49 protein-coding genes and 1 pseudogene are annotated in these 53,360 nt (G+C 72.6%); 16 read left to right on the top strand and 34 right to left on the bottom strand.

Translation table 11 applies throughout. The features are described 5' to 3' along the window. Positions 1-225: 225 nt before the first annotated feature. Both QI554_RS37225 and QI554_RS37220 read right to left on the bottom strand, forming a co-directional pair. Positions 226-2,052, bottom strand: coding sequence for a tetratricopeptide repeat protein (locus QI554_RS37225; protein ID WP_281476826.1), 1,827 nt, complete (start codon positions 2,050-2,052; stop codon positions 226-228). A 111-nt stretch (positions 2,053-2,163) separates the two neighbouring features. After that, on the bottom strand, positions 2,164-3,315 hold the full coding sequence (locus tag QI554_RS37220) for a LacI family DNA-binding transcriptional regulator (RefSeq protein ID WP_281476824.1): 1,152 nt from the start codon (positions 3,313-3,315) through the stop codon (positions 2,164-2,166). Positions 3,316-3,560: 245 nt separating this feature from the next. Here QI554_RS37220 and QI554_RS37215 point away from each other — a divergent pair, with 245 nt between their 5' ends. Continuing rightward, on the top strand, positions 3,561-4,670 hold the full coding sequence (locus QI554_RS37215) for an ABC transporter ATP-binding protein (protein ID WP_281476822.1): 1,110 nt from the start codon (positions 3,561-3,563) through the stop codon (positions 4,668-4,670). A 98-nt stretch (positions 4,671-4,768) separates the two neighbouring features. Further along, positions 4,769-5,209, top strand: a complete 441-nt coding sequence (locus tag QI554_RS37210; protein ID WP_281476821.1) for a PPOX class F420-dependent oxidoreductase — start codon at positions 4,769-4,771, stop codon at positions 5,207-5,209. Positions 5,210-5,396: 187 nt separating this feature from the next. Here QI554_RS37210 and QI554_RS37205 read toward each other — a convergent pair whose 3' ends face one another. From QI554_RS37205 to QI554_RS37175, 7 genes are all read right to left on the bottom strand, one after another. Further along, positions 5,397-6,788 carry a TQO small subunit DoxD gene (locus QI554_RS37205; protein ID WP_281476820.1) on the bottom strand — a complete coding sequence of 464 codons (1,392 nt, stop codon included), beginning with the start codon at positions 6,786-6,788 and terminating at the stop codon, positions 5,397-5,399. A 612-nt stretch (positions 6,789-7,400) separates the two neighbouring features. Continuing rightward, a complete protein-coding gene (gene rlmB / locus QI554_RS37200; protein ID WP_281476818.1) occupies positions 7,401-8,366 on the bottom strand; it encodes a 23S rRNA (guanosine(2251)-2'-O)-methyltransferase RlmB in 966 nt (321 codons plus the stop codon). A 196-nt stretch (positions 8,367-8,562) separates the two neighbouring features. After that, complete coding sequence (cysS, locus tag QI554_RS37195) at positions 8,563-9,975, bottom strand: cysteine--tRNA ligase (protein ID WP_281476817.1); 1,413 nt, start codon at positions 9,973-9,975, stop codon at positions 8,563-8,565. A 42-nt stretch (positions 9,976-10,017) separates the two neighbouring features. Continuing rightward, positions 10,018-10,431 carry a PPOX class F420-dependent oxidoreductase gene (locus tag QI554_RS37190; protein WP_281476816.1) on the bottom strand — a complete coding sequence of 138 codons (414 nt, stop codon included), beginning with the start codon at positions 10,429-10,431 and terminating at the stop codon, positions 10,018-10,020. Continuing rightward, positions 10,428-10,952, bottom strand: coding sequence for a 2-C-methyl-D-erythritol 2,4-cyclodiphosphate synthase (ispF, locus tag QI554_RS37185; RefSeq protein WP_281476815.1), 525 nt, complete (start codon positions 10,950-10,952; stop codon positions 10,428-10,430). Before ispF ends, QI554_RS37190 begins: the two co-directional genes overlap by 4 nt. Beyond that, a complete protein-coding gene (gene ispD / locus QI554_RS37180) occupies positions 10,945-11,688 on the bottom strand; it encodes a 2-C-methyl-D-erythritol 4-phosphate cytidylyltransferase (RefSeq protein ID WP_425528122.1) in 744 nt (247 codons plus the stop codon). Before ispD ends, ispF begins: the two co-directional genes overlap by 8 nt. 397 nt (positions 11,689-12,085) lie before the next feature. Next, a complete protein-coding gene (locus QI554_RS37175; protein ID WP_231779029.1) occupies positions 12,086-12,568 on the bottom strand; it encodes a CarD family transcriptional regulator in 483 nt (160 codons plus the stop codon). Positions 12,569-12,974: 406 nt separating this feature from the next. Here QI554_RS37175 and QI554_RS37170 point away from each other — a divergent pair, with 406 nt between their 5' ends. Further along, entirely contained in the window at positions 12,975-13,673 is a 699-nt protein-coding gene (locus QI554_RS37170) for a copper chaperone PCu(A)C (protein WP_281476813.1), read from the top strand. A gap of 252 nt (positions 13,674-13,925) precedes the next feature. On the opposite strand, the gene QI554_RS37165 is transcribed toward QI554_RS37170, so the two are convergent. The 6 genes from QI554_RS37165 to QI554_RS37140 form a co-directional block, all read right to left on the bottom strand. Next, the gene (locus tag QI554_RS37165) at positions 13,926-14,606 is read right to left on the bottom strand and encodes a response regulator transcription factor (protein WP_281476812.1); all 681 of its coding nucleotides are present in this window, start codon (positions 14,604-14,606) and stop codon (positions 13,926-13,928) included. Next, positions 14,603-15,847 carry a sensor histidine kinase gene (locus QI554_RS37160; protein WP_281476810.1) on the bottom strand — a complete coding sequence of 415 codons (1,245 nt, stop codon included), beginning with the start codon at positions 15,845-15,847 and terminating at the stop codon, positions 14,603-14,605. The genes QI554_RS37165 and QI554_RS37160 overlap by 4 nt, the downstream gene beginning before the upstream one ends. 580 nt (positions 15,848-16,427) lie before the next feature. After that, positions 16,428-17,186, bottom strand: coding sequence for a phosphoglyceromutase (locus tag QI554_RS37155; RefSeq protein ID WP_281476808.1), 759 nt, complete (start codon positions 17,184-17,186; stop codon positions 16,428-16,430). A 78-nt stretch (positions 17,187-17,264) separates the two neighbouring features. After that, on the bottom strand, positions 17,265-17,789 hold the full coding sequence (locus tag QI554_RS37150) for a type III secretion system chaperone family protein (RefSeq protein WP_281476806.1): 525 nt from the start codon (positions 17,787-17,789) through the stop codon (positions 17,265-17,267). A 66-nt stretch (positions 17,790-17,855) separates the two neighbouring features. Continuing rightward, on the bottom strand, positions 17,856-19,190 hold the full coding sequence (mshA, locus tag QI554_RS37145; RefSeq protein WP_425528121.1) for a D-inositol-3-phosphate glycosyltransferase: 1,335 nt from the start codon (positions 19,188-19,190) through the stop codon (positions 17,856-17,858). 205 nt (positions 19,191-19,395) lie between these two features. Continuing rightward, positions 19,396-20,232, bottom strand: coding sequence for a class I SAM-dependent methyltransferase (locus QI554_RS37140; protein ID WP_281476805.1), 837 nt, complete (start codon positions 20,230-20,232; stop codon positions 19,396-19,398). Between the two features lie 251 nt (positions 20,233-20,483). Here QI554_RS37140 and QI554_RS37135 point away from each other — a divergent pair, with 251 nt between their 5' ends. After that, positions 20,484-21,965 (top strand): C40 family peptidase, encoded by a 1,482-nt coding sequence (locus QI554_RS37135; protein ID WP_281476804.1) that lies wholly within the window; start codon positions 20,484-20,486, stop codon positions 21,963-21,965. Between the two features lie 77 nt (positions 21,966-22,042). Here QI554_RS37135 and QI554_RS37130 read toward each other — a convergent pair whose 3' ends face one another. The 4 genes and pseudogenes from QI554_RS37130 to QI554_RS37115 form a co-directional block, all read right to left on the bottom strand. Continuing rightward, positions 22,043-22,387, bottom strand: a complete 345-nt coding sequence (locus tag QI554_RS37130; RefSeq protein ID WP_281476802.1) for a DUF2516 family protein — start codon at positions 22,385-22,387, stop codon at positions 22,043-22,045. A gap of 135 nt (positions 22,388-22,522) precedes the next feature. Continuing rightward, on the bottom strand, positions 22,523-23,173 hold the full coding sequence (locus QI554_RS37125; RefSeq protein ID WP_281476800.1) for a hypothetical protein: 651 nt from the start codon (positions 23,171-23,173) through the stop codon (positions 22,523-22,525). A gap of 9 nt (positions 23,174-23,182) precedes the next feature. Beyond that, positions 23,183-23,656: a helix-turn-helix domain-containing protein gene (locus tag QI554_RS37120; RefSeq protein ID WP_281476799.1), complete on the bottom strand. Its 474-nt coding sequence runs from the start codon at positions 23,654-23,656 to the stop codon at positions 23,183-23,185. 266 nt (positions 23,657-23,922) lie between these two features. Continuing rightward, positions 23,923-24,084, bottom strand: a pseudogene (locus QI554_RS37115) (winged helix-turn-helix transcriptional regulator); the annotation flags it as partial. A 25-nt stretch (positions 24,085-24,109) separates the two neighbouring features. On the opposite strand from QI554_RS37115, the gene QI554_RS37110 reads away from it, so the two are divergent. Both QI554_RS37110 and QI554_RS37105 read left to right on the top strand, forming a co-directional pair. Next, positions 24,110-24,946, top strand: coding sequence for an NAD(P)-dependent oxidoreductase (locus QI554_RS37110; RefSeq protein WP_281476798.1), 837 nt, complete (start codon positions 24,110-24,112; stop codon positions 24,944-24,946). A 95-nt stretch (positions 24,947-25,041) separates the two neighbouring features. Further along, positions 25,042-25,461: a winged helix-turn-helix transcriptional regulator gene (locus QI554_RS37105; RefSeq protein ID WP_425528120.1), complete on the top strand. Its 420-nt coding sequence runs from the start codon at positions 25,042-25,044 to the stop codon at positions 25,459-25,461. 9 nt (positions 25,462-25,470) lie between these two features. Here QI554_RS37105 and QI554_RS37100 read toward each other — a convergent pair whose 3' ends face one another. Both QI554_RS37100 and QI554_RS37095 read right to left on the bottom strand, forming a co-directional pair. Next, complete coding sequence (locus tag QI554_RS37100) at positions 25,471-26,472, bottom strand: asparaginase (protein ID WP_281476796.1); 1,002 nt, start codon at positions 26,470-26,472, stop codon at positions 25,471-25,473. A 135-nt stretch (positions 26,473-26,607) separates the two neighbouring features. After that, positions 26,608-27,255 carry an RsiG family protein gene (locus QI554_RS37095; protein WP_281476795.1) on the bottom strand — a complete coding sequence of 216 codons (648 nt, stop codon included), beginning with the start codon at positions 27,253-27,255 and terminating at the stop codon, positions 26,608-26,610. A gap of 145 nt (positions 27,256-27,400) precedes the next feature. On the opposite strand from QI554_RS37095, the gene dtd reads away from it, so the two are divergent. Then, on the top strand, positions 27,401-27,826 hold the full coding sequence (gene dtd / locus QI554_RS37090) for a D-aminoacyl-tRNA deacylase (protein ID WP_281476793.1): 426 nt from the start codon (positions 27,401-27,403) through the stop codon (positions 27,824-27,826). Between the two features lie 89 nt (positions 27,827-27,915). Beyond that, positions 27,916-28,104, top strand: a complete 189-nt coding sequence (locus QI554_RS37085) for a hypothetical protein (RefSeq protein WP_281476792.1) — start codon at positions 27,916-27,918, stop codon at positions 28,102-28,104. A 53-nt stretch (positions 28,105-28,157) separates the two neighbouring features. Here the strand turns inward: QI554_RS37085 and ygfZ are convergent, their stop codons facing one another. Beyond that, entirely contained in the window at positions 28,158-29,123 is a 966-nt protein-coding gene (gene ygfZ, locus QI554_RS37080; protein WP_281476790.1) for a CAF17-like 4Fe-4S cluster assembly/insertion protein YgfZ, read from the bottom strand. Between the two features lie 10 nt (positions 29,124-29,133). Then, entirely contained in the window at positions 29,134-29,622 is a 489-nt protein-coding gene (locus tag QI554_RS37075) for a Fur family transcriptional regulator (RefSeq protein ID WP_281476788.1), read from the bottom strand. A gap of 75 nt (positions 29,623-29,697) precedes the next feature. Here QI554_RS37075 and QI554_RS37070 point away from each other — a divergent pair, with 75 nt between their 5' ends. Beyond that, positions 29,698-30,957, top strand: coding sequence for an LCP family protein (locus tag QI554_RS37070; protein ID WP_281476786.1), 1,260 nt, complete (start codon positions 29,698-29,700; stop codon positions 30,955-30,957). A 58-nt stretch (positions 30,958-31,015) separates the two neighbouring features. On the opposite strand, the gene QI554_RS37065 is transcribed toward QI554_RS37070, so the two are convergent. Continuing rightward, on the bottom strand, positions 31,016-31,528 hold the full coding sequence (locus tag QI554_RS37065) for a heme-binding beta-barrel domain-containing protein (protein ID WP_281476785.1): 513 nt from the start codon (positions 31,526-31,528) through the stop codon (positions 31,016-31,018). A gap of 327 nt (positions 31,529-31,855) precedes the next feature. Here QI554_RS37065 and QI554_RS37060 point away from each other — a divergent pair, with 327 nt between their 5' ends. Then, on the top strand, positions 31,856-32,218 hold the full coding sequence (locus QI554_RS37060; RefSeq protein WP_281476783.1) for a DsrE family protein: 363 nt from the start codon (positions 31,856-31,858) through the stop codon (positions 32,216-32,218). A 17-nt stretch (positions 32,219-32,235) separates the two neighbouring features. Here QI554_RS37060 and QI554_RS37055 read toward each other — a convergent pair whose 3' ends face one another. After that, the gene (locus tag QI554_RS37055) at positions 32,236-32,430 is read right to left on the bottom strand and encodes a DUF3099 domain-containing protein (protein ID WP_281476781.1); all 195 of its coding nucleotides are present in this window, start codon (positions 32,428-32,430) and stop codon (positions 32,236-32,238) included. A gap of 164 nt (positions 32,431-32,594) precedes the next feature. Here QI554_RS37055 and QI554_RS37050 point away from each other — a divergent pair, with 164 nt between their 5' ends. The 3 genes from QI554_RS37050 to QI554_RS37040 all read left to right on the top strand — a co-directional run bounded on the left by QI554_RS37050 (position 32,595) and on the right by QI554_RS37040 (position 41,885). Further along, positions 32,595-35,315: an arylsulfotransferase family protein gene (locus QI554_RS37050; protein ID WP_281476779.1), complete on the top strand. Its 2,721-nt coding sequence runs from the start codon at positions 32,595-32,597 to the stop codon at positions 35,313-35,315. 227 nt (positions 35,316-35,542) lie between these two features. Further along, on the top strand, positions 35,543-38,662 hold the full coding sequence (locus QI554_RS37045; RefSeq protein WP_281476777.1) for an arylsulfotransferase family protein: 3,120 nt from the start codon (positions 35,543-35,545) through the stop codon (positions 38,660-38,662). A gap of 73 nt (positions 38,663-38,735) precedes the next feature. Continuing rightward, positions 38,736-41,885: an arylsulfotransferase family protein gene (locus tag QI554_RS37040; RefSeq protein ID WP_281476775.1), complete on the top strand. Its 3,150-nt coding sequence runs from the start codon at positions 38,736-38,738 to the stop codon at positions 41,883-41,885. Positions 41,886-41,959: 74 nt separating this feature from the next. Here the strand turns inward: QI554_RS37040 and QI554_RS37035 are convergent, their stop codons facing one another. The 9 genes from QI554_RS37035 to QI554_RS37000 all read right to left on the bottom strand — a co-directional run bounded on the left by QI554_RS37035 (position 41,960) and on the right by QI554_RS37000 (position 49,721). Then, complete coding sequence (locus QI554_RS37035) at positions 41,960-42,283, bottom strand: DMT family transporter (protein WP_281476752.1); 324 nt, start codon at positions 42,281-42,283, stop codon at positions 41,960-41,962. Between the two features lie 246 nt (positions 42,284-42,529). Next, the gene (locus tag QI554_RS37030; RefSeq protein ID WP_235050992.1) at positions 42,530-42,820 is read right to left on the bottom strand and encodes a DUF1416 domain-containing protein; all 291 of its coding nucleotides are present in this window, start codon (positions 42,818-42,820) and stop codon (positions 42,530-42,532) included. Positions 42,821-42,855: 35 nt separating this feature from the next. Beyond that, positions 42,856-43,695 carry a sulfurtransferase gene (locus tag QI554_RS37025; RefSeq protein ID WP_281476748.1) on the bottom strand — a complete coding sequence of 280 codons (840 nt, stop codon included), beginning with the start codon at positions 43,693-43,695 and terminating at the stop codon, positions 42,856-42,858. 301 nt (positions 43,696-43,996) lie between these two features. After that, entirely contained in the window at positions 43,997-44,077 is an 81-nt protein-coding gene (locus tag QI554_RS43650; RefSeq protein ID WP_423529021.1) for an Ms5788A family Cys-rich leader peptide, read from the bottom strand. A gap of 91 nt (positions 44,078-44,168) precedes the next feature. After that, the gene (locus QI554_RS37020) at positions 44,169-45,551 is read right to left on the bottom strand and encodes a zf-HC2 domain-containing protein (protein ID WP_281476745.1); all 1,383 of its coding nucleotides are present in this window, start codon (positions 45,549-45,551) and stop codon (positions 44,169-44,171) included. After that, positions 45,548-46,102: a sigma-70 family RNA polymerase sigma factor gene (locus tag QI554_RS37015; protein ID WP_281476744.1), complete on the bottom strand. Its 555-nt coding sequence runs from the start codon at positions 46,100-46,102 to the stop codon at positions 45,548-45,550. The genes QI554_RS37020 and QI554_RS37015 overlap by 4 nt, the downstream gene beginning before the upstream one ends. Positions 46,103-47,141: 1,039 nt before the next feature. After that, positions 47,142-48,449, bottom strand: a complete 1,308-nt coding sequence (locus tag QI554_RS37010; RefSeq protein ID WP_281476742.1) for a hypothetical protein — start codon at positions 48,447-48,449, stop codon at positions 47,142-47,144. 53 nt (positions 48,450-48,502) lie between these two features. Then, positions 48,503-48,763 carry a MoaD/ThiS family protein gene (locus QI554_RS37005; RefSeq protein ID WP_281476739.1) on the bottom strand — a complete coding sequence of 87 codons (261 nt, stop codon included), beginning with the start codon at positions 48,761-48,763 and terminating at the stop codon, positions 48,503-48,505. A gap of 118 nt (positions 48,764-48,881) precedes the next feature. Next, on the bottom strand, positions 48,882-49,721 hold the full coding sequence (locus tag QI554_RS37000; RefSeq protein WP_281476738.1) for an alpha/beta hydrolase: 840 nt from the start codon (positions 49,719-49,721) through the stop codon (positions 48,882-48,884). Between the two features lie 278 nt (positions 49,722-49,999). On the opposite strand from QI554_RS37000, the gene QI554_RS36995 reads away from it, so the two are divergent. The 3 genes from QI554_RS36995 (at position 50,000) to QI554_RS36985 (ending at position 53,266) form a co-directional block, all read left to right on the top strand. Beyond that, on the top strand, positions 50,000-50,746 hold the full coding sequence (locus tag QI554_RS36995; protein ID WP_281476736.1) for a response regulator transcription factor: 747 nt from the start codon (positions 50,000-50,002) through the stop codon (positions 50,744-50,746). 130 nt (positions 50,747-50,876) lie between these two features. Further along, positions 50,877-51,893, top strand: coding sequence for a LacI family DNA-binding transcriptional regulator (locus tag QI554_RS36990; RefSeq protein ID WP_281476733.1), 1,017 nt, complete (start codon positions 50,877-50,879; stop codon positions 51,891-51,893). A gap of 137 nt (positions 51,894-52,030) precedes the next feature. Beyond that, positions 52,031-53,266, top strand: a complete 1,236-nt coding sequence (locus QI554_RS36985) for a hypothetical protein (RefSeq protein WP_281476731.1) — start codon at positions 52,031-52,033, stop codon at positions 53,264-53,266. Positions 53,267-53,360: the final 94 nt, after the last annotated feature.

Raw genomic sequence — 53,360 nt, 5'->3', positions numbered from 1 at the left:
CGCCGCCGCCTACCACGTGCGCCCACGACCTCAGCGACCAACGTGTCGGCCTGCCCGTCCCGCAGCACGACGCAGGCGGCAGCGCGGCGATCAGGGTCGACGGGATCCACGGGCGGTACGACACGAACAGTCCGCCGGAGAACGGGCCGCCCGGAGACGACCAGAGGTGCTCGGGGCCCGCCCCGGCCGACGGACGACGGCCGACGCGACACCGCCCACCCCGCCCTACCCCCGCTCCAGCTCCGCCAGTTGCTCCACCGCCGACGCGCGGACCTGCGCCGGCATGTCCGGTGTCGCCAGCACCAACTCCGCGAGCGAGCGCAGCAGCGTCACCTCGCGGGTGCGGTACGCCAGCTTGGCGTCCAGGAAGCGGTGCCCGACCAGCTCCGCGACGTCCTCGCGCACGGCCGGCTCCAGCCACGCCGTCGCGACCAGCGCGAACAGGGCCGCGTCGCTCACCCAGTCCTCGGGCCCGAACGCCAGGTCGACCAGCACCGACCGGCGCACCGAACCGGCCCACGGCTCGTCCGGCCGGTGGTGCGCGATCCCCAGGCACGCCCAGATCTGCACCAGCCTTACCCACAAAGCGGGTTCGTGCCGCGCGAAGGTGGTGCCCAGCTCACTGTCGTCCGGCGCGGGCGGGTGCACGAGCACGCCGAGCAGGTCCTCCAGCGCACAGCCGGCCAGCAGCACCGCCCGGTCGTACGCGAGCGCCGGGTGCGGCCACGAGGGCTCCGCGATCGCCCGCACCGCCTCGGCGACCGCGGGGTCCGGTGGCCCGGGCACGGCCCGCGCCTCGACGTCGCCGGGCGCGTACGACCACACCGCGCACCGCCCCTGCCGCAACGGCACCCGCAGGTCCGGCTCCGGCACCGACTGCACGCTCAGCCCGAAGCGCGGGAAGACGCCCCGCACCGCGAGTAGCGCGCTGGGCGGCTCCAGGGCGCTGAGCGATATCGAGATGTCGGCGTCGCCGGGCTCGACCTGGTCCAGCAGCTGCCGCAGCGTGTTCGTCAACGCCTCGGTGGGGTACGGCACATGCCGCAGCCACGCGCCCGAGCACGCCCGCGCGATCAGCTCGTGCGCGTAGCCGTGGTCGGGGTGTTCCCGCAGGTGGTCGACGAGCGCGACCAGGTGCGCGATGTCGCGGTCGCGGGCCCACCGCACGCCGTGTGCGGCCGGAGCCGCCTTCGGATGGTGCGGGTCGACCGCCAGCGCGCGCTGGATCCAGCCCAGCGCTTCGTCGAACCGGCCCTGTGCGGCGATGAGTTCGCCGAGGTCGACGTGCAGGTCGAGGTCCTCGGGGTGGTCGCGCAGCACCGCCGCCCACAGCTTCTCGGTGTCGGCGGTGCGCCCGACCCGCCGCCACGCGTTGCCGAGCATGATCGCGGCCTCGAGCGACCGGTCGCGGGTCCACGCGCGGAACGCCCAGTCGACGGCCTCGTCGAGCGCGTCGAGCCGCCGCATGAACGACGAGCCCGCCCAGAGCAGGAAGCCGTGCCCGGGATGCGCCTCCACCATCAGCCGCGCGACGTCCGCGAACGGCGCCAGCGCGGCCGACTGCGCGTCGTCGACCGGGTCGCCGAGCAGCTGGACCATGCCGAGGAGCGTGCGGGCGAGTCCGTCCGGGTCGAGGCGGCCGACGATGCCGGGGCCCAGCCACACCGCGGAGGCGCCCCACGGGCGGTGCGGCTCGTGCGCGGCGACCTGCGCCAGCGTGCCCAGGGCCCGGTCGAAGTCGCCCGCCGCGGCCTGCAGATGGGCGAGCGCGGCGGCGCTGCCCGCGAACATGCCGCCCTGTTCGTCCGGGCCGTAGAGCCCGAGGCCGCCGTCGTCCCTGCGCGCGGCCAGCGCGCAGAGCAGCTCGTGCGCCTCGGGCAGCCGCGGTTCGCAGAACAACGCGTTCGCGACGTGCACCGCCGCGTGCGAGACCTCACCGTCGGCGAGCGCGAGCCGGGCCATGGCCAGCTCGCCGTGTGCTTCCTGTGTCGAGTCGCCGACGCCTTCGGCCGCACGCCCGAAATCGCCGCGTCGGCCTTCGTGTGGTGCCACGGTGGTACGCCCCCGCCCCGCCTTGTCTTTTCCTGTGCCGAACCCTTCCAAGGGCTGAAGATCGACACTAATGGAGTAGACCGGTCGTCGTCGGCGGCGGCAAGACGACGTTCACATGTCGGAACGCACGGCGGCCACCACGGGGTCCGCCGGGGCGGCGACGACCGCCGCGAGCCCGTCCGCCGGGACGGTTTTCGGCAGCACGACCGTGTCCCGCAACGCGGGAGGCTCCCCCGCCCCGCCCGGGCCGGCCGCGTCCGGCGCCGGGCCGGTCGACCCGCGCACCACCAGCTCGGGCCGGTAGACCAGTTCGGTGCGTGGCGCGCGCCCGCCGCCGATCTCGTCGAGCAACGCGCGCACCGCCGCCGCGCCCATCGGCGCGACCGCCTGCCGCACCGTGGTCAGCGGCGGATCCGTGAACGCGACCAGCGGCGAGTCGTCGTAGCCGACCACCGACACGTCGCCCGGCACCGTCATCCCGCGCTCACGCACGGCGCGGATCACGCCGAGCGCCATCAGGTCGCTGCCGCACACGATCGCCGTCGCGCCCCGGTCCAGCAGCGCGCCCGCGGCGGCCTGGCCGCCCTCGACCGAGAACAGCGAGCGCTCGATCCACGGCTCGGCGTCCGCGATCCCGAACGTCTCGGCGAGGCCGCGCCGGAACCCGGCGATCTTGCGGGCCGTCGGCACATAGCGCTCGGGCCCGACCGCGAGGCCGATGCGGCGGTGCCGCAGCGACGCGAGGTGCCGTATCGCGAGCTCGACCGCGACCGACTCGTCGCTGGAGATGAACGGCGCGTCGATGCCCTCGGCCCAGCCGTTGACGAACACGACCGGAAGGCCGCGCTCGACCAGCCGCACGTACCGCGACAGGTCCGCGCCGGAGTCGGAGTGCAGCCCGGAGACGAAGATGATCCCGGACACTCCGCGTTCGAGCAGCAGCTCGGTGTAGTCGTCCTCGGTCGCGCCGCCCGGTGTCTGCGTGCACAGCACCGGCGTGTAGCCGTGGTGCGCCAGCGCCCGCTCGATGACCTGCGCGAACGCCGGAAAGATCGGGTTGTCCAGCTCGGGCAGCATCAGCCCGACCAGGCCCGCGCTGCGCCGCCGCAGCCGGGCGGGCCGCTCGTACCCCAGCACGTCGAGCGCGGTGAGCACCGCGCGCCTGGTGTCCTCGGCGACTCCGGGGCGGCTGTTGAGCACGCGGCTCACGGTCGCCTCGCTGACCCCCGCCTGGGCGGCGATGTCCGCCAGCCGTGTCTTCATGGCCGACCAGCGTAGTTGACGGTTTCTGCAGGATCCGTCACGGCCTTGCATCCGGTGCAAATCCTTGCAGCAGCGGCCTCGCACCGCCGCCGGCCGGGCCGTTTCGCGCGGCCCCGCGCAGCGGGGTCTGGCCAGACACCGGAATGTCCGGGTACGGTGTCCCTCTGGTCCGGTCAAATGGACTAGACCATTCGCCCTCCACTCGGATCGTCCGGCACGTTCCTGCCGGTGAAGGGGACATCACCATGGCTTCGGTCAGCTACCGCACCGCCACGTGCACCTACAAGGGTGCCGAGCGCCCCAGCGTCAACGCCCTCGACCTGGAGATCGCCGACGGCGAGTTCCTCGTCCTCGTCGGCCCCTCCGGCTGCGGCAAGTCCACGTCGCTCCGCATGCTCGCGGGCCTCGAAGAGGTCACCGACGGCTCCATCCACATCGGGAACCGCGACGTCACCTACCTCGAGCCGAAGGACCGGGACATCGCGATGGTGTTCCAGAACTACGCGCTCTACCCGCACATGACGGTCGCGGACAACATGGGCTTCGCGCTCAAGATCGCGGGCGTCGACAAGGAGACCCGGCGCGCCAAGGTCGAAGAGGCCGCCAAGATCCTCGACCTCACCGAGTACCTCGACCGCAAGCCCAAGGCGCTCTCCGGCGGCCAGCGGCAGCGCGTCGCGATGGGCCGCGCGATCGTCCGCGAGCCCCAGGTCTTCCTCATGGACGAGCCGCTGTCGAACCTCGACGCCAAGCTCCGCGTGCAGACCCGCACCCAGATCGCGTCGCTGCAGCGCCGCCTCGGCATCACGACCGTGTACGTCACGCACGACCAGGTCGAGGCCATGACCATGGGCGACCGCGTCGCCGTGCTCAAGGACGGCCTCCTCCAGCAGGTCGACACCCCGCGCAACATGTACGACCGCCCCGCGAACGTCTTCGTCGCCGGCTTCATCGGCTCGCCCGCCATGAACCTGCTCGAGGTCGACCTCACCGAGGACGGCGTCCGGTTCGGCGACGCGGTCGTGCCGGTCTCCCGCGAGGCCCGCGAGAGCGCCGTCGCCGAGGGCGCCCGCAAGGTGATCCTGGGCGTCCGCCCCGAGCACCTCGTGGTCCGCACCGCCGACGCGCTGGAGAAGACCGGCAACGGCCTCCCCGTCGTCGTGGACGTCGTCGAGGAGCTCGGCTCCGACGCGTACGTCTACGGCACCGCCAAGATCGACGGCGAGCACAAGAGCCTCGTCGTGCGCGTCTCCGGCCGCAAGGTGCCGAACAAGGGCGAGACGCTGCACGTCGTCGCGCAGGCGGGCGAGACCCACCTGTTCTCCACGAAGACGGACCTGCGCCTGGCCGACTGACGCCCGTGCGTTCGTACGGCCCCACCGTCTGAGGGTTCGGTGGGGCCGTACGCGTATCCGGCCGTGCCCCTGTCACCGCGAAGCGGCAGACTGCGGACATGGAACGCATGAGCCCGGACGAGGTCCTCGCCTTCCTCACCGCAGGCCCGCGCACGGGAAAGCTGGCCACCGTGCGGCCCGACGGGCGCCCGCACGTCACCCCGATCTGGTTCGACGTCGACGAACTGGACGGCACCGCGATCGAGATCGTCTTCAACACCGCGGAGACGTCGGTCAAGGGCCGCAACCTGCTCAACGACCCGCGGCTCAGCCTGTGCGTCGACGACGACCGGCCGCCGTTCAGTTATGTGGTCATCGAGGGCGAGGCCCGCATGATCGACGACTCCGCCGAGCTGAGGGCCTGGGCCACCCGCATCGGCGGCCGCTACATGGGCGCCGACCGGGCCGTCGAGTACGGCGAACGCAACGGCGTGCCCGGCGAGTTGCTGGTCCGCGTGCACATCCACCACGTGGTGGCGCACAAGGGTGTCTCGGACTGACCTTCGCGCCGGAGAACCGTCTGCGTCGTCGCGTCGTCGCATCGTCGCGTTCGCATCGTCGCCTCGTCCGGCATTCGTCGCCGCGTGGTCGCGGCGCCTGCTCCGCTACTACCTGAGTACCTGGGTGACCCCGGTGCTTCCCCCGCCCCCGGTCACCCGCTTCGGCGTCCATCATCCAGCCCCCCGATCACCCCCCCAGCAGTCCGCCGAGCGGCGATCCGCCCGAAGAGCCACCGGTGCCGCCGGCCGCCGGTTTGGTCGTGGCCTTCGGCGGGCTCGCGGGTTGCGCGGGCGGCGGGTTGCCGCCGTCGGCCGCTGAGCCGCGGGGCGCCGGCTGGGCGCCCGACGTGGCCGGCTTGGCGGTGCTGCCGCCACTGGCCTTCGGCGACGCCGACGCACTCGGCGACGCGCCCTTCGTGCCGCTCGGCGAGGCGCTCGCGGACGGCGACGCCGACGCCGCGCTCGGCGCCGCGGGTGGCACCGGAACCGAGGCCGGCGCCACACCGGCGGCCGGCGGGCCGGTCACCGTGGTCTCCGGGGTGTCCGCCCCCGGCAGCGACGTGTCCGGCGCCGTCGAGTGCCCGAACACCGCGCCGGCCAGCAGCGTCAGCCCGACGCCCAGCCCGGCGATGATCGACCCGTAGCCGAGCTTGCGGCGCCGAGCCCGCACCGGGAGCGTCAGCGGCCCGCGCCACGTGCGCAGCGAGAGCCAGCAGTCGACCGAGTACATCGGCGCGCCCGCGAGTGCGAGCGGGCTCCACGCGGCGAGGAACACGATGTACGCGGCGTGGTACGGCGACGAGCTCACACCGACCGCGATCAGCACGCCCAGCGACAGCAGCATGCCGATCATGCCCATGAACCGCGTCCACAGCCCCAGCAGCGCCCCGACACCCGCGACCACCTGGCCGAACGCGAACAGCAGCCCCGCCGAGATGGCGTGCTGCGACGCCAGGTTCATCACCGACGGGAACAGGCTGCCGTCGTGCAGCACGTGGATGCGGTGCGCGAACGAGCCGGGGGCGTCCGGGTCGAGGAACGCCGGGTCGTACAGCTTGCGCAGGCCCTCCAGCAGGAACGCGGCGCCCAGGAACACGCGCAGCGGCAGCAGGAACATGCCGGGTTGCAGGGGCGCGCGCCGCCCCGCCGCGGCGCCGGGCCCCGGCTTCGCGGCCGCCGAGCGCGCCGCGGCCTTCCGCGCGGACGCCCGTGCGGCGTCCTTGCGGGCGGCGGTGCGCGCCGACACCCGCGGCGCGGCCCTGCCGGCGCCCGGTTCGGTGACCGCGGGGGTCGCGCCGACGGGCGCATCCATGTCGGGGGTGATGCGCGGGAGTTCGGCGGTGACGGCGAGCGGGTCGGCCGACCCGGCACGGCGCGGGCCCGGCACCTGCGGGTCCCGCGCGGTGGGCGGCGGGCCGATCACCACCCGGAGGCTGCGGGTGGTCGCGGACACCGCCGCGGGGTCGCCGGCGTCACGCACGAGGGTCGCCCCGAAGTCCGCGGGCCCCCCGCCGGTCGGCGTCAGCCGGTCCTGATCACGCTGGCCACCACCGGAGTAGCCGTCCGATCTGGTCTCCACACACCACTAACAGCCGATCCGGGCGGGAGGATGCGGGTATCCGACCATCTATCTTCGAGCCCGCCTCCCCACCCCCGAGGCCGGGACGACCGACACGCCGCAAGGAATCACCCGAACGAGAGCGGCATTCGCCCCTGCGGAGGCGCCGACGAGGGCCGCTCGAAAAGGCCGGCCCGGGCCGCCACCGAAGCGCGGAGCAGTCGGATCGCCCCCCGGCGCCGGACCGTGTCCGGAGATCGGCTGCGGCGCCGGAGTCCACGCGGCGCGTGTCCGGGCACCCGGGTGGACGCCGTTCGGGGTCGGCCTGTCGCACGGCATGCTGCGCCACGCCTGGGCCCGCGGCCGCCTCCCCGTCGTGCGCGGGGGCCGGACCACGGCCCCCCACCCGGGGGGTACAGCAGGAACGGCCCGCGCAACCGCGCGAGCCGTCCACAGCACCGGTGTTCTCGTCCTACGATCAGCGCGGCCACCGCGCCGGCGGTCAGCGCCGTTGACGGGCCACCGCGTAGAGCACGATGCCCGCCGCGACGCCCGCGTTCAGGGACCCGTTGCCGGCGGCCATCGGGATCGCCACCGCGCCGGCGGTCAGCGCCGTTGGCGGGCCACCTCCGGTCAGCGACGCTGGCGCGCCACCTCGTAGAGCACGATGCCCGTGGCGACGCCCGCGTTCAGGGACTCGTTGCCGGCGGCCATCGGGATCGCCACCGTCTCGTCGCAGGTCTCGCCGACCAGGCGGGACAGTCCCTTGCCCTCGGAGCCGACCACGATCACCAGCGGCTCCTCCGCCGTGCGCAGGTCGCCGAGCTCGACGCCGCCGTCGGCCGCGAGGCCGACCACGAACAGGCCCTGCTTCTGGTACGACTCGAGCACCTGCCGCACGTTGGCCGCGCGCGCGACCGGCACGCGCGCCGCGGCGCCCGCCGAGGTCTTCCACGCGCCCGCGGTCATGCCCGCCGCGCGCCGCTCCGGCACGACGACGCCGTGCGCGCCGAACGCCGCCGCGGAGCGGATGACCGCGCCCAGGTTCCGCGGGTCGGTGATGCCGTCGAGCACCACGATCAGCGGCACCTCTCCGTTCTCGTGGGCCACCTCGACCAGGTCGTCCGGGTGCGCGTACTCGTACGCCGGGATCTGCAGCGCGAGCCCCTGGTGGTGCCCGCCCTCGGTGAGCCGGTCCAGCTCGGGGCGCGGGGCCTCCAGCAGCGGGATCGACAGCTCGTTCGCGAACTTGAGGGCCTCACGCACGCGGTCGTCGGAGTCGATGTACTGCGCGACGTACATGGCGCTCGCCGGAATGCCCGCACGCAGCGCCTCGACGACCGAGTTGCGGCCGTACACGAGCTCCGCGGTGCCCTTGCCGCCGCGCCCGCGCGCGACGCCGGTGCGACCGCCGGGCTTCGCGGCCCGCTTGGCCGCGGCGTTGGCGGCGCGCTGCTTCGCGTGCCCCTTGCGCATCTCGGCCGGCGGCGTCGGGCCCTTGCCGCGCAGCGCACGGCGGCTGTGCCCGCCGGTGCCGACCTGGGGCCCCTTCTTGCTCCCCGGGTTGCGCTTGTTGCGGCGCTGGCTGTTGCCGGCCATGTCGTGACGTCCCTTCGATGTACTCGTCTCGCACGTACAACCGTACGGCGGGGCGCGGGGCCCGGCCGCCCGAGGGCTGTCCTGGGCCGGCGCCGGGCGCGCGGCCGGTCGTACGCGAACCGCCGTGAGGCGGCGACTGGTGGAAAGACCCGGCCCCGGGTCGGGCCCGGGGCCGGAACAGATCAAACGGTGCGGGCTACTGCTGGTTGTGCCGCTCCAGCGTCCAGCGCGGCCCCTGCGGGGTGTCCTCGACCGCGACGCCGGCCGCGTGCAGCCGGTCCCGCACGGCGTCGGCCGCCGCGTAGTCCTTGCGGGCGCGCGCCGCCTGCCGCTGCTCGAGCGCGAGATGGACCAGCGAGTCGACGACGTGCCGCAGGTCCTCGGTGCGGTCGCCGGCCGAGCCCGACACCCACGGCTCGCCCAGCGGGTCCATGCCGAGCACCCCGAGCATCGCGCGCAGCGAGCCCAGGTGGGCCGCGACGGCGTCCTTGTCGCCGGCCGCCAGCGCGGTGTTGCCGTCCCGCACGGTGTTGTGCACGACGGCCATCGCCTGCGGCACGCCCAGGTCGTCGTCCATCGCTTCGGCGAACGCGGCGGGCACCTCGGCGGCCGGCCCGACCGGACCGGCCAGCTCGACCGCCCGCTCGATGAACCCCTCGATCCGCGCGAAGGAGGTCGCGGCCTCCTGCAGCGCGTCCGGGCTGTACTCGATCATCGACCGGTAGTGCGGCGAGGCCAGGTAGTAGCGCAGCACGATCGCCGGCCACTTCTTGACCATCTCGGACACGAGCACCGAGTTGCCGAGCGACTTGCTCATCTTCTCGCCGCTCATGGTGACCCAGGCGTTGTGCATCCAGTAGTTGGCGAAGCCGTCGCCCGCCGCCTTGGACTGCGCGATCTCGTTCTCGTGGTGCGGGAACACCAGGTCGAGGCCGCCGCCGTGGATGTCGAAGCGCTCGCCGAGGTAGCGGTGCGCCATCGCGGAGCACTCGAGGTGCCAGCCGGGACGGCCGCGGCCCCACGGCGTCTCCCACGACGGCTCGCCGGGCTGTGCGGCCTTCCACAGCGCGAAGTCGCGCTGGTCGCGCTTGGCGCCGCGGCCGGTGTCGCCCGGGTCGCGCATGGCGTCCAGGCGCTGGCCGCTGAGCGCGCCGTACTCGGGGAACGAGTGCACGTCGAAGTAGACGTCGCCGTCGGACGGGTAGGCGTGCCCGGTGGTGATGAGCCGCTGCATCAGCTCGATCATCTCCGGCACGTGCCCGGTCGCCCGCGGTTCGACGGTCGGGGGCAAGCAGCCGAGCGCGTCGTACGCCTCGTTGAACGCGCGCTCGTTCGGGTAGCCGATGCGCCACCACGGCACGCCGGCTTCCTCGCCCTTCTTGATGATCTTGTCGTCGATGTCCGTGACGTTGCGGCAGAACACGACGTCGTAGCCCTTGTACGCCAGCCAGCGCCGCAGCACATCGAAGTTCAGGTACGAACGAACGTGCCCGATGTGCGGCGGCGCCTGAACGGTGGCACCGCACAGGTAGATCGAGACGGTGCCCTCGACGAGCGGCACGAAGTCGCGGACCGTGCGGGTGCTGGTGTCGTATAGGCGCATGCTCACCCTGCGAGTTTACGGGGTGGCAGGGCGGGGAAGCTCCCGGATTCAGCCCCGGGTCACGATCCGGTCCGGCGCGATCCTGACGATGACGCGCTCGTTGTCCGGGTTGCCCTCGCGGAACGGCTTCCCGTCGTAGCGGTGCGACAGCTCCTGGATGAGCTCCGGCGCCCCCGCGTCCTCGAGCGTCGCGGTGCCCCTGACCTCGACGTACCGGTACGGGTCGGACGCCGGGTAGACCAGCAGCGTCACGCGCGGGTCCGCCACGATGTTGAGGTGCTTGCGGCGGCCCTTGACCGTCGAGACGAGCACGTCGTCCCCGTCGGTCTTCAACCACACGACGGAAAGCTGCGGCCGTCCGTCCGGCTGGATCGTCGCCATCGTCGCGAAGTTCGGCGCGTCGATCAGCGCGCGCGCTGCGTCGGTCAGCTTGTCGGCCATGTCGGTGTCCTCTTCCCTCATCCGCCGGTACGTACGACCAACGCGGTGGCGATCGCCGCTAGTCCCTCGGCCCGCCCGGTGAGTCCGAGCCCGTCCGTCGTCGTCGCGGACACCGACACCGGCGCCCCGGCCGCCGCCGCGAGCGCCGCCTCGGCCTCGGCCCGGCGCGGCCCGATCTTCGGCCGTACGCCGATCACCTGCACCGCGATGTTGCCGATCTCGAAGCCGGCCGCGCGCACCAGCCGCGCCGCCTCGGTCAGCAGCACCGCGCCCGAGGCACCCGCGTACTCGGGCCGCGAGGTGCCGAAGTGCGCGCCCAGGTCGCCGATCCCGGCCGCCGAGAACAGCGCGTCGCACGCCGCGTGCGCGGCCACGTCGCCGTCGGAGTGCCCGGCGAGCCCGGTCTGCCCGGGCCAGTGCAGCCCGGCGCACCACAGGTCGCGGCCCTCCTCGAACGGGTGGACGTCCACCCCGATCCCGGTGCGCGGCAGGGGGAACCCGGTTCCGGGGGCAGTGGTCCGCCCGGAGACTTGCTCAGACAACGGTGTGCTCCGCATCGACGTCCACGTCCGCCGCCGCCTCGGCGCGCCGGCGGTTCAACAGTGCCTCGGCCAGCAGCAGGTCGAACGGCCGGGTGACCTTGAAGGCGTCCTCGGAGCCGGGGACCACGGCGACCGTGACGCCCATGCGCTCCACCATCCCCGCGTCGTCGGTCGAGTCGCCGCCCGCCGACCGCGCGTGCGCGGCCGCGAGCACGTCACGCCGGAAGCCCTGGGGGGTCTGCACCGCGCGCAGCGACGCCCGGTCGACGGTGCGGACGACGTGCTCCGCCCCGTCCGCGTCGGCGACCTCTTTCACGGTGTCCACCACCGGAAGCGCCGGCACCACCGCGCCGGCACCCGCCTCGACGGCCTCGACGACCGCCTCGACGACCGACACGGGAACGAACGGCCGCGCCGCGTCGTGGACGAGCACCACCGGGCAGTCGGCGTCCAGGGCGGCCAGCGCGCGGCCGACCGACTCCTGCCGGGTCACTCCGCCCGCCACCACCGTGACCGGCGCGTCGGATCCGAGTTCGCGGGCCAGCAGGGCGCGTACGCCGTCGACGTCGTCCCGCGGTGCCGCCACGACGGCCGCGCCGACCGCGGGCGCGGCCAGCAGCGCGCGCAGCGCGTGCACCAGCATCGGCACGTCGCCGAGCTCTCGCAGCGCCTTGGGCAGCCCGCCGCCGAGGCGCAGACCCAGCCCCGCCGCGGGCACCAGAACAGCAGCTCTCACCGAGATCCCTCACACCCGGCACGTTCACCCGATCGGGTGGCGCGCGTACGCGAGCGCGCACGCTTGTGCGCGCCCGGTCCGAAGGTACCGGGACGCAACCGTGTGTATGCGCTCGTGGGCCGGGGAAGGTGCCCGGCGGGACGCCGGCAGGCACGCGCATCCGTGGGCGCGGACCACCGCCGGCTGTTGTCCGCCGCCGCGCGCACCGGGCTCGTGCCCGGCGCGCGCCGACGGACCGGGCCGCGTGAGCCCGGGAAACGGCCGTGCCGGACCTGCCGGTCAGCACCGACGGGTCGAACGGTCGCCAGGCCGGTGCGGACGGGGAACGGGCGACGTATCGTCGCCCGGGTCATCACCCGATTGGGTGAGACCCCCGATTCCGCCCGGCGCTACGCGGTCAGGAGGCCAGAACCTCGTCGAGGATCGCCTCGGCCTTGTCTTCGTTGGTGTTCTCCGCGAGCGCCAGCTCGCTCACCAGGATCTGCCGAGCCTTCGCCAGCATCCGCTTCTCGCCGGCCGACAGGCCGCGGTCACGCTCCCGGCGCCAAAGGTCGCGCACGACCTCGGCAACCTTGATAACGTCACCGGAAGCGAGCTTCTCCAGGTTCGCCTTGTAGCGTCGCGACCAGTTCGTCGGCTCCTCGGTGTGCGGAGCCCGCAGCACCTCGAAGACGCGATCGAGGCCGTCCTGGCCCACCACGTCGCGCACGCCGACGAACTCCGCGTTGTCAGCGGGGACTCGTACCGTGAGGTCGCCCTGGGCTACCTTCAGCACCAGGTAGATCTTGTCCTCGCCCTTGATGGTGCGAGTCTCGATCGCCTCGATGAGCGCGGCCCCGTGATGGGGGTAGACCACCGTGTCGCCAACCTTGAACGTCATGTGACAGGTACCCCTTCCGTGGCTTTCTAGGGTAACACGGGTCACGCCCCGCCTGAATGGCGTTTCCGCAGGTCAGGGCCTTAGTCGGGGCTTGACAACGGCCCCGCGGACGTGCTTGTCCCAGCCCTCGCACGCATACAGGGTGATCCATAAACCGGGCAAAACGGTCAACTTGTCCCGGTGTTCATTCGAACACAGAAGCGACTATCGGCGTTCCTGGACACACCGCCCGGACCCATCTGTTTTTGGACAGCAGCGCGGAGCCCGGGGGTGTCGCGGGATCGCCCGTCCCGGTGACCGGTCAGAGCCGCGTACAAGTGGCCCTTGAGGCGTGAGTAGGCTGTCGCCGGTCCCCACGACCGGGAACCGCTGAGCCTGCCAAAGGACCCAAGGAGATACGCCCGCCGTGAGCCGCAGCATCCGCAGCCGTCGACAGGCCGCCGTCGCCGCAACCCTCGCCCTCGCGCTGGCCCCCCTGGCGGCCGCGTGCTCCAGCGGTACGGACGCGGCGACCAGCAAGGTCAAGCCGGACACCGCGAACACCACGATCGGCAACCTCAAGGTCCAGAACCTCACCCTGGTCACCGGCGAGGAGGGCACCGGCCTGGTGGCTCTCGGCGGCGCGTTCATCAACGACGGCGACAAGCCCGAGACGCTGACCAAGGTCTCCGTCGAAGGCGCCCCGGCCCCGGCCGAGCTGGCCTCCTCCGCGGGCACCGGCCCGATCACCATCCCGGCGCACAGCGCGGTCTACCTGACCGGCGGCAAGGACCGCGTCGTGGTGAAGAACGCGACCGAGATCGCGCCCGGCACCTCCCACAAGGTGACGCTCGGCTTCAGCACGGTCGGCGAGACCACGCTGTCGGTGACCGTGCACACCCCCGAGGACTACTTCAAGCAGCTGAAGCCCGAGGCCCCGACGAGCGCCCCGGCCACCACCGCTGCCCCGACCACCGCCGCCCCGTCGTCGAGCGCGCCGGCCGCGGCCACCACCACCGGCTCCGCGACCGGCCAGCCGTCGGGCACCCCGAACGCCACCGGTTCGGCCACCACGACGTCGGCCGCCACCGGCAAGGCGTCGGGCACGCCGACCACGAACGGCTGACCCGCCGCTCCAACGCCCAGAGCCCGCCCCGGACTTCCGGAGGCGGGCTCGTGCGTTTCCTGGGCCCTCTTCGGTCCTCTTCGGCCATCTGCGGCCTTCTGCAGCCCTCTGACGGCCTCTCAGCCCCCCACACAACGCCGACGGGCGCGGTGCCGTCGGAACGGGACCGCGCCCGTCAGGGGGCACGCACGTCGCCGAGGCGCCGGCCGGATCGCCCTACCGACCCTGCCGACGCCTCGGCGAACGCGTCTGTCAGGGCTCGAACTTGTAGCCCAGGCCGCGCACGGTGACCAGGTAGCGCGGGGCGCCCGGGTCCGGCTCGATCTTGGCGCGCAGCCGCTTCACGTGGACGTCGAGCGTCTTGGTGTCGCCGACGTAGCCGGCGCCCCACACGCGGTCGATCAGCTGCATGCGGGTGAGCACGCGGCCCGCGTTGCGCAGCAGCAGCTCGAGCAGGTCGAACTCCTTGAGCGGAAGCTCGACCTTCACGCCGTCCACGGTGACCCGGTGCCGGTCGACGTCCATGCGGACCGGGCCGGCCTCCAGCGCGGTCGGCTCGATCTCCTGCGGCTCGCCCTGCCGGCGCAGCACCGCGCGGATGCGCGCGACCAGCTCGCGCGACGAGAACGGCTTGGTGACGTAGTCGTCGGCGCCGATCTCGAGGCCGACCACCTTGTCGACCTCGCTGTCCTTGGCGGTCACCATGATGACCGGCACGTTGGACTTGGCGCGCAGCCGCCGGCACACCTCGGTGCCGGGCAGGCCGGGCAGCATCAGGTCGAGGAGCACCAGGTCGGCGCCGCCCTGGTCGAACTGCTCGAGCGCGTCGGGCCCGGTGACCGCCACGGCGACCTCGAAACCCTCCTTGCGCAGCAGGAACGCCAGCGGGTCGCTGAAGGACTCCTCGTCCTCGACGACGAGCACACGGGTCATCCGGAACCCTCCCGGGAGTTGTACGACGCGGCCAGATCGGTCGATCCATTCGGCGCGGACGGTGCGCCGGGCCTGGTCGGCGTGGATGCCGCGTCCGAGGCGCCGCCCCGGTCGTCGGCGGGCAGGAGCGGCAGCACCAGGGTGAACGTGGTTCCCACGCCCTCCAGGCTGCGCACGGTGACCTCTCCCCCGTGTCCGGCCACGATGTGTTTCACGATCGACAGCCCGAGCCCGGTCCCCCCGGTGGCCCGCGAGCGCGCCGGGTCGACCCGGTAGAAGCGCTCGAAGATCCGGTCCAGGTCGCGGTGCGGGATGCCGATGCCCTGGTCGGACACCGCCAGGACGGCCTTGCGCCCGGTCACGCGCACGTCGATGTCGACGCGGGTGCGCTCGGGGCTGTAGTTGACGGCGTTCTCGACGAGGTTGCCGAGCGCCATGACGAGCTGGTTGTGGTCGCCGGGGATCACCAGGCCGGGGTCGCCGCCGACCGCCAGGGTGATCTGCTTGGCCTGCGCCACCTGGCGGCACCGGTCGACCGCCTCGGCGACGAGTTCGTCGACCGGGACGGGCGCGATGTCCTGCAGCGGGTGGTCGTTCTGCACCCGGGACAGGTCGATGAGCTCCTGCACGAGGTTGGTCAGCCGTGCGGACTCCACCTGCATGCGGCCGGAGAACCGGCGCACCGCCTCGGGGTCGTCGCTGGCGTCCAGGACCGCCTCGGCCAGCAGCGACAGCGCGCCGACCGGGGTCTTGAGCTCGTGGCTGACGTTCGCGACGAAGTCGCGGCGCACCGCGTCGACGCGGCGGGCCTCGGTGCGGTCCTCGACCAGGAGCAGGACCAGCCGGGAGCCGAGCGGCGCGACGCGCGCCGACACCTCCAGCTCCTGGCCGTCGCGGCGGGCGAGCAGCAGGTCCCGTTGCCTTATCTCGCCGTCGCGCCGGGTCTCCCGGGCCATCCGCAGCAGCTCGTCGGGCACCAGCTGGTCGCCGCGGACCAGGCCGAAGGTGTACGCGGCCGAGCTGGCCTTCACGACGGCGTCGTGCTCGTCGAGGACGACGGCCGACGAACGCAGGACGGACAGCACGATGGCCACGCCGGGCGGCAGCACGGCGCCCGTGGGCTTCGCCGCGCTCCCGGTGCCCTGGGCGCGTTCGCTCCACCGGAACGCCAAGGTCCCGGCAACGCCGACGGCCAACCCGGAGAGGGCGGCTACGGCCGCCGCGGCCACGTTCACGTCCACAGAACCCAGGGTAAAGCTGCCCCGAACGGGTGAACCCACTCCGGGTACCGCCGACCGGATGACTTCATCGACTGTTCACCGATCGGCCGTACCCGGTTCAGACCGAACAGATCTTGCGCAGATGTGGGCGGACGTGCGCATTGGTCGGTTGTGCCCGTTGACGGGTAGATGCGATACGGGTTGACTCGGATACGGACGGTGCGCAGTACGGGGTGCCCGCCGCATGGTCCGAACAGGTGAACGGAGGTCGTTCATGCCCGAACCGGTGATTGAGACCCAGCGCCGACTGATCAGCGTCACGGACGTCACGCCCGCCCCGCCGACGCGCACCGCGTCGCACCGGCCCGGGGGCGCCCCGGCGCCCGGGTGCAGCTGCCCGTCGTCGTGCGGCTGCGGCTGCAAGTCCGGGTCGTCCTGCAACTGCGGCGGCAGCTGCCGCGGCTGACCGCCCGCCGCCCCCGCCGGGCGCATAAAAGGACACAGGGGGCGCCCACCCTTCCGTGACGGGCGCCCCCTGTGCACGTCCTCGCGGACGCGTACGGCTGCGTGTGTGCGGCGGTGTCGACCGCCTACTCCCTTGTTACTTGCGGCCCTGGTTCTTGACCGCCTCGATGGCCGCGGCGGCGGCCTCCGGGTCGAGGTAGCGGCCGCCGTGGACGACCGGGCGCAGGTCGGAGTCCAGCTCGTAGAGCAGCGGGATGCCGGTCGGGATGTTCAGGCCGGCGATCGCGTCGTCCGAGATGCCGTCGAGGTGCTTGACCAGCGCGCGGAGCGAGTTGCCGTGCGCGGCCACCAGCACGGTGTTGCCGGCCTCGAGGTCCGGGACGATCGCGTCGTACCAGTACGGCAGCATGCGCTCGACGACGTCCTTGAGGCACTCGGTGCGCGGCCGGATCTCGTTCGGCAGGCCCGCGTAACGCGGGTCGTCGACCTGCGAGAACGCGTCGTCGTCGGCGAGCGGCGGGGGCGGGGTGTCGTACGAGCGGCGCCACAGCATGAACTGCTCCTCGCCGAACTCGGCGAGCGTCGCGGCCTTGTCCTTGCCCTGCAGCGCGCCGTAGTGGCGCTCGTTGAGCCGCCACGAACGGCGCACCGGGATCCAGTGCCGGTCGGCGGCGTCGAGCGCGAGCTGCGCGGTGCGGATCGCCCGGCGCTGCAGCGACGTGTGCAGGACGTCGGGCAGCACGCCCGCGTCGGTGAGCAGCCGGCCGCCGCGGGCGGCCTCCTTCTCACCGGTCTCGGTCAGGTCGACGTCGACCCATCCGGTGAAGAGACCCTTGAGGTTCCAGTCGCTCTCACCGTGGCGGAGGAGCACGAGCTTGTATGCGGTGTCGGCCATGGGCCCGAGCGTAATGGAGGCCCGCCGGGCGCTTCGGCCCGGTCCGAACCTGTCCGTACCGGGCGAATGCCGCCCGTCCTACGGCGCCGGCTCGGCGTCCTTCTCCTCGTCACGGGCGATGAGGTGCGCGAACGCGTCCAGGTTGCGGGTGGACTCGCCGCGCTCGGTCCGCCAGCGCCACTCGCGCCGGATCGACGTCGCGAAGCCGAGCTCGAGCAACGTGTTGAAGCTCTCGTCGGCGGTCTCCAGCACGACGCCGAGCAGCCGGTCGACCTCCTCGGCCGTGACGGCGTGCAGCGGAAGCCGCCCGGTGAGGTACACGTCGCCGAGCTTGTCGACGGAGAACGCGACGCCGTACAGCCGCACGTTGCGGGCCAGCATCCAGCGGTAGAACGCCGCGTGGTTCTCGTCCGGGCGGCGCACCACGAACGCGTTGACCGACAGCGTGTGCCGGCCCACGCGCAGCGCGCACGTCGTCTTGAGCTTGCGCTCGCCCGGCAGCGTCACGACGAACGTGGTCTCGTCGGGCCGCTCCCACGTGACCTCGGCGTCGTCGAGGGCGAGCCGGATCGCCTCGGCGGCCCGCGCCCGGGTCTGCTCCACGGTGTGCCCTCTCGGCCGTGCTGTCGGTCGTACCGTCACGCGCAAGTGCCGTGCGACGGCCCCACGTTATCGGGCGGCGAGACTCGAGACGCGGCCCGCGTCGGCGATGGTCTGCGCGTACACGTCGGCCATCGACGCGGCCGCGGCCGCCCACCCGAAGTTGGCCGCGTGCCGCACGGCACCCCGCGCGTACTCCTCGCGCAGCCGCGGCGCGCGGATGAGCCGGGCGATCGCCTCCGCGTAGTCCGCCGGGTCGTGGCCGTCGACGAGGATCCCCGACACGCCGTCGCGTACCGCCGTCGGCAGCCCGCCGACCGCGGCGGCCACGACGGGGGTGCCGCACGCCTGCGCCTCGATCGCGACCAGGCCGAAGGACTCGTTGTACGAGGGGACGACCGCCACGGTCGCGGCGCGGTACCAGTCGGCGAGGACGTCCTGCGGGACGGGCGTGCGGAACCGCACGACGTCCTGGACGCCGAGGGACGCGGCCAGCTTGTGCAGGTGCTCGGGCGCGGCCAGTCCGGTGCCGCTCGGGCCGCCGACGACCGCGACGACCAGGTCTTCGCGCAGGCTCGGCTGGGCGCGCAGCAGATGAGCAGTGGCGTGCAGCAGCACGTCCGGCGCCTTGAGCGGCTGGATGCGGCCGGCGAACAGGATGACGGTCGCGTCGACCGGCAGCCCCACGCGGCGGCGCGCCTCGGCGGCGTCGCCGGGCCGGAAGGTGTCCAGGTCGACGCCGGGGTTCACGACGGCGACCTGGTCGGGCGCGGCGTCGTACAGCCCGACGAGCTGGTCGGCCTCCTCGACGGTGTTCGCCACGAGCCGGTCGGCCGCCTCGACCACCTGGCTCTCGCCGATCACGCGCGCCGACGGCTCGGGCGAGTCGGTCGCGGCGAGCGACGCGTTCTTCACCTTGGCCATGGTGTGCATGGTGTGCACCAGCGGCACGCCCCAGCGCTCCTTGGCCAGCCAACCGACCTGGCCGGACAGCCAGTAGTGCGAGTGCACCAGGTCGTAGTAGCCGGGTTCGCGCATCGCCTCGGTGCGCAGCACGCCCGAGGTGAAGGCGCACAGCTGCGACGGAAGGTCCTCCTTGGAGAGCCCTTCGAAGGGCCCCGCGGTCACGTGGCGCACCAGGACTCCGGGCGCCATCTCGACGACGGGCGGCAGGTCCCGGCGGGTGGCGCGGGTGAATATCTCCACCTCGACGCCGAGCGCCGCGAGCCGCTTGGACATCTCGACGATGTACACGTTCATGCCGCCCGCGTCGCCCGTCCCGGGCTGGTGCAGCGGCGAGGTGTGGACGCTGAGAGTCGCGATCCTGCGTGGCGCCCCCCGGCGGCCGGCCAGGGTGTGCTTGCGCGCCCCGGATACGACCGCTCGCGGCACGTGGTGACTCACGCGTAAACCTCCTAGGCCAGCCGCTGCCGCGCGCGGAGGACCCGCGCGCGGCAGTAGAAATTGGGGCGACAACACCCCCAGTCAAGTGATAACCGATCGACCCTGTCGCCGGATTCCCGTCCGCGATGTGAGGTAGCCCGGTCACAGCGTGCTCACGGACGGTCACGGTCGGGCGGGTACCGTACGCCGGCGTCGGGTTCGCCCGTCAGCCGCGTGGTGCCACGGCCGCCCAATCGACGGTGACCTCGCCGCCGCGGGCGCGGGACGGGGTGGTGCGCACGGGCCAGTCGGCGGCCAGCGCGGCCACGGCCGCGGCCCAGCGCTGGCGGGCGCCCAGGGCGCCGAGGGGCGCGTAGGTGTCCCAGGCGCGGTCGAAGGCGGCCAGGAACGCGTGGACGGGTTCGCCCGGGACGTTGCGGTGGATCAGCGCCTTAGGGAGCCGTTCGGCGAGCGCCGACGGGCGCTCCAGGGCGGCGAGGCGGGCCGCCAGGGTCAGGGAGCGGGGCCGCGCGTCCGGGCCGACCGCCAGCCAGGCGGCGAGGCGGCCGGGTTCGTCGCAGGTGCCCTCGACCAGCAGGCCTCCGGGGGCGAGCCGCGCGCACATGACGGACCACGCGTGCGCGACGTCGTCCTCTCCGTACTGCCGCAGCACGTTGAACGCCCGCACGAGCGCGGGCCGGCGGCCCGGCACCGGCACCTCGAACCCGCCGCGCACGAACGACAGGCCCGGCTCCTCGTACGGCCGCGCGGCCGCGACCCGCTCCGGGTCGATCTCGATCCCGACCATCTCGACGTCGGGGCGCACGCCCCGCAGCCGGCGCAGGAACTCGAGCGTGGTCACCGGGGAGGCGCCGTAGCCGAGGTCGACCACCAGCGGGTCGTCGGCGGCGCGCAGCAGCCGCGCGTGCTCGGCGGCGATCCAGCGGTCGACGCGGCGGAGCCGGTTCGGGTTCGTGGTGCCGCGGGTGATGACGCCGGTCGGCTTCCCGGCGGTCCGGTGCGGCCGGGGCGCGCCTCCGGACCCTCCGCCTCTGACCGCCATGCCCCGATTTTAGGCGGGTGTCGGCCGCCGCCCGGCGCGGGGTCCGCGGGGCTCCGACAAGATCCCGATCTGACTGTTCGTCACATCAGTGTGCCAATGAACTCGGTGGTAACCGGGAATTCTTTCTGCGCGCCCCTGCCCTTTGCCGCCGGAACATGCGAGGATCCCACGCTGGAACCGGTTCTCAAGAGCCACCTCCGTCCTCTTGAGAACCGGTTCCGTCGCATCGAGCGCCCGGAAGGGTCTAGGGGATGGCGAACGTGGGGGGAACGTCGAGCCGTTGGGCCCGCGCCGCGGCGGCGTGCGGCGTCGCGCTCTTGTGTGCCGCGCTGTTCACCGGTCAGGCGGTCGCCGCACCCGGTGACCCGACGCCGCCGCTGATCGCCTTCAATCTGGCCGACGTGCAGACCCGGCTCCAGGATCTGTACCGCCAGGCCGAGCAGGCCACCGAGCGCTACAACGCCACCAACGAGCGCCGCACCGCGCAGCAGGTCAAGGTCAACGACGTGCGCGCCGGCATCGCGTGGACGCAGCAGCAGATCGACCAGAACCGCGACGAGGTCGGCCGCATAGCGCGGCTGCAGTACACCACCCGCGGCGTCGACCCGGTGCTGTCCCTGATGCTCTCATCCGACCCGGCCGAGTTCCTGCGCCAGGCGCCCACGTTCGCGCGCATCAGCCAGGTCCAGGCCGACACGATCGAGCGCCAGAAGCAGGCCGAGCGCCAGCTCAAGAACATGCAGAAGAGCGAGGACGCGCAGCTCGCCGAGAACGCGCGCCTCGAGAAGGAGTCGGAGAAGGCCAAGACCGACATCCAGACCAAGGTCTCCGAGGCCGAGGCGCTCGTCGCCACGCTCACCCCCGAACAGCTGGTCCAGCTCCAGCAGTTGGAGGCCCAGGTAGCGGAGGCCGGGCAGGCGCAGCTGCAGCAGTACGGCATCCTCGCCAAGCCCGACCAGCTCACCACCAAGGCCGCCGAGCAGGCCATCAGGTTCGCGCTGAGCAAGCTCGGCAAGCCGTACATCTGGGGCGGCACCGGCCCGGACGGCTACGACTGCTCCGGACTCACGTCGCAGGCCTGGCTGTTCGCGGGCGTCCAGATCCCGCGCACCTCGCAGGAGCAGTGGGCGCGGCTGCCGCGCGTGCCGGTCGCCGACATGCGGCCCGGCGACCTGATCGTCTATTTCGGCGACGCGAGCCACATCGCGATGTACGTCGGCAACGGCCTGATCATCCACGCACCGCGCCCCGGCCGGACGATCACCATCGCGCAGGCCGGCTCGATGCCGATCCTCGGCGTCGTCCGCCCCGACGGCGGCGCGGGCACCGTGCAGTCCCCGGCCGTCCCGAACCTGCCGCCGGTGCCGGGCACGCCCCCGCCGACCACCCCGCCGCCGACGACGCCTCCGCCGGCCACGACGGACCCCGGCACCACCTCGCCGCCGCCCACGACCACCACGCCGACCACGCCCGGCGGCGGGACCACCACCCCCGGCGGCGGGACGACGTCACCCGGCGGCGGTACGACGACCCCGGGCGGCGGGACCACCACCCCCGGCGGCGGCACGACCACGCCGGGCGGCAGCGGCACCCCGACCCCCACCCCGACGCCGACCAAGCCGACGGGCACCGGTTCGGGCGGCACCACCAACACACCGGCGACGACACCGCCGCAGTCGAGCCCGACGGACTCGCCCAAGGCCGGCACCCAGACCACGACCGGCGGAAGCTGAGCCGCCGCGCCAGGCCGCACACGAACGGCCGGACCGCCCTCGGGGGGTGGTCCGGCCGTTCGGTCGTTCTCGGTGTCCTACCAGGGGCCGTAGGGGCCCATCGTGCCGCCGCGCCGGCCGTTGCCGACCTGCTTGAGCGCCGGCCGCACGTCGACCAGGTACACGATCGCCGCGACCAGCGAGGCGATCGAGATGAAGCTCAGCAGGCCGCCGAAGAAGAAGTCGAAGGCGACGGAGATCCCCAGGATCGCCACCCAGAAGACCTTCTTCTGTTTGTCCGCGGCCCGGTAGGCGTCCTCGCGGCGGGTCACCGCGTCGACGAAGCAGAACAGCTTCATCAGCATCAGGCCCATGAAGAGCACCCATGTGACGCTCCCGAACGCGGCCAACAGGGCACCTGAGGCCATCGTCTGCTCGGGCATCGCTCCTCCTCGCCGTTCACGGTCCCGCGGCTTCCGGTCCCGCAAGTCTCGCACGCACGCGGCGGCCGCGGGACTCCATACATCCCCGCGGCCGCCGCATGGAAACCCGTGCCCGGCGCCCGGCCGGGCCCACCGCTACTCGGCGGGCGGCGGCGTGGCCTTCTTGGCGGCGCGCTTCGCGGCGGGCTTCGGCTTCGGGGCCGGCTTGGCCTCCGCGGCCGCGGGCTCGGCGGCCGGCTCCGCGACGGGCTCGGGGACCGGCTCGGCCGCCGGCTCCTCGGCGGCGGGCGACTCCGCCTGCTCCTTGTGCGTGAGCCGGTCGACGACCTTGTGGCCGCGCACCGCGAGCTCCTCGTAGATCTCACGCAGCCGGTCCGCATAGTCACCGGCCTTGCCGTACTGGACCTTCGCGAAGTCCTGCGCCTTGCCCGGCAGCGTGTCCCGGGCGTCCTTGCCGGCCTCGCTCAGCGCCGAGAACGTCGACGTGGCCCGCTTCTGCACCTCGGTCGCCGCGCCGGCGACCTTCTCCCGGATGACCTTCGGGTCGGTCGGCACGTCGGGGCGCTCGAACTTCGGCATCTCGAACTTCGGGACCTCGAACTTCGGGACCTCGAACTTCGGCAGGTCGATCTTCGGCACCTCGAACTTCGGCCGTTCGAAGGTGACGCCGGAGAGCCGGTCCGGCACCTCGCGGATCTTCTCGACCGCGAGGTCGCCGGCGCCGACCACGGCGTACAGCGGTGTGGCGTCGGTCAGGGTCTTACGGATGTCCGTGGCGATCGCCATGGTGGTTCCTCACTCCCCATCGGGGTTGTCGTGAAGTGTCTCGGCACGCGGTACGACGACGGCCGAAGCGTCGTACTCCCCGTGCCCGTTGGCCTTCGCCTCGGGCGTGGCCCCAGGCGTTTCCCCACCCTCGGCGGTCAGCGCGTTCTCCTTGCGGAAGGCCTCGTAGATCTCCAGCAGGACGCGCTTCTGCCGCTCGTTGATCGCGGTGTCGTCGAGGATCGCGCTCTGCACCTCGCGCACCTCGTGCGGCCGCTCCTCGAGGATCCCCGCCTGGACGTACAGCGTCTCCGCCGAAATCCGCAGCGCCTTCGCGATCTGCTGCAGGATCTCCGCGCTGGGCTTGCGCAGCCCGCGCTCGATCTGGCTCAGATACGGATTCGACACCCCCGCCGCATCCGCCAGCTGCCGCAACGAGTACTGCGCGTTGCGACGTTGCTCGCGGATGTACTCCCCGAGGGAACCCATGTTGAGACCGGCCATGCCCCCAGCGTGCCGCGTCGTGCTAACTATTGCAAGCAACCTGCTTGCGAGAGTTACGCAACACACAGGACACACGGCACGCGGCGGCGGCCGCGGGCGCCGCCGACCGGGGATGTTCCTCGCCGCGCGGGCACCCCGCGACGGGGCATAGCCACTTTTTTGTGGGTACTTGTCGGTGCCGGCGGGGGCGGAGAGGCTGGTCGCAAGCGGCCGGGAGGCCACCGGGGTTCCGGTGCGAGGGGAGCACGAGGGGAGGGGACGGTGCGTCAGGACGCGTCGCGGGCGGCGGCCAGGCGGTCGAGGCGGCGGTGGCCCCAGTCGGAGATCGGGGCCAGGGCGTCGGAGAGGTCGCGGCCGAACGGGGTCAGCGAGTACTCGGTCTTGAGCGGCAGCGTGTCGTACACCTCGCGGTGCACCTCACAGTCTGCCGTCACCGTCCTCGGACTGGGCCCGATGGGTCGCGCGCTGGCCGGCGCGTTCCTGGCCGCCGGGGTGCGCACGACGGTGTGGAACCGTACGCCGGGACGCGACGGCGACCTCACCGAGCGCGGCGTGCACGCCGCCGCGTCCGCCGCCGAGGCCGTCGCGGCGAGCCCGCTCACCGTGGTCTGCGTCGTCAACTACGACGCCTCCGACGCGGTTCTGCGCACCGACGCCGTCACCACCGCGCTCAAGGGCCGCACCGTGGTCAACCTGACCGCCGACACCCCCGACCGGGCGCGGGACACCGCCGCGTGGGCCGCCGACCACGGGGTCCGCTACCTGGACGGCGCGATCATGACCCCCGCCCCGACCATCGGCACGCCGCAGGGCGTCTTCATCCACAGCGGCCCCGCCGAGCTGTACGCCGAACACCGTGCGGTGCTCGACGCGTTGGGCGGCACCCACACCCACCTGGGCGAGGACCCGGGCCGGGCCGCCGCGTACGACATCGCGCTGCTCGACGTCTTCTGGACGTCGATGGCCGGCTACGCGCACGCGCTCGCGATCGCGAAGGCGGAGGGCGTCACCGCGCGCGAGCTCGCCCCGTTCGCTCAGGGCATCGGGGCGATCCTGCCGCCGCTGTTCGAGGAGTTCGCCGAGGACTTCGACAACGGCACCTACTCCGGCGCGATCAACCCGCTGACGTCGGCGGTGTCGTCGCTGGCGCACATCGTGCACGCGTCCGAGTCGCACGGCATCAACGCGAGCGTCATGCGCGCGGCCGAAGGCCTCGCCCGACGCACCGTCGCGCTCGGCCACGGGGCGGACGGCTTCATCCGGGTCGCGGAGGTCCTGGGCCGGCGCTGACCACCGGCGCCGCGCCCGTCGCAGGAGCTGCGCGGCTGAGCCCGCCGACCGACCTTGACGGTTCCCTCTTGTGCTCATAGGCACAAGAGGGAACCATGGCTGACATGGAAGAACACTCGGCGACCGCGTCCGACGCGTGCACAGGCGTCGACCGGCAGGACTGCGAAGTGCGGCAGATCCTCGACCGCGTCGCCGACAAGTGGTCGCTGCTCGTGATCGCCCTGCTCGACGAACAGACGCTGCGCTTCACCGAGTTGCGCCGCAAGATCGACGGCATCAGCCAGCGCATGCTCACCGTGACGCTGCGCCAGCTCGAGCGCGACGGGCTCGTCGAGCGCACCGTGTACGCCGTCGTCCCGCCGCGCGTCGACTACACGCTCACGCCGCTCGGCGCCACGCTGCACGACCCCATCCGCGCCCTGGTCGCCTGGACGGAAGCGCACCAGAACGAGATCGCCGCGGCGCGCGCCGCCTACGACGCGCGCGAGGCGACCGAGGGACTGCCGCAGGCCTGACGGGCCGGGCTACGCGGCGAACGCCGCCCGGATCGCGCCCACCTGGACACCGCCGCCGAGCAGCGGCACCTCCGCGATCTCGTCCAGCACCGGCGCGTCCACGCCCAGCCGCCGCAGCGCGGCCGCGAGTATCGGCCCCAGGACGCGTACGCCGCCGTCGTCGACCTTGAACGCCAGCGCCCGCCCGTCCGGAAGCGCGACGCCCTGCACGCCCTCCGCGCCCATCTTCGCGATCAGCCCGGGGACGCCGCGCATCACCAGTGTGTCGACACGACCCGTCCCCGCGACGTACTCCGGGTACGCCTGCATCGCCGCCGCCACCCGCCGCTGCGGGCTGCCCGCGCACGTGCTCACCATCGAACGGAACAGCCGCGCCAGCCCCGTCAGGCTGATCGCCGGCACCGGCGCACCGCAGCCGTCGACGCCCAGGTGCGCGACCCGCTCGTCCGCGAGCTCCTCGATCGTGCGCAGCACCAGCTGCTGCAGCGGATGAGCCGGGGCGAGGTACGTCTCGGTGTCCCAGCCGTTCGCGACACACGCCGCCAGCCACCCGGCGTGCTTGCCCGAGCAGTTCATCACCAGCGGGTCCGGCGCCTTGCCGCCGCGCAGGTAGTCCTCGAACGCCTGCTCGCCGAACGGGAACTGCGCCGGCGTACGCAGCGCCGCCGGGTCCAGGCCCGCGGCGGCGAGGATCTTGCGCACCCCGTCCAGGTGAAAACCTTCACCCGAATGGCTCGCCGCCGCCAGGGCCAAAAGCTCACCGTCGAGGTCGACGCCCGCCCGCAGCGTGGCCACCGCCTGCGCGGGCTTGGTCGTCGAACGCGGGAACACCGGCCGCGTGACGTCGCCCATCGAGAACGCGACCGAGCCGTCGGCGTCCAGCGCGACCAGCGCGCCGCGGTGCCGGCCCTCGACGAAGCCGGAGCGGACGACCTCGGCCAGCACCGGTTCGACGGCATCGACGGACGCGGGTATCGCGCCCGGCACGGAGGACGGGGACGGGACGGTCATAGTGGCGTGCTTCCTCGGGTCGACACAGGCAGGGCCGGACCGCGCCCCGCCGGGGCACGGACGAGGCCGGGACCGCCGCCCCGTCGCACCGCCCGGGGATCTCACCCCCGGCCGCCGCGCCCTCCCGGCCGCCCATCAGCGCCCGGAGAGCAGGTCGTCGACCCTGGCCTCCCCTTCACGGTACCTGCGCGCGATCTCCGCCCCACAACGGTCGGCCTCCCGCTGCAGCTCCTGGCGCAGCGCGGACACCTCGTGCTCATAGCCGGTCAGGCCCTCCAGGGCGCGGCGCAGCGCGGCGTCGCCCAGCGCCGGGAGGTCGGACAGCTCGACGTCCGCGAGCATCCGCTCGATCGTGGTCCGGTACCGCGACGTGCGCGGCGGATGCACCGTCACGTGCCGCGCCCCGCGCGCGGGCGCCGGCGGCTCCGACAGGATCTCCGACAGCTTCGCCATCACCGGCGCGGGCCCACCGAACGGCGCCGCCGACGCCGGATCCGCCCGGCGCGCCAGCTCGGCGCGCAGGATGTCGATCCGCCCCTGCAGCAGCCGCCGCAGGTACGACAGGTCGCTCTCCTCGCGCTGCGCCTCCCGCCGCATACGGCGTACCGCGTCCATGTCCAGCGACCGCACGTCCGCGACCGGCGCGGACACCGGAGGCACCGCGTCACCGGCCGGCTCGGGCGCGGGCCCGCCGGGCTCCCGCCCCGCCGACGGCGGGACGTCCTCCGGTGGCGCCGGTCGGCCTTCCGGACCACGCGCGGGCGGCTTCAGCGGATCTGCCATGGCACGCATCGTGCCACGGCGACCGTGATGACGCGTGCCGTACAGGGGCGAATCGCCCCGGACGGGTCCCCGCCACCCCGACGAGCCACCGGGCCCGCTCGGGGGCGCGGTCCCGGCCGTTTCGGAAGCTCGTCAGAATGGGCTCATGCGAGCAGTCGTGCAGCGGGTGTCCGAAGCGTCGGTGACCGTCGGCGGGGAGGTCGTCGGGTCGATCCTCGGGCCGGGGCTCTGTGTCCTGGTCGGAGTGACGCACGACGACACCACCGAGCACGCGAAGCGGCTCGCCGCCAAGCTCTGGAGCGTCAGGATCCTCGACGGGGAGAAGTCCTGCTCCGACCTGGCCGCGCCGCTCCTCGTCATCAGTCAGTTCACGCTGTACGGGGACGCCCGCAAGGGCCGCCGCCCCACCTGGAACGCGGCCGCGCCCGGGGACGTCGCCGAGCCGCTGGTGGCGGCGGTCGTCGCGGAGCTGCGGGCGCTCGGGGCGCACGTCGAGACGGGTTCGTTCGGCGCCGACATGAAGGTCGCGCTCGTCAACGACGGGCCGATCACCCTCGTCATCGACATCTGACCGCTGGGCCGACCGGGGGGATATCCCCCTGTGGGGAACCGCCGCGGCGACGGACAATGGGAGCCGAAGACCTTCCGAGGGGGTTCGACATGTCCAACCGCGGCCCTTACATCGCCGTCGGCGTCATCCTGGCCGTCATCGCGTTCTTCGTGCTCCCCGGCTGGGTGGGCTGGCTGGTCATCGGCGCGCTCATCGGCATCCCCGTCGTCGCGTGGCTGACGCTCGACCGCAGCCAGCGTCGCAGGATCCGCAACATGCACAACCGCCGCCTGCCCTGACGGCGGTTTCCGGGGCGGCGCGTGTCGCGCACGCCCCGGACCGGTCCCCGCCCTCAGGCCGGGACGACCACCTCTTGGGTCGCGGGGACGCCGTCCGCGGTGAGCACCGCGTCGACGGCCGTGTTCCGCTTGATCAGCGCGAGCGCCACGGTGCCGAGCTCGTAGTGCCGCGCCGAGCTGGTCACGAACCCGATCTGGCGGCCGTCGAGTTCCACCGGTGAGCCGGTGGCGGGCAGCTTCTCCTCGGTGCCGTCGAGGTGCAGGAACACCAGGCGGCGCGGCGGCCGGCCCAGGTTGTGCACGCGCGCGACCGTCTCCTGGCCGCGGTAGCAGCCCTTGTTGAGGTGCACGGCGGTCTCCAGCCAGCCCACCTCGTGCACGATCGTGCGGTGGTCGGTCTCGTTGCCGACGCGCGGGCGGTACGCCGCGACGCGCAGCGCCTCGTACGCCCACATCCCCGCCGGGTCGGCGTGCCCGGCCCCGTAGTCGGCGAGGCGCTCGCGCGGCAGGAACAGCTCGCGCCCGTCGGCGGTGACGCGGACCTGGACGTCCGCGAGCGGCCCGTCGGCGGCGGGCGCCTCGGGGACCGGCTCGAACACCACCGCGTACGCGTCCGTCAGGTCCTCGACCTCGACGCGCAGCAGGAACCGCATCCTGTCCAGGAACGCCACCAGCGCGGGCGCCGTGCCCGGTTCGACGTGCGCCCACAGCGCCTCGCCGTCGTCCACCGCGTACAGCGCGTGCTCGATGTGGCCGTGCGGGCTGAGCACCAGCGTGACCGTCGCCTCGCCGGGCTTGAGCTCGGTGAGGTGCTGGGTCGTCAGCGAGTGCAGCCAGGACAACCGGTCGGGTCCGGAGACGCGCACGACGCCGCGGTGGGACAGGTCGACGAAGCCCTGGCCGGCGGCGAGTCGGCGCTGTTCGCGGAGCGGGTCGCCGTAGTGCGCGGCGACGCCTTCGTCCGGCGCCTCGGCGGCGACGGCACCGGGCAGGGAGAGCAGGGGACTTGTGGCTGCCATGACGTCCAGCTTAGGTACCGGGCGCGGCGGACGGCGGAGCGGCCGGTGTGGCGCTCGTCCCGTCCGCGCCGTCGGCGGCCGCGCGCGCCGCCGTGCAGTCGCCGCAGCGCCCGAAGATCGCGAAGTGCCGCAGGTCGATGTCGAAGCCGAAACGCGACTCGACGGTCTCGGCGAGCGGCTCGGCGAGACCGAGCTCGACCTCGGTGACCCGTTCGCAGTCGCGGCACACCAGGTGGAGGTGGTCGCTGCTGCCGGCCGGGTGGTAGGTCGGCGCGCCGTGCCCGAGGTGGGTGTGCTTGACGAGGTCGAGCTGTTCGAGTAGTTCGAGGGTCCGGTAGACCGTCGAGATGTTGATGCCGCTCGCCGTCTTGTGGATCTCGGTGAGGATCTCGTCGGGGGTCGCGTGACCGAGCGTGTCCACCGCTTCCAGCACGAGCTGGCGCTGCGGCGTCAGCCGGTAGCCCTTGTCCCGCAGCTCGCGCTTCCAGTCGATCGTCACCGTTGAATTCTAGGCACCCCCGGAAGATTGCGGATTCGCACGTGTGAGCGGCTCGGCGGGGCCACAATGCCCCTCGTGGACGACGACGAGCGGGCGAGCGGCGGTGACCGGGCGTACGGCGGGGACCACGCCGCGTACGTCGACCGGGCGTTCGCGGATCCTCCGGGCCCCCGTGACCCCGGCCCGGGCGCCGGGCTGAACATCTTCGACACGTCGCCCGAGCCGGACGGCGATGCCGACGGCGCCGGCGACGGCGGACCCGGCGGGCCGGGAACCGAGGGCGACACGCCCCCCGAGCACGGCCGCCGCAAGCGCCGGCAGCGCCGTCGGCTGCGCACGATCCTGCTGACCACGATCGCGACGATGACCGCCTTGGTGGTACTCGCCGCCGTGGGCGTGTGGTGGGTCATCGACCACTACGCGAGCAAGGTCGACCGCATCGAGAACGCCTTCCCCAAGCTCCCGCTCGACCAGCAGCCGCCGCGCGGCAAGGGCACCAACTTCGTGCTGGTGGGCCTCGACTCGCGGTCGGACATGCCGACGACCGGGCGGAACGCGAAGGGCCCGCTGTGGCAGGAGGGCATGCAGCGCAGCGACGCGACGATGCTGCTGCACCTGTCGGCCGACCGGAAGTCGGCGTACGTCGTGTCCGTGCCGCGCGACGCGTGGGTGGCGATACCGGGACGCGGCGACGCCAAGATCAACGCGGCGTTCTCGTGGGGCGGGCCGCCGCTGCTGATCGACACGGTGCAGCGGCTCACCGACATCCGCGTCGACCACTTCGCGGCGATCGACTGGACCGGCTTCAAGGGCCTGACCGACGCGCTCGGCGGCGTCGACGTCGAGGTCGCGCACGACATCCCGGCGGAGAACGACGCCCGCGCCTGGACCGCGGGCAAGCACCACATGAACGGCGCCGACGCGCTCATGTACGTGCGCGAGCGCAAGGGCCTGCCGCGCGGCGACCTCGACCGCGTCGCGCGCCAGCAGAACTTCATGCGGGCGATCATGCAGAAGCTGCTGACCGGCGGTTCGCTGAAGGACCCGCTCGGCCTGCCGAAGCTCCTGGACGCGGTCACCGCCTCGATCAGCGTCGACGACCGCATGTCCAACGGCGACCTGCGGGACCTGGTGTGGAGCCTGCGGGACATCCGCGGCGACGACGTGCGGTTCATGACCGCGCCGGTGTCCGAGCTGAAGAACATCAACGGACAGGACGCGGTCATCCTCGCGCCCGAGAAGTCGGCGTTCCTGTGGACCAACATGCGCGCCGACACGCTCGACATCTACACCCGCCGGTATCCCAACGACGGGCTGTCGGACGTCGTCTCGTAGCCCGCGCCGGGCCCGGACCACGGACGACGACCGGGCGGCCACGGCCGCCCGGTGACCACTACTCGGCGGCGATCGCCGCGTCGACCCGCTTGAGCTGCGCGGACACGTGGGCCTGCATCGGCTGCCCCATCGCGGCCATGTCGTAGGCGTACATCAGCTCGCCCTTGACCAGGCCGTACAGCCGGTGGCCCGCGCTGTACTCCTTGGCGTCGACCGTGCGCGCGACCACGTCGGTGCGCATCTCGACCCGGCCGTTGTCGGTCTCGCCGAGCCAGATCTCCACGATGCCGGTCGGGTGCGCGAGGGTGACCTCGACGCTGCCGTCGAGCTTCGACTTCCAGTAGCCGGTCTCCGTCGCAAGCGGGCGGACCCGGTTGCCGTCGTCGTCGAGCAGCCACGTGCGCGACGTGTAGGCGAGGAAGGGCCGGCCGTCCTGCGTGAAGGTGACCTGCTGACCGAAGCGGAACGCCTCGATCGTCGGGTAGTCGCCGACTCCGGCGCCTTCCCAGGTGCCGAGCAGAAAGGCGAGCGGGACGACGTCGGGGTGCATGTCGTCCGGAATTTCGATCATGTCATCCGGCCTGGTACGGGAACGGGTTTCGAGGCCCGAGCCTACCTGGCTGGGATCAGCTCTGGCCCTTGAACAGCTTCGCCACGGTGAGCCCGGAGAACCACACGACCATGATGGCCACCAGGACCAGCAGCGCGATGAAGAAGACGTGCACCTTGGTGCTCCTCGGACGAAGTGCCGCGCGTGAGCCGCGCGCAGGGCGAATCGCGATCAGTGTACGGCGCGGCACCCGCCCGGATCCGGTCAGGGTGCCGTACTTCACCCTGCTCGCCGCGGCGTCACCCGCAAGGCGCGGACCGGCGGGCCGTCCGCATTAGCGTGTCGCGCATGAAGCGATCTCTCGTACTGAAGGTGACGGCGGGCCTCGACTCGCCCGAGCGCTGCTCGCAGGCGTTCACGGTGGCCGCGGTCGCGCTCGCCGGCGGCGTCGACGTGTCGCTGTGGCTCACCGGCGAGTCGGCGTGGTTCGCGCTCCCGGGCCGCGCGGCCGAGTTCACCCTTCCGGAGGCCGCGCCGCTGACCGACCTCCTCGACGCGGTCCTGGCCGGCGGCAAGGTCACCCTGTGCACGCAGTGCGCGGCCCGGCGCGGCATCACCGGCGCCGACGTCATCGAAGGAGTGCGCATCGCGGGCGCGCAGGTCTTCGTCCAGGAGGCGATGGCGGACGACGCGCAGGCCCTCGTCTACTGACACCGGCCGCACACGTCCTATTCGTCGAACCACCGCTCCCCCGGATCGCGGCGATTGGCGATGATCGCCGCGACCGGCGGGATCACCATGGCCACCGCGCTCATGGCGACCGCGGCCGGAATGGACACAAAGCGGATGACGCCCCATGAGAGCACGAACAACGTCAGGCACGTGCCCATGAGCGCGAAGTAAATCCGCTTACGCCTACGCACAACTCCACGGTACGCCGCGGCATAAACAACCCCCTTGACGCCGACAACCGGGCGGCTGGTGAAATGTGTCGTCGCATTGTCGATCGGGGGGACAAGCCACCTTGGCGCGCATATCGAGACGGTCTCTGGCGGCCGTCTGCTCTACGGCGTTCGTCGCAACGCTGGTGACAGGAACCGCGGCTTCGGCCGATCCAACCCCGCCGCCCGGCACCGGAGGCGTCGTCGACACGCCGTCCACCGCGCCGGCGCGCGTGTCGGCGGCCGAGGGCGGCCCGGCAGGCACCACGCACGTGACCGCCGGCGCGGCGCCGGGCCTGCTGATCGGCGGCACGGACAGCGCCCCCGGCCGGGGGCCCGAAGGACTCGTCTACGACAACACCGGCCGCGTGCTCTACCGGGCCGGGGACACGACCGGAACAACTGTCGTCGCGTTCAAGGGCTCGCCGGTTCTCGCGGACCGCAGCCCGTACGGCGGCTGGCGGCTCACGAACACGCATGGTGAGCAGGTCGGTCGCGTACCTGCGCCGTACCTCAACACCGCCGACCACCTGTCCACCGACACCCAGGGCACCAAGGCGCTGATCACCGGCAGCGCTTGGGCGACCGTCGACCTCAGCGCGACCGGCGGAGCGAAGGACGCCAAGGTCCTCGCGGGCGTCGTCCGCGAAGTGGAGCTCAGCTCGGGCAAGACGTTGTTCGAATGGAACTCCCTGGGCAGCGAGACCGCGCGGGTGCCCGTCCAGGACAGCCTGACCCCCGCCGCGGCCGACTACCTCGGCGTCAACGCCGCCTCCTACGCACCCGACGGAACCATCCTCGTCTCGGGCGGCGGCACCGGATCCGTCTACAAGCTCGCCCAGGCCACCGGGACGTTCGACTGGATCCTGGGCGGCAAACGCGACCAGTTCGGCCTGGCGGGCACGTCCGCCGCGCCCGCGCACCCGATCGACGCGCGGATGGACGAGAACGGCGCGCTGAGCTTCCTCGACGCCGGCAACGGCGGTTCGGGGGCGCGTTCGGTCACGTACGCGGTCGACGGCAACGCGAAGAAGGCCCAGCGGACGTGGAACTGGGCACCCGCCACCCCGGTGACGGGACTGCTCACCGGCGGCAACCAGGTGCTGCCCAACGGGAACCGGCTGCTCACCTTCGGCGAGCAGGGCAAGGTCGTCGAGGTCGCCGCCGACGGCGACGTCGTCTTCGAGAACCAGGCGGCGGCCGGCGTGCACGTCAGCCGCACCGAACGGGTCACGTGGAAGACCGCACCGACCGAGGAGCCCTACCTGGGCTACGACGGCCTGGCGCGGCTCGACAGCAAGACCGCCACGATGCGGCTGCGGTGGAACGGCCAGACCGAACTGGTGTCGTGGCAGGTCCGGTCCGGGCAGGACAAGGACCACCTCGACAAGGTGTTCACCCTGCCCGCGGTCGACACCGCGGTGAATCTGGAGATCCCGCTCGCGCCGTCGGACGCCGCGTTCACCGTGACCGGACTCGACAAGGACGGCGCGTCGCTGCCGGTCGGTACGACACCTGTCACGTACCTCGACGTCCTCTCGGGCGGAGTCGCTCGGCTCGCGGACCCGGCGTCCATGGGCGTCGCCACGTCGTTCCCGTACCGCATAGGCGAGGGGTGGGTGCGCGACTACACACAGGGCCTCGCCTACACGACCGGCGGAACCGCCCCCACGGGCGAGGTGTCCGCGATCGCGGGCGCAGTGGCGACCGAGTACCGCAAGTACGGCGGCCCGGACGGTTTCCTCGGCCCTCCGGTCGCAACGATGCGCGTCCACCCCGACGGCGGAAGGTCGGTCAAGCTGCGCAACTTCGCGTACATCGCGTGGTCTCCGGCGACCGGGGCGCACCTCATCGCGAGCGTCATGTCCCAGTCGTGGGACACCTACTGGAACTCGCACATGGGCCTGCCAGGCGTGATCTCTGGAGATCCGACGACGTTCATCGGCTACCCGAAGGGTGAGCAGCAGAGCGACCCGTACGGGACCGGCTGCTACCAGGAGTTCACCAAGGCGACCATGTACGCCAAGGGCTGCAGCCTGGTCAACGGGAACAGGGCGTTCCCGGTCTTCGAACCCGTGCTGGGCAAGTGGAACAGCATGAAGGAGGAAGGCCGGCGTGTCCTCGGATACCCGAACTTCGCGCCGTACCAGGGGGGAATGGACTTCGAACGCGGCATCATCACGTACTCGGACGAGACCGGTGCACACGCCGTCTTCGGCGGCATCCTGGCGGTGGCCTGGAAGGGCGACAACGTATTCATCGGCGCCCCGACCACCGACGAACTCCCGGCGGGAGACGGCATAGGCCGAGTGCAGCACTTCCAGCACGCGTCCATCTACTGGTCTCCCTCGTCGGGTGCCGGAACCGTGCACGGCGGCATCCGCGACAAGTGGCTGGCGCTCGGCGGCGTCCGGAGCTTCCTGGGCTACCCGACGAGCGGCGAGGTGTACGTCGGCTTCGACCCCATCGCCACCTTCAACCAGTTCCAACGCGGCGTGGTCTTCTGGACGGCAGGCACCGGCGCGCACGAAGTGCACGGCGGCATCTGGGCGCTCTGGAGCCACACGCCGGCGGAACAGGCCTACTACGGCTACCCGACGACGGACGAAATGCCGACGCCCGACGGCCGCGGCGCGTACCAGCTCTTCGAGCGCAGCGGGATGTACTGGACGCCGCAGACCGGCGCCCACGAGGTGCACGGCGGCATCCGCGACGCGTGGGTCGCCGCCGGCGCCGAACGCGGGCGGCTGGGCTACCCGACGTCGAACGAGTACAGCCCGGCAGACGGGCTGCGCCGCAGCGACTTCGAGCACGGGTACATCGAATGGAGCGCGGCCACCGGGCAGACGAGGACCGTCGTCCGGTAAGCATTCCGCGATCCGGAATCGGAACCGAACGCCGAAGGCCCGGCCATTTGCCGGGCCTTCGGCACGCACGGCCATATGTCGACTCATCAGCCGTCCGGAATCCCTTTTCGCGGCCGGAAAGTGACTCTGCGTCGGGCGGTGACTCCGGTCGGAATTCCCGCTTGACGCGACCAACCGTCAGGCTGCTCAATGGGGCTGCCAACTACTGGGGGGAGTAGCGAACACCCGTGTCCAGTCCTGTGAGAAGGACCCTCGCCGGGGTCTGCTCGGCGGCCGTTCTGTCGTCCTGTGTCGTCGTAGGTATCTCCGGCACGGCTTCGGCAACACCCGCATATCCGGTACCCGCGACGTTCGCGGCGGCCGCGCCGAGCACCCCGGGCGCCCCGTTCACCGCACCGCAGACGATCACTCCGCCGCCGCCCGCCGGGAGCCCGCAGGCCGGGCTGATGGTCACGCCGGTCGCGACCAAGGTGTCCGGCGCTGTGGCCCCCGGCCTGCTCTTCGCCGGCAACGCGCGCAGCGACTTCGCCGCAACCACCGGCCAGATCTACGACAACATCGGCCGCACGCTGTACGGCCGCGGCGGCGGCGACGGCACGCGGGGCCCGGCGGTGATCACGTACCTCGGAAAACCCGCGATCGCCCTGCCCGGCGGCTCCGGTTGGACCGTCCACGACGCGGCCTGGAAGACGCTCCGGACGATCACGCTGACCGGCATCGTGCCCGGTGAGGGGTACATCCGCACCAACGGGGACGGCACCAAGGCCCTGCTGACGTTCCTGCGCACCGCCACCGCCGACCTGACGCCGTACGGCGGCGCCAAGGCCGGTTCGGTGGTGGAAGGCGTCGTCCGCGAGATCGACCTGTCCACCGGCGCCACCACCTTCGAGTGGTCGTCGCTGGCGGCGGGCCCCGGCCAGGTTCCGCTCGCGGACAGCCGGGTCGCCATCGCACAGGGCGTCAACTACACCGGCCTCAACGGCGCTTCGTACGACACCGACGGCAACGTCCTCGTGTCGGCCGCCGGAACCGGCTCCGTGTACAAGATCGACCGTGCCACCGGCGGCTTCACCTGGATCCTCGGCGGCAAGCGCAACCAGTTCGCGTTCACCGGCTCCGACGCCGAGCCCACCCGGCCGATCGACGTCACGCGCGACGGCTCCGGGCGTCTCGCGTTCCTGGACGACAGCGCGGCGAAGTCGGCGCGGTCGGTCGCCTACACGCTCGACGAGAACGCCAAGTCGGCCGCGCTCGACTGGCGGTGGGCACCGCAGGACGCCGTGTCGGACGTCAGGACCGGCGGCAACCAGGTACTCCCCAACGGGAACCGGCTCATCACGTTCGGCGCCAAGGGCGCCGTCGTCGAGGTCACCCCGAACGGCACCGTCGTCTTCGAGAGCCAGATCCCGGCGGGCACGGCGGTCACGCGGACGCAGCGTGCCGAGTGGACGTCGACCGGCAATTCAGAGGTCAACCTCTCCGCCCAGACGGTGTACACCGGCGGGAAGATCCCGCTGTACGCCTCCTGGAACGGCGCCACGGAACTGGTCTCGTGGCAGGTGTCGGTCGGTCCGGACAAGGACCACCTGACGCCGTCGTTCACGACCCCCGCGACCCGCCTGGAGACGCGGTTCGAGGCGCCGTTCGCGCCGAGTGACGTCGGCTACGCGGTGACCGCGCTCGACAAGGACGGCAAGCCGATCCCGGGCGGCACGTCGACGTTCCGCTTCGTCGACGAGATCATCAAGGCGGTCAGCCAGCTCCCCGACCCGTCGGTTATGGGCACCCCGTTGGGCCTGCCCACGTACACAGGCACGCTCTGGGTCCGTGACTTCAGCACCGGCGTCGGGGTCTACAACCCGCAGCGGGGCACCGTCAGCCTGGTCTACGGACCGCTCGCCGATGCCTACAAGGCCGCGGGTGGGCCGGCGGGCCCGTACGGAGCGCCGCTCGAGTCGATGAAGACCTACGCCGACGGGGGCTCCTCCGTCGTGCTGGGCGACTACTCCGTGCTGGTCTGGTCTGCGGCAACCGGCGCCCACCGCGTCGTCGGACCGATGGCGTACGCGTGGCGCGCGTACGCCTCGCCCGCGACGGAGATCGGCTATCCGACCGCGGAAGGGGGAACCGACCCGGCCGGGACGGGTTGCCTCCAGACGTTCACGCTCGCGCGCCTGTATGCGCCCACCTGCGACGCTGCCGTGGCATTCCCCGTGTCCGGCCCGATCGGCGCCAAGTGGGACACCCTGCGACAGTGGTTCGGGTACCCCGTGGACGGCCCGGAGAAGGTCAACGGCAACACCGTGCAGCGGTTCGCACGCGGCACGATCGTCCAGACCCAGGCGGGCGACGTCCGGTGGGTGTTCGGCGGCATCAACGACCAGTGGCAGCAGCAAGGCGGCCCGACCGGGTTCCTCGGCCTGCCGACGACCGACGAGCTGCCGGTCGGCGACGGAGTCGGCCGCGTCTCGCAGTTCGAGCACGGATCGGTCTACTGGTCGCCGAACAGCGGTGTCGGCGAGGTGCACGGGGAACTCCGCGACCGCTGGCTGCAACTGGGCGGCCCGACGAGCTTCCTCGGCTACCCGGTCGGCACGCAGCGGGTCATGGGCGGGAGCGCGGCGGGCGGACTCATCGCCTCGTTCCAGCGCGGCTCGCTCGTGTGGAACCAGGCGACCGGTATTCACGAAGTGCACGGCGGGATCTTCAGCCGCTGGGGCGGCACGACGGACCTCGGATTCTGGGTCGGCTTCCCGCTGACCGACGAGATGGCGGCGGGTGACGGCCGAGGCCGCTACCAGGTGTTCCAGAACGCCTCGATCTTCTGGACCCCGGAGAACGGCGCGTACATCATCCACGGCGGTATCAACGACAAGTGGGCCTCGCAGAACTGGAACTCCGGACCGCTCGGCTACCCGATCAGCGACGAGGAGAGGGCAGGGACCGGGAGGCTCCAGCGCTTCGAGCACGGCGTGATCGTCTGGGGCCCGTACACCGGTACGCACATCCTCCCGCCGGGCTTCGACTACACGGATCAATTGAACATGGGCATGCCGACCAGCGACGTGGCCGTCGCCGGAAACGGCGCGGAGTACGTGCTGTACGAGCGGGGCGCGGTGTACACGAACGTGTACGCGAGCCCCCGGTTCACCATCCCGGTATTCGGCGGCGTGTGGGCCAAGTACCAGTCCCTCGGCGCGCACAACAGCTGCCTCGGAACGCCGACGTCGCACGAGTACGACACGAGCCCGGCCGGCGCACGGGGCCAGCAGTTCACCACGGGCACGATCACCTGGTACCCGGACGGCTCCACCGTCGCCAAGTGCTTCAACGGCAAGACCTACTGACAGTGCACGACAGTTCGACCCGAAGGCCCGGCCGCCCGCCGGGCCTTCGGCAATCCGCGGGGAAGGAACACCCTTGAGCAACTCCATAAGACGGGCCCTGGCCGGGGCCTGCTCGACGGCCGTTCTGACGACGTGTGTCGTCGTCGGCGTGTCCGGCACGGCGACAGCGGCCTCGCCCGTGCCCCCCACGTTCTCGAACGGCAGGCCGCCCGCGGCCGCGTCGGGAACACCGGCGGTCCTGCCGCAGGCGATCACGCCGCCGCCGAGCCCCGGCTCCCCGTGGCAGTACGGATTCCCGCTGACGCCGATCGCGACACGCGTCACCGACGGCGTTGCACCCGGACTCCTGTTGGGGGGCAACAGCGCGTCCGGCAAGATCCCCGAAGCGTCGTTCATCTACGACAACAGCGGCCGCATCGTCTACAGCTCCGACCTGCGGAACCTCACGCGCATCACCTATCTCGGAAAGCCCGCGCTGGCGGTCCCGAGCTGGGACCGCTGGTCCGTCATCGACAGCGACGACAACGACCTCCGGGAGATCTACACCCCCGGCATCGTGCGGGAGCGGTCCGCGATCAGCACCAACGCCGACGGCACCAAAGCGCTGATCACGTTCCAGCGGCCCGCGACCGTCGACCTGACCACGTTCGGCGGGGCGAAGAACGGCAGCGTGCTCGAAAGCGTCGTGCGCGAGGTCGACCTCGCCACCGGCGCGACGACGTACGAGTGGGCGTCGCTCAAGGCCGGTCCCGGACAGGTGCCGCTCGGCGACAGCCTCGGCACCATCACGTCCGGCGTGGACTACGTCGGCCTCAACGCCGCGTCCTACGACAAGAACGGCGACATCCTCGCGTCCGCGTCCGGTACCGGCTCGGTCTACAAGCTCGACCGCGCGACCGGCGGCTTCACGTGGATCCTCGGCGGCAAGCGCAACGAGTTCACGTTCGCCGGCACCGACGCCGCGCCGACGCGCCCGATCGACGCGACCGTCGACGCGACCGGCCGGCTCTCCTTCCTCGACGACAGCGCCTCGAAGTCGGCGCGCTCGGTGGCCTACACGCTCGACGAGAGCGCCAAGACCGCCTCGCTCGACTGGCGTTGGACTCCCGACGACCCGGTCCAGGACGTCGGCACGGGCGGCAACCAGGTGCTCCCCAACGGAAACCGGCTCGTCACGTTCGGCGCCAAGGGCGCCGTCGCCGAGGTGACGCCCGGCGGCACCGTCGTGTTCGAGAGCCAGCTCCCCGCGGGCGTCCCGGCGGCACGCGCTCAGCGCGTCTCGTGGACGTCGACCAGCCCGTACTTCTTCGTCAACGCCTCCGCCACGGCGGACGGCAAGGTGCGCGGCGCGGCGATCTGGAACGGCGCGCCCGGCGTCGCCGCGTGGCGGATTTCCGCCGGCCCCGACAAGGACCACCTGACCCCGCTGGCGACGGTCCCGTCCGCCGGCGTCGGCACCCCGTTCGAGGCGCCCCTGCCTCCGACGGCCATGGGATGGGTGGTGACTGCGCTCGACGGCGCCGGCAACCCGCTCCCTCATGGATCGTCGCCGTTCTCGTACACCGACGTAGTCACCCAGTTCGTCGCCGCCCTTCCGGATCCGAGCGTGATGGGGACGCCGACCGGATTCATGACCCCGCTGAACGGCGGGCAGTTCCGCGACTTCACCAAGGGCTTCGGCTACTACAGCCCCGCGAACGGGGGCAGCGCGGCCGCCCTCGTCTATGGGCCGCTCGCCGACGAGTACCGGGCGCGGGGTGGAGCCACGGGTCCGCTCGGGGCGCCCCGCAGCACGATGACCGTGTACCCCGACGGCGGTTCCTCGGTGGTCGTCGCCGACGGATCAATGCTCATCCGCACGCCGGCGAACACGACGTACCTGCTCAAGCGCGGCTTCGCGTACGGATGGTTGACGTCGAAGAACCCGGTGGCCGAGTTCGGCTACCCGGTGGCCGAGCCGGTCGCCGACCCGTCCGGGACCGGCTGCACGCAGGACTTCGCGCTCACCCGGCTCTACGCGGCGACCTGTGACTCGCCCAACGCGTTCCCGATCTCCCCCGCGGTCTACGCCAAGTGGCAGCAGGTCAAGTCCGCGGTCGGCTACCCGACCAGTGCCGCGGGAACCGTCAACGGCGCGACCGTGCAGCAGTTCGAGCGCGGTGCGGTGACGGTGGCTCCGAACGGCGACGTGCACGTCGTCTTCGGCGGCATCTACCAGGAGTGGCAGGCCAACGGCGGCGCCTATGGCTTCCTCGGCCTCCCGACGACCGACGAGCTCAACGTCGGCGACGGCGTCGGCCGCGTCTCGCAGTTCGAGCGCGGCTCGATCTACTGGAGCCCCGGCAGTGGGGCTCACGAGGTCCACGGCGGCATCCGCACGAAGTGGCTCCAGCTCGGCGGCCCGACGGGCTTCCTCGGCTATCCCACGGACACCGAGCACGACCTCCAGGGCGTCCCCGGTTCCGCCCGGACGACCTCGTTCCAACGCGGGCTCGTCGTGTGGACCGCTGACACGGGCGCGCACGAGATGCACGGGGCGATCCTGGAGACCTGGCGGAACGGCATCTACGGCTACAACGGGGCGATCTGGCTCGGCTTCCCCATGACCGACGAGATCGTCACGGGGAGCGGCCGGGGCACCTACCAGCTCTACCAGCGCGGCGCGGTCTTCTGGAGCCCGAACACCGGGGCGAGCATCATTCGCGGCGCGATGGCCGACAAGTGGGCGTCGCAGAACTGGGATTCGGGCTGGCTCGGCTTCCCGCGCGGGCACGAGTGGCCGCTGAACGGCCATCCCGGGGTCCAGGTGCAGCATTTCGAGCACGGGGTCATCTACTGGAGTGCCGACCTCGGCGCGCGGATGGTGCCGGACAACGAGCTCAACCCGGCGATCTGGGCGGAGCCCAACCTGGGCCTGCCGATCGCCGACGTCCGGGTGACCGCCGACGGACAGGGCCAGGTCGTGGTGGCCGAGCGCGGCGCCATCTACATGTCGTACGCGCGGGGAATCCCGTTCCAGGTCTACGGCGGTGTCTGGGCCAAGTACCAGTCGATGGGCGCCGACCAGAGCTGCCTCGGCGTGCCGGCCGGGTGGGAATCGAACACCTACGACAAGGGCCTTCCGGCGGGCAGCCGGTATCAGACGTTCACGTGGGGCCGCATCGTCTGGAACTCGGCGACCGGGGTGGCCGAGGCCAAGTGCGGGAGCGCCAGAAACAACTGACCCCCTGTACCCGTCGTGAGGGGCGGCACCCGTTCGGGTGCCGCCCCTCACGGCGTTCTGCGCCCTCGGTCGGGTCAGTGGCTGATCCCCGACAGGTTCAGGCCGACCACGCCCGCCAGGATGAGGGCGATCGACACGAGCTTGAGGACCGACGAGGACTCGTCGTAGAGCCAGATGCCCATGAGTGCCGTGCCGGCCGCGCCGATGCCCGTCCACACGGCGTACGCGGGTCCGACGTCCAGCGTCTTGAGCGACAGCGTGAGCAGGCCGAAGCTGCTGATCGCGCAGGCCGCGAAGCCGATGGTGGGCCACAGCCGGGAGAAGCCGTGGCTGGCCTTGAGCAGCAGCGCGAAGCCGGTCTCGAGGATGCCGGCGATGATGACGAGCACCCAGGCCATCAACCGATCCGTTCTGCCGACAATGTGTTGGTCACAACGGCGATCTTGCCCGACCGGCGCGCCGACTACACGGCTTCCGCGCCGGGGGACGGCGAAGGGCGGCGCCCCTCGCCCTTTCGGGGGAGGAACGCCGCCCTTCGCGTCAGCGCGGCCGTCGCGGGGCCGGGCACCGTGGGTGTACGTCCGGAGGAGACCCGGTGGCCCGCGGCGGTCGCGCCGTCAAGTGACCCGAGGAACGCCCGAGGGTCAGACCGCGATCTCGACCTCGGCCACGCCGCCCTTTTCGGCGACGATGGCGCGGTCGACGGTCGCACCGGGGACCAGGGCCCGCACGGTCCAGGTGCCCGGGGCGGCGAAGAACCGGAACTGGCCGGTCGCCGAGGTGGGGACCTCCGCCGTGAAGTCGCCGCCCGCGTCCAGGAGACGGACGTAGCCGCTGATCGGCTGCCCGCCCTTGGTCACGGAACCCTGGATGATCGTCTCGTTCGCCACGTCAACTCCTGCCAGATCCGGCCCGCCGGCCTTCGCGCCGCACATGTTCTTGCTCCCTTACCTGAATGCCGCGCTTGTGCTTACTTGCCGGAGCCGAGCTCGATCGGAACGCCGACCAGCGCGCCGTACTCGGTCCACGAACCGTCGTAGTTGCGCACGTTCGCCTGGTCCAGCAGCTCGTGCAGGACGAACCAGGTGTGCGCCGAACGCTCGCCGATACGGCAGTACGCGATGGTGTCCTTGGACAGGTCCACGCCCTCGCCCTCGTACAGCGCCTTCAGCTCCTCGTCGGACTTGAAGGTGCCGTCGTCGTTGGCGGCCTTCGACCACGGGATGTTCTTCGCGGTCGGGACGTGGCCGGCCTTCTGCGACTGCTCCTGCGGCAGGTGCGCGGGGGCGAGCAGCTTGCCGGAGAACTCGTCGGGCGAACGCACGTCGACGAGGTTCGTGGTGCCGATCGCGGCGAGGACGTCGTCGCGCCAGGCGCGGATCGAGGTGTCCTGGGCCTGCGCGACGTAGGTGGTGGCGGCGCGCTCGGGCACCTCCACGACCAGCTCGCGGGAGTCGAGCTCCCACTTCTTGCGGCCGCCGTCGAGCAGCTTGACGTCGCCGTGGCCGTACAGCTTGAAGTACCAGTACGCGTACGACGCGAACCAGTTGTTGTTGCCGCCGTACAGGACGACGGTGTCGTCGTTGGAGATGCCCTTGGCGGACAGCAGCGCGCCGAACGCCTCCTGGTCCACGAAGTCGCGCTTGACCGGGTCCTGCAGGTCCTTGCGCCAGTCGATGCGGACCGCGCCGCGGATGTGGTTCTTCTCGTACGCGGCGGTGTCCTCGTCGACCTCGACCAGGACGACCTTCGGGTTGTCGAGGTTGGCCTCGACCCAGGCGGCGTCTACGAGGACGTCGGAGCGGCTCATTGTTTACCTCCGGTGTGTGGGCAGCCGCACGGAGGCGGCAGGCCCATGGGGCTCTGCACGGATGGAAGAGAAGTCGGGGGGAAGCGCTTCGCGACGCGCTGCGCCGGCCGGGGCGCGCCGGTCCGGCGGGGCCGGTGGCTGGCGCGGGCGTGCGGCGGGCGGGGTCCGGGTCGGGTGGTGGGGCCGTGCGCCGCGGCGTCCCGCTTAGGCTCGCGGTGGGAACCGCGGCGTGCGGGGCGCTCGGGGGCTGGCCGCCGAGGTCATGCGGAAAGGGCCGCCGACCTGTGCGCCCGGATGCGCGTCAGCGCGGGCAACACAGGCAGGTCGCGGTGCGGCACAGGTCCACTGCGCGCCGCTTGGTGAGGTCTGCCTGTCGCTTCACGTTCACGATCGTAGGGACGTATGACCGGCAATGTCATGCCCGTGTCATATTTCGAGACGCAAATGCCCGCATGTTGAGATGCGATGCAGGCTCACGGGGATTTCGTTGCGGTTTGCCCGATATCTCCACGCAGCAGCGTAGTGCCTTGACCCACGACGGTCACCATGAAGCGGACGATCTCCCCGGACCGGATGCTCGTCGCGCCGGGGACCAGCACGTCCGACGAACCTTCGTAGCCCTCGTCGGGCACCACCCACGAGGACGCCGTCTCCTGGCGGCCCTTGGTGCCGTACACGTCGAGCTGGCAGCGCGTGCCCGGGGCGACCCCCGAGAGCTTCATCTGGATCGTCGTCCCCCACTCGACCTCGCGGTACTCGACCGTCGCGACGGCGGCCGAGCGCGGGTCGGTCAGCTTCACCGTGCGGGCGCCGGGCGCCGGCGGAACCTGCGGGGCCGCGCCGGTGGACGCGGACGCGCTCACCGACGGGGAGGCGGGCGGCAGGGCGGTCGTCTTGCCGCCGTCGTCGCCGCCGAACACCCAGCCGAGCGAAGCCACCGCGATCGCGGCGGCGGCCGCCGCGGCGAGCAGCACCGTGCGGCGCCGCCGCTCCCGGCGCACCCGCACCGCGGCGGCCTCGAACAGCCGCTCGGGCGGCGGAGCCGCGACCATCCCGCTCGCCTCCGCCTCGGCGGGCGTCAGGCGGGCCAGGAAGACCGGCAGCACGGCGAGTTCCTCGTACTCCGCACGGCAGTCGGGGCACACCGCGACGTGCGAGCGCACCCAGTGCGTCTCGGTCTCGTCGAGCGAGCCGAGCACATACGCGCCGAGGTCCAGGCGCAGCGCGCCGCAGACCTGCTTGGCCGGATCGAGGTCCTCGGAGGCCGGGGAATCCGGCGTGAGTGACGCGATCCGCACAGGGCCGGCGGGAGGTGCCGGGTCGGCGGACGGCGCGGAGCGCGGGTCGGGCGGGGAAGCGGAAGGCTGCGTGGACACGGTCTCGGAGAGGGGGGCTGGCGGCGCGACGGCCGGTACGGGGGGCGGAGCGGGTGCGGTGACCGGGAATGCGGCCTCAGGCTCGGGCTCGGACGTCGGCGGTACGGCGTCGCCGGATCCGTGCCCGGGCGGTGCGGGTGAGCGCGTGGCGGGCGCCGGGACCCCGAGGGGCGGGACGTCCGGCGTCGCGGCGTCGGGCACCTCGTCCGCCGCCGCAGTGCCGGGCGGCGGGGCGAGCGGCCGGGCCGGCACGAACGCCGGGGTTGTCGGCAGCGGCGCGGGCGCCGTCCGCGGCGGACCCGACGGGTACGGCGGCACGGGCGCGAACGCGGGCGGCTCGGCCGCGCGGTCGCCGCGGGCAGGCCCGGGCTCGCGCGGTACGGCGGTGGTCTCGTCCGCCGTCGCGTCGGCGCCCGGCGGCCCGTCGGGCACCGAGGACGCGCCAGGCCCGTCGACACCGGGCCCGTCGACACCGGTCACGGCACCAACCCCCGTTCCTCCAGGGCGACACGCAGCGCGCGCAGCGCGTAGTACGTCCGCGATTTAACGGTGCCCTCGGGCACCCCGAGCACTTTGGCGGCCTCGGCGACCGAGTGGCCGCGGTAGTACGTCTCGAGCAGCACCGCGCGGTGCTCGGGGCTCAGCGTGCCGAGGGCCTCGGCCACCTCCCACGACAGCAGCGCGCGGTCGAACTCGTCCTCGGCGCGCTCGTCGGCCACCCCGATCAGCGGCGCGTCCCCGGTCTCTGGAGGGCGCGCGCGTCGGGCCCGGCCGCCGTCGATCACCAGGTTCCGCGCGACCGTGCACAGCCACCCGCGCACCGGCCCGCGCGACGGGTCCAGCGCCTCCGGGTGCCGCCACGCACGCAGCAGCGTCTCCTGGACGACGTCCTCGGCCCACGAGCGGTCGCCGGCCGTCAGGCGCAGCGTGTAGCCCAGCAACGGGCCCGCGTGCTCCAGATACAGCGCACGGATCACCGCTTCGTCCGCCGTGGGCAGCCCTCTTGAAGCGGCCTCGGCCCGCAGCGGCACGGCCGCTTCCCCGCGCGGCTCAGCCGGTAACGGCACCACGGCACCTGCCCTCCGCCCTGACGGCGGTGTGGCGTCCCCCAGCCGAGGTGACCCAACCATAGGCAACACCCCCGCGACGCCCGTTTCCCCGGTCACATCCCCAGCACGAACGCGCGGCTGCTCCGGTTCATCCCGCCCCCCGGATCCGAACCGGCGGCGTCTCCACCCCATGACGGAATCCTCCCGCGATCTTCCGCCTGCCACCAGAGGAATCGCCGCGACGGGCGGGCGAGTTGACGGGAATTCCGCACCCGCCACGCCAACCGGTCCGATTTTCGGACGACCGAGCGGGCGAGGTGGGCGGCGGAAGCGCCGGACGCGGCACACGATGAGGCGACGGCCACCTACGGAACGGCCGTTGCCAGGCGACTCCGTTGGGCGACCGGCCAAGCCGACGCCGCCAGCAGGTCCGAACGGTCGTACAGCGGCGTCGACTCCGCCCATGGGGACCACCCTGACGCTCCAGCGGCATGCGCCTGCGGCGTCAACCGCGTGCCGACGTCAGGGTGCAGCAAGCGCCTGGCGGTCCCGCGTTCGAGTACGCCGGGGAGGCGATCCGCGCCTCGCCACCGGTGCCCGACCGCCGCGACGGGTCGTCATGTCGCGGTGTGGCCGCACGTTGCCGGCAAGCGGGACGGCCTCGCTGTTCAGCCCGTCGGTCGAGGCTCGGGGCCGTCGCCGCCGCCCGCGCCGCTCCAGCATGACGCCGCGGGCAGCGTGCGCCCACGGCCTCAACGGCACACCGGGGTCAGGGTGCAAGCGCCGGGCGGTCCGGCGCCGGGCAGTCGCAGGGCGGCGCGGCCGCACGCTGGGGGCACGCGGGACGGGCGCCCTGTTCAGCCCGTTGCCGCGCCTCACAGCCGTTCGCCTCGCAGCCGTTGCCCGACCGCGCGGCGCCGGATCGTCACAGCGCGGCGGGGCCGCACGGTGCGGGCGTGCGGCCACGGCCTCGCTGTTCAGGCCGTCGGGCGGGGCTCGGGGCCGTTGCCTCGTTGGGGGTTCAGCCGATGGCCACCCGGCCCAGGAGGTAGACCGCCGGGGCGGCCAGGGCCACGGGGAGGGCTACGCCTGCCGTCATGTGGACGAACTTCGACGGGTGGTCGTAGCCCGCCGTGCGGCGACCCATGAGGGCCAGGAGGCCGGCGGCGGTGCCCAGGGCGAGGCCTGGGGTGCCCAGGCCGAAGGCGCCGCCGGCCGCGAAGCCGACGGCCGCCGCGGCGGCCAGGCCTCCGGTTTCGCCGATCACGCCCGGGAGCGGGAGGGCCGCGACGAGCACGGCGAGCGCCGCCGCGGCGACGCCTACGACCACCACCGCGCCGTCGCGGACGTCCGGGCCCTCGACGCGTGCCGCCAGCACGTACAGCACGTCGAGCACGGTCAGCAGGGCCGCCGTCGCGGTCACGGTCAGCGCGGACATCAGCTCCGGGCGTCCGTCGCGGCGCGCCAGTTGCTGCAGCAGCGCGACGCCCAGCACGACGGCCATGACGCCCGGAAGCGTCCGCAGCGCGTCGTCGCCCGCGTTCAGCACCACCGCGTCGGCCGCGAGGCCCGCCAGCGCCGCGAGCGCGATGCCCTGCCGGGCCGGCCACATGCCGTGCAGCCGGAACCACCCGGCCGCGGTCAGCACCTGGAGGACCGCGACGCCGACCGCCGCACCGGCGCCGCCGACCAGCGCGCCCGCGGCGACCACGGCCGCGACGCCGCCGGTGAGCAGCGCCGGGACCAGCCCGGGCGGGTGCCAGATCGGCACACGGCGCGCGGCACGTTCGGCCGCGGTCCCGGCCGGTTCCGCGCGGCGCGGTTCGGGGACGGTCGGGAGTTGGTCGTGCCCGTCGTGCCCGTCGTGCCCCGCGTCCCCTTCGTGCCCCTCGTACCGGTCGAACCGGTCGTACTCGTCGTCGAGGCCGGCAAAGCCGTCGGGCCCCGCGGGCTGCGCGGTGTCGACGTCCGCGTAGTCGGTGTAGTCCGCCGCGTAGGCCGTGGCGCCGCCCTCGTCGTAGGCGGGCTCGTACGTCGGCCCCGGCGGGTATCCGCCCGGGCCCGGCGCGGGCTCGCCGTACCCGCCCGCGTATCCCTCGGCCGGGTGGCCCGACGGCGCGGGCGGGGCGTACTCCGGCGCGTACGCCTGCGGCTGCTCCGGACCGGCGTACGCCTGGGGGTACCCGTCGCCGGGCGCGCCTCCGTACGCGTCGGAGTAGCCCGCGGCGTACCCGTCGGGGGCCGCGCCCCCGCCGTACTGCCCCTCCTGCGGGTAGCCCCCGTAGTCGGGCCCGTACCCCGGCTGCCCGTACTGCTGCTGCTCCGGCACGCCCCAGTCCCCGTACCCCGGTGCGTCGGGCCGAGGCCCGTGCGCGCCGCCGCTCATCCGCCGGCGAAAGGCGGCAGGACCTCGACGGTGCCGCCCTCGGTCAGCTCCACCGTCGCGTGGTCGCGCTTGCCCACCGGGTCGCCGTCCACGATGAACGAGGCGTTCCCGACCACGGGCGTGAACCGCGGGGACGTGGCGTGCCGTTCCCTCGCCGCGCGCAGCGCCTCGGCCAGGGTCGGCGCGTCGTACGGCTCTTCGCCGGTACCCGCCGCCTCCTTGGCCGCGGCCCAGTACCGCATCGTGCCGACCGCCATCACGCCCACTTCCGTTCGCTGCTCGTCGCGCCCCTCGGTCGCGCGACTCCAGAGTGCCCCATCATCGCGCCCGCGCACGCCGGATCCGAACCCCGTAACAGCGCAAAGGCCCCAGGGGTCACGTACGACGCTTCGAAGCCCGTTCCGCCCACTCCCCGATCCGCTTGACCAGCTCGGGGCCGACGGCGTTCTCCGCATGCCCGAGGCCGGGCTCGATCCACAGCTCCTTGGGCTCGCGGGCGGCCGCGTACAGCTGCTCGGGGTGGTCGACGGGGAAGTACGCGTCGCGGTCGCCGTGGACGATGAGCAGCGGCGTCGGCGCGATCCGCCCGACCACGTCCTTCGGCGCCTCCGGGACCGGGTTCCACCGGCGCCCGGAGACCCGGGTCCTGAGCACGGCGCGGGTCACGAGGCGGCCGATCGGGTGGTCGATGGCGAAGTGGATCCGGCGCATGGGCGGCGTGCCCCGGTAGTACCAGCGCGCGGGAGCGCTCACCGCGACGACCGCGTCGACCGGCGCGTGGTCCTCGCGCAGGGCCGCGTGCCGCACCACGACCGAGCCGCCCATCGAGAAGCCCACCGTGACGATCCGCCGGTAGCCCAGCTCGCGGGCCCAGCGCACCGCCGCGTCCAGGTCGAGGACCTCGCGGTCGCCGACGGTGCTGCTGCCGCCCGACGCGCCGTGGCCGCGGAAGTCGAACGCCACCACGCCGCCGTACGCGCGCAGCTCGGAAACGACCGCCCCGACCCGCGGCAGACGCCACGATCCGGTGAACCCGTGCGCGACCACGAACGCCAGATCACGCCCGCCTTCCCCGGTACCGTCCGCATGGTGGACGGCGCTGAGCGTTACTCCATCCGCGCTGAGCAGCGCATGGTGATCAAACAGGTCGGTTTGCGTGGTGGCGGCCGTCCGCGATGCGGGACGATCGACAGCACCATCGGAAAGCCACGGCATGTCGGCTATCCTGACTGGCGAGTCCACTGGGGTGGAAACGGTCGTGTTAAATCACGCGGCCGGGCTGGAAGGTGCCGACCTGATGTCTCCGGACCAGTTCACACCACCCCGACGGGCTCGACATGAGGATCCGGGCGACGACGCCCCGGGTCCTTTCGTGTTTTCGTGGAGGTGAAGATGCGGCGCAGGCCCGGACCCACAACGTCCTTGGCGCGCCCGCACACCCGCCACCGAACAGGTGCGGCGCCGCGTGTCCGCACCGGGCGAGGGGAGCCCAGTTGAGTGCCCTGCTGCTGCTCACGAACGCGCTCCAGCCGTCGGCCGAGGTGCTGCCCGCGCTCGGCCTGCTGCTGCACCAGGTCCGGGTCGCGCCCGCGGAGGCGTCCGCGCTGGTCGACGCACCACCGGCCGACGTGATCCTGGTCGACGGCCGCCGCGACCTCCCACAGGTCCGCAGCCTGTGCCGGGTGCTGCGCACCACCGGGGTCGGGTGCCCGCTCATCCTGGTGACCACCGAGGGCGGCCTGGCCGCGCTCACCGCGGACTGGGGCGTCGACGACGTGCTGCTGGACACCGCGGGGCCCGCCGAGGTCGAGGCGCGGCTGCGCCTGGCGATCGGCAGGCTGCAGGCCGCGCAGGGCGCCGAGGACGAGCCGACCGAGATCCGCAACGGCGACCTCACGATCGACGAGGCCACCTACAGCGCGAAGCTGCGCGGCCGTGTGCTCGACCTCACGTTCAAGGAGTTCGAGCTCCTCAAGTACCTCGCGCAGCACCCGGGCCGGGTCTTCACCCGCGCGCAGCTGCTGCAGGAGGTGTGGGGTTACGACTACTTCGGCGGCACCCGTACGGTGGACGTCCACGTCCGGCGGCTGCGTGCGAAGCTCGGCCCCGAGCACGAGTCGCTGATCGGCACCGTCCGCAACGTCGGCTACCGGTTCGTGGTTCCGGACCGCGGCAGCGACCCGGAGGCGCGCGGAACCACCGTTTCGGTGGCGGAAGCGGTGTCGGAGCAGGCATCCTGAGCCGTTCCGGGCGATTTTCGGCCTGGGAGCGGCTTTCAGGAAACTCCCAGGAACAGATTCGGTCACGCATTTCCACACGAGCGGGGACACAGCGGATATGAGCGGAGGGCGCCGTCCCTACAATGGTGGGGTGCCCAAGGTGACCCGCGACGACGTTGCCCGCCTCGCGGGGACGTCGACCGCGGTGGTCAGCTATGTGGTGAACAACGGACCGCGGCCTGTCGCCCCTGCGACGCGTGAGCGCGTCCTCGCCGCGATAGAACAACTCGGCTACCGCCCCGACAGCGTCGCGCAGGCGATGGCCAGCCGCCGCACCAACCTCATCGGTCTGGTGCTGCCCGACGCACGGCAGCCGTTCTTCGCGGAGCTCGCGCACACCGTCGAGAAGGCCGCGTTCGACAAGGGCCGGCTGGTCCTGATCGGCAACTCCGACTACGAGGACGACCGCGAACTGCACTACGTGCGGGCCTTCCTCGGCATGCAGGTCTCCGGGCTGGTGCTGGTCAGCCAGGGCCCGTCCGAGCGCGCCGCCGCCGAGATCGCGACGCGCGACGTCCGCGTCGTCCTGATGCACCGTCAGCCCAACGCGCTCAGCGGCGACGCCGTCGTGCTCGACGACGTCCAGGGCGCGTACCTCGCGACCCGGCACCTGGTCGAGGCGCACGGGCTCACGCGCGTGCACTGCCTCGGCGGCCCGCCGTCCACGCCCGACCTCGGCGACCCGGTCACCGACCACGTCACCGGCTGGCGGCGCGCGATGGACGAGTCCGGGCTGCCGACCCACGGGCTGCTGCGCGGCGCCCCGTTCAACCGCTTCGGCGCCTACGGCGTCGCCCGCGAGCTGCTCGCCGAACCCGACCGGCCCACCGCGCTGTTCTGTTCGACGGACGACCAGGCGATAGGCGTCCTGCGCGCGGCCCGCGAGCTCGGCCTTCGGGTGCCGGAGGACCTCGTCGTCGTCGGCTTCGACGACATCGCCGAGGCCGCGTTCGCGGACGTCCCGCTCACCACCGTGGCGGCCGACCGCGCGGCGATGGCCGAGGCCGCGGTCGAACTCGCCCTGGAACGCGAGCCGGCGGCCCCCGGCGAGGTCCGGGTCCGCAGCTTCCCGGCCCGCCTGGTGGTGCGCCGCAGCTGTGGCTGCTGACCCGAAACCCGGCCCCAAAAATCTGGTTTCGCCCGGCAGTTCCGATTCGGCCCGCATCTCTCGCACCGCAGCGCGCCACGATTGCTAGTGTCCGTCCCTGATTCCGTTTAACAGGGTTCACGGGGAGGGCAACACCGATGGCGAACCCGTCGTACTATCCGCCGGGCGCGATGACCGGCCATGCGCCGCAAGGGTCGCCAGAACCGCCGCGCAACGCCCGGGGCGAGACGCCGATCGAGACCGAGCGGCGCTGGCTGGGCAACATCACGGCCGCCGTGCTTCCGATCTTCCTGGCCGGCAAGCTGCTCAAGCCGAAGTACCGCAACGGACGGCCGGATCCGCTGATGGAGCGGTTCGCGCGTATCCGCGCGTGGCTCGGTCTGTCGATCGTCATCACGGTGTTCGTGTACGCGATCTTCAAGAAGAACAAGGCGGCGAAGTCGTCGGGGATGCCCGCCGTGACCCCCACCGGTGCGAGCGGGTCGATCCCGAGCCTGCCGGGCGCGAACGCCTTCGCCACGTCGGCGCCGACCGGACTCCCGACCGGCATGCCGACGTTTCCGACCAACTTCCCCACGAAGTTCCCGACGGGCGGTGCGGGGCTGCCGACGAACTTCACCATGCCGGCCGTCCCGGGCTCGGGCGCGGGGGCGGCCACTCCGGGGACGGGCAGCGGGGCGACGAGCGGTGTCGCGTCCACCAACACCGAGGGCGAGATCCGCGACGCGGTGAACCAGCTCGCGTCCGCGATCGTCCACCGCATCGTCCTGGCGCCGATCGCGTGCGCGATCGGCATAGTCGTGATCGGTGCGGTGCTGGTGATGCTGGCGCACCCGCACGCGCGGCAGAACACGCTGCGCCAGCTCGGCCACCCGATCCGGGTGCTGCTGCTGTTCATCACGATCCCGGCCGCGTCGTTCGGCCTCTGGTACGGCTTGCACCGGGCCGCCGGGCTGCGGGGCAAGGCGTATCCGCTCAACACCGACGGCACCCAGCTGCAGCTGATCCTCTCGTGGGCGGCCGCGGCGGTCGCGTTGTGGGGCGTCCTGTTCTCCATCGGCGCGCTGTGGCAGATCACCAAGAACCTGTTCGCGGCGATCGACGGCCACCCGCTGCTGCCCGCGCTGCTGGCGATGTGGCTGGCGTGGACGCTGACGATCAACGACCTTTCGCTCAACCTCGGCGGCGACATCGCGCAGATCAGCGGCGGCGAGGAGACGGTGCCGGACAACCTGAAGACCGCGGTGGCGGTCCTCGGCTCGGTCGTCATCACGGCACTGTCGTTGTGGGAGATCTCGCGGCTGTACAAGTGGAACGGCATCAACCACCGCAGCGGCCCGCACGGGCACTTCCACGGGCACCAGCCGAACTGACGCGCCGAGGGTGCACAACACGAAGGAGGGGCGGGGGGGGGGGGGCGGGGGGGGGGCCCCCCCCCCCGGGGGCGGGGCCCCCCCCGCCCCCCGC

Source organism: Yinghuangia seranimata, assembly GCF_029953285.1.
GTDB lineage: Bacteria > Actinomycetota > Actinomycetes > Streptomycetales > Streptomycetaceae > Yinghuangia > Yinghuangia seranimata.
The sequence above is the reverse complement of the archived record's forward strand: the minus strand, read 5'-3'. Positions and strand labels throughout refer to the sequence as shown.

Excerpts from the sequence above, each read along its gene's own strand:
- QI554_RS37220 (WP_281476824.1), bottom strand. The coding sequence starts at position 3,315 with ATGAAGACACGGCTGGCGGACATCGCCGCCCAGGCGGGGGTCAGCGAG.
- QI554_RS37215 (WP_281476822.1), top strand. The coding sequence starts at position 3,561 with ATGGCTTCGGTCAGCTACCGCACCGCCACGTGCACCTACAAGGGTGCC.
- QI554_RS37210 (WP_281476821.1), top strand. The coding sequence starts at position 4,769 with ATGGAACGCATGAGCCCGGACGAGGTCCTCGCCTTCCTCACCGCAGGC.
- rlmB (WP_281476818.1), bottom strand. The coding sequence starts at position 8,366 with ATGGCCGGCAACAGCCAGCGCCGCAACAAGCGCAACCCGGGGAGCAAG.
- QI554_RS37190 (WP_281476816.1), bottom strand. The coding sequence starts at position 10,431 with ATGAGGGAAGAGGACACCGACATGGCCGACAAGCTGACCGACGCAGCG.
- QI554_RS37175 (WP_231779029.1), bottom strand. The coding sequence starts at position 12,568 with ATGACGTTCAAGGTTGGCGACACGGTGGTCTACCCCCATCACGGGGCC.
- QI554_RS37165 (WP_281476812.1), bottom strand. The coding sequence starts at position 14,606 with ATGACCCGTGTGCTCGTCGTCGAGGACGAGGAGTCCTTCAGCGACCCG.
- QI554_RS37155 (WP_281476808.1), bottom strand. The coding sequence starts at position 17,186 with ATGGCCGACACCGCATACAAGCTCGTGCTCCTCCGCCACGGTGAGAGC.
- QI554_RS37140 (WP_281476805.1), bottom strand. The coding sequence starts at position 20,232 with ATGGCGGTCAGAGGCGGAGGGTCCGGAGGCGCGCCCCGGCCGCACCGG.
- QI554_RS37135 (WP_281476804.1), top strand. The coding sequence starts at position 20,484 with ATGGCGAACGTGGGGGGAACGTCGAGCCGTTGGGCCCGCGCCGCGGCG.
- QI554_RS37130 (WP_281476802.1), bottom strand. The coding sequence starts at position 22,387 with ATGCCCGAGCAGACGATGGCCTCAGGTGCCCTGTTGGCCGCGTTCGGG.
- QI554_RS37125 (WP_281476800.1), bottom strand. The coding sequence starts at position 23,173 with ATGGCGATCGCCACGGACATCCGTAAGACCCTGACCGACGCCACACCG.
- QI554_RS37120 (WP_281476799.1), bottom strand. The coding sequence starts at position 23,656 with ATGGCCGGTCTCAACATGGGTTCCCTCGGGGAGTACATCCGCGAGCAA.
- QI554_RS37110 (WP_281476798.1), top strand. The coding sequence starts at position 24,110 with ATGGGTCGCGCGCTGGCCGGCGCGTTCCTGGCCGCCGGGGTGCGCACG.
- QI554_RS37105 (WP_425528120.1), top strand. The coding sequence starts at position 25,042 with ATGGCTGACATGGAAGAACACTCGGCGACCGCGTCCGACGCGTGCACA.
- QI554_RS37100 (WP_281476796.1), bottom strand. The coding sequence starts at position 26,472 with ATGACCGTCCCGTCCCCGTCCTCCGTGCCGGGCGCGATACCCGCGTCC.
- QI554_RS37095 (WP_281476795.1), bottom strand. The coding sequence starts at position 27,255 with ATGGCAGATCCGCTGAAGCCGCCCGCGCGTGGTCCGGAAGGCCGACCG.
- dtd (WP_281476793.1), top strand. The coding sequence starts at position 27,401 with ATGCGAGCAGTCGTGCAGCGGGTGTCCGAAGCGTCGGTGACCGTCGGC.
- QI554_RS37085 (WP_281476792.1), top strand. The coding sequence starts at position 27,916 with ATGTCCAACCGCGGCCCTTACATCGCCGTCGGCGTCATCCTGGCCGTC.
- ygfZ (WP_281476790.1), bottom strand. The coding sequence starts at position 29,123 with ATGGCAGCCACAAGTCCCCTGCTCTCCCTGCCCGGTGCCGTCGCCGCC.
- QI554_RS37065 (WP_281476785.1), bottom strand. The coding sequence starts at position 31,528 with ATGATCGAAATTCCGGACGACATGCACCCCGACGTCGTCCCGCTCGCC.
- QI554_RS37060 (WP_281476783.1), top strand. The coding sequence starts at position 31,856 with ATGAAGCGATCTCTCGTACTGAAGGTGACGGCGGGCCTCGACTCGCCC.
- QI554_RS37035 (WP_281476752.1), bottom strand. The coding sequence starts at position 42,283 with ATGGCCTGGGTGCTCGTCATCATCGCCGGCATCCTCGAGACCGGCTTC.
- QI554_RS37030 (WP_235050992.1), bottom strand. The coding sequence starts at position 42,820 with ATGTGCGGCGCGAAGGCCGGCGGGCCGGATCTGGCAGGAGTTGACGTG.
- QI554_RS37025 (WP_281476748.1), bottom strand. The coding sequence starts at position 43,695 with ATGAGCCGCTCCGACGTCCTCGTAGACGCCGCCTGGGTCGAGGCCAAC.
- QI554_RS37005 (WP_281476739.1), bottom strand. The coding sequence starts at position 48,763 with ATGGCGGTCGGCACGATGCGGTACTGGGCCGCGGCCAAGGAGGCGGCG.
- QI554_RS37000 (WP_281476738.1), bottom strand. The coding sequence starts at position 49,721 with ATGCCGTGGCTTTCCGATGGTGCTGTCGATCGTCCCGCATCGCGGACG.
- QI554_RS36985 (WP_281476731.1), top strand. The coding sequence starts at position 52,031 with ATGGCGAACCCGTCGTACTATCCGCCGGGCGCGATGACCGGCCATGCG.